General features: G+C 63.7%; 49 protein-coding genes and 1 pseudogene (1 of these 50 only partly in view). 34 read left to right on the top strand and 16 right to left on the bottom strand.

Going from position 1 to position 57,324, the window contains the following annotated elements:
- The 15 genes from F3J20_RS22510 to F3J20_RS22440 form a co-directional block, all read left to right on the top strand.
- Positions 1–384: the 3' portion of a phage tail assembly chaperone gene (locus F3J20_RS22510; protein WP_167284553.1), read on the top strand. The gene continues 45 nt to the left of window position 1, outside the view; only the last 384 of its 429 coding nucleotides appear in the window; its start codon lies beyond the left edge, outside the window; it ends in the stop codon at positions 382–384.
- Positions 381–683: a DUF4035 domain-containing protein gene (locus tag F3J20_RS22505; protein ID WP_205299358.1), complete on the top strand. Its 303-nt coding sequence runs from the start codon at positions 381–383 to the stop codon at positions 681–683. Before F3J20_RS22510 ends, F3J20_RS22505 begins: the two co-directional genes overlap by 4 nt.
- The gene (locus tag F3J20_RS22500; protein ID WP_167284552.1) at positions 680–4,084 is read left to right on the top strand and encodes a phage tail tape measure C-terminal domain-containing protein; all 3,405 of its coding nucleotides are present in this window, start codon (positions 680–682) and stop codon (positions 4,082–4,084) included. The genes F3J20_RS22505 and F3J20_RS22500 overlap by 4 nt, the downstream gene beginning before the upstream one ends.
- Positions 4,084–4,584 carry a hypothetical protein gene (locus F3J20_RS22495; RefSeq protein ID WP_167284551.1) on the top strand — a complete coding sequence of 167 codons (501 nt, stop codon included), beginning with the start codon at positions 4,084–4,086 and terminating at the stop codon, positions 4,582–4,584. The genes F3J20_RS22500 and F3J20_RS22495 overlap by 1 nt, the downstream gene beginning before the upstream one ends.
- A complete protein-coding gene (locus tag F3J20_RS22490; RefSeq protein ID WP_167284550.1) occupies positions 4,584–5,123 on the top strand; it encodes a DUF1833 family protein in 540 nt (179 codons plus the stop codon). Before F3J20_RS22495 ends, F3J20_RS22490 begins: the two co-directional genes overlap by 1 nt.
- Positions 5,120–5,533 carry an NlpC/P60 family protein gene (locus tag F3J20_RS22485; RefSeq protein ID WP_167284549.1) on the top strand — a complete coding sequence of 138 codons (414 nt, stop codon included), beginning with the start codon at positions 5,120–5,122 and terminating at the stop codon, positions 5,531–5,533. Before F3J20_RS22490 ends, F3J20_RS22485 begins: the two co-directional genes overlap by 4 nt.
- Before the next feature lie 31 nt (positions 5,534–5,564).
- Positions 5,565–8,660 (top strand): host specificity factor TipJ family phage tail protein, encoded by a 3,096-nt coding sequence (locus F3J20_RS22480; protein ID WP_167284548.1) that lies wholly within the window; start codon positions 5,565–5,567, stop codon positions 8,658–8,660.
- A gap of 66 nt (positions 8,661–8,726) precedes the next feature.
- Positions 8,727–10,898 carry a hypothetical protein gene (locus F3J20_RS22475; protein ID WP_167284547.1) on the top strand — a complete coding sequence of 724 codons (2,172 nt, stop codon included), beginning with the start codon at positions 8,727–8,729 and terminating at the stop codon, positions 10,896–10,898.
- 11 nt (positions 10,899–10,909) lie between these two features.
- Positions 10,910–11,209 carry a hypothetical protein gene (locus F3J20_RS22470; RefSeq protein WP_167284546.1) on the top strand — a complete coding sequence of 100 codons (300 nt, stop codon included), beginning with the start codon at positions 10,910–10,912 and terminating at the stop codon, positions 11,207–11,209.
- 100 nt (positions 11,210–11,309) lie between these two features.
- The gene (locus F3J20_RS22465) at positions 11,310–11,600 is read left to right on the top strand and encodes a phage holin family protein (RefSeq protein WP_167284576.1); all 291 of its coding nucleotides are present in this window, start codon (positions 11,310–11,312) and stop codon (positions 11,598–11,600) included.
- Positions 11,597–12,037, top strand: a complete 441-nt coding sequence (locus F3J20_RS22460; RefSeq protein WP_167284545.1) for a glycoside hydrolase family protein — start codon at positions 11,597–11,599, stop codon at positions 12,035–12,037. Before F3J20_RS22465 ends, F3J20_RS22460 begins: the two co-directional genes overlap by 4 nt.
- 61 nt (positions 12,038–12,098) lie before the next feature.
- Positions 12,099–12,443 (top strand): hypothetical protein, encoded by a 345-nt coding sequence (locus tag F3J20_RS22455; RefSeq protein ID WP_167284544.1) that lies wholly within the window; start codon positions 12,099–12,101, stop codon positions 12,441–12,443.
- Positions 12,440–12,655 carry a hypothetical protein gene (locus tag F3J20_RS22450; RefSeq protein ID WP_167284543.1) on the top strand — a complete coding sequence of 72 codons (216 nt, stop codon included), beginning with the start codon at positions 12,440–12,442 and terminating at the stop codon, positions 12,653–12,655. Before F3J20_RS22455 ends, F3J20_RS22450 begins: the two co-directional genes overlap by 4 nt.
- A 49-nt stretch (positions 12,656–12,704) precedes the next feature.
- Positions 12,705–13,181, top strand: a complete 477-nt coding sequence (locus F3J20_RS22445) for a hypothetical protein (protein ID WP_167284542.1) — start codon at positions 12,705–12,707, stop codon at positions 13,179–13,181.
- A complete protein-coding gene (locus F3J20_RS22440; RefSeq protein ID WP_167284541.1) occupies positions 13,178–14,002 on the top strand; it encodes a patatin-like phospholipase family protein in 825 nt (274 codons plus the stop codon). Before F3J20_RS22445 ends, F3J20_RS22440 begins: the two co-directional genes overlap by 4 nt.
- 43 nt (positions 14,003–14,045) lie before the next feature.
- Here the strand turns inward: F3J20_RS22440 and F3J20_RS22435 are convergent, their stop codons facing one another.
- Positions 14,046–14,615: a serine acetyltransferase gene (locus F3J20_RS22435; protein ID WP_167284540.1), complete on the bottom strand. Its 570-nt coding sequence runs from the start codon at positions 14,613–14,615 to the stop codon at positions 14,046–14,048.
- Positions 14,616–15,057: 442 nt separating this feature from the next.
- Complete coding sequence (locus F3J20_RS22430) at positions 15,058–16,716, bottom strand: recombinase family protein (protein WP_205299356.1); 1,659 nt, start codon at positions 16,714–16,716, stop codon at positions 15,058–15,060.
- Between the two features lie 13 nt (positions 16,717–16,729).
- Between F3J20_RS22430 and rimO the strand changes: the two genes are divergently transcribed.
- From rimO to F3J20_RS32440, 7 genes are all read left to right on the top strand, one after another.
- Positions 16,730–18,103, top strand: coding sequence for a 30S ribosomal protein S12 methylthiotransferase RimO (rimO, locus tag F3J20_RS22425; protein ID WP_240162870.1), 1,374 nt, complete (start codon positions 16,730–16,732; stop codon positions 18,101–18,103).
- Between the two features lie 3 nt (positions 18,104–18,106).
- Positions 18,107–19,048, top strand: coding sequence for a sugar kinase (locus F3J20_RS22420; protein ID WP_167284537.1), 942 nt, complete (start codon positions 18,107–18,109; stop codon positions 19,046–19,048).
- Between the two features lie 142 nt (positions 19,049–19,190).
- On the top strand, positions 19,191–20,375 hold the full coding sequence (bktB, locus tag F3J20_RS22415; RefSeq protein ID WP_167284536.1) for a beta-ketothiolase BktB: 1,185 nt from the start codon (positions 19,191–19,193) through the stop codon (positions 20,373–20,375).
- Positions 20,376–20,477: 102 nt separating this feature from the next.
- On the top strand, positions 20,478–21,131 hold the full coding sequence (locus tag F3J20_RS22410; protein WP_167284535.1) for a hypothetical protein: 654 nt from the start codon (positions 20,478–20,480) through the stop codon (positions 21,129–21,131).
- Positions 21,132–21,351: 220 nt separating this feature from the next.
- Positions 21,352–22,536, top strand: coding sequence for a cystathionine beta-lyase (locus F3J20_RS22405; RefSeq protein ID WP_167284534.1), 1,185 nt, complete (start codon positions 21,352–21,354; stop codon positions 22,534–22,536).
- A 194-nt stretch (positions 22,537–22,730) separates the two neighbouring features.
- The gene (locus F3J20_RS22400; protein WP_167038429.1) at positions 22,731–23,189 is read left to right on the top strand and encodes a hypothetical protein; all 459 of its coding nucleotides are present in this window, start codon (positions 22,731–22,733) and stop codon (positions 23,187–23,189) included.
- Between the two features lie 42 nt (positions 23,190–23,231).
- A complete protein-coding gene (locus F3J20_RS32440; protein ID WP_275691476.1) occupies positions 23,232–23,363 on the top strand; it encodes a hypothetical protein in 132 nt (43 codons plus the stop codon).
- A gap of 97 nt (positions 23,364–23,460) precedes the next feature.
- Here F3J20_RS32440 and serB read toward each other — a convergent pair whose 3' ends face one another.
- Positions 23,461–24,300, bottom strand: a complete 840-nt coding sequence (serB, locus tag F3J20_RS22395; RefSeq protein WP_167038427.1) for a phosphoserine phosphatase SerB — start codon at positions 24,298–24,300, stop codon at positions 23,461–23,463.
- 400 nt (positions 24,301–24,700) lie between these two features.
- On the opposite strand from serB, the gene F3J20_RS22390 reads away from it, so the two are divergent.
- Entirely contained in the window at positions 24,701–25,936 is a 1,236-nt protein-coding gene (locus F3J20_RS22390) for a cytochrome P450 (RefSeq protein ID WP_167284533.1), read from the top strand.
- A gap of 338 nt (positions 25,937–26,274) precedes the next feature.
- Here F3J20_RS22390 and F3J20_RS22385 read toward each other — a convergent pair whose 3' ends face one another.
- Together F3J20_RS22385 and F3J20_RS22380 are read right to left on the bottom strand one after the other, a co-directional pair.
- Positions 26,275–27,960, bottom strand: a complete 1,686-nt coding sequence (locus tag F3J20_RS22385) for an alkaline phosphatase family protein (protein WP_167284532.1) — start codon at positions 27,958–27,960, stop codon at positions 26,275–26,277.
- A 352-nt stretch (positions 27,961–28,312) separates the two neighbouring features.
- A complete protein-coding gene (locus F3J20_RS22380; protein WP_167284531.1) occupies positions 28,313–29,275 on the bottom strand; it encodes a LysR family transcriptional regulator in 963 nt (320 codons plus the stop codon).
- Positions 29,276–29,490: 215 nt separating this feature from the next.
- Between F3J20_RS22380 and F3J20_RS22375 the strand changes: the two genes are divergently transcribed.
- Both F3J20_RS22375 and F3J20_RS22370 read left to right on the top strand, forming a co-directional pair.
- Positions 29,491–30,507 (top strand): zinc-binding alcohol dehydrogenase family protein, encoded by a 1,017-nt coding sequence (locus F3J20_RS22375; protein ID WP_167284530.1) that lies wholly within the window; start codon positions 29,491–29,493, stop codon positions 30,505–30,507.
- Positions 30,508–30,811: 304 nt separating this feature from the next.
- A complete protein-coding gene (locus F3J20_RS22370) occupies positions 30,812–31,360 on the top strand; it encodes a DUF6013 family protein (protein ID WP_167284529.1) in 549 nt (182 codons plus the stop codon).
- A 104-nt stretch (positions 31,361–31,464) separates the two neighbouring features.
- Here the strand turns inward: F3J20_RS22370 and fetB are convergent, their stop codons facing one another.
- Both fetB and F3J20_RS22360 read right to left on the bottom strand, forming a co-directional pair.
- Positions 31,465–32,268, bottom strand: a complete 804-nt coding sequence (fetB, locus tag F3J20_RS22365; protein ID WP_167284528.1) for an iron export ABC transporter permease subunit FetB — start codon at positions 32,266–32,268, stop codon at positions 31,465–31,467.
- On the bottom strand, positions 32,265–32,966 hold the full coding sequence (locus F3J20_RS22360) for an ATP-binding cassette domain-containing protein (protein ID WP_167284527.1): 702 nt from the start codon (positions 32,964–32,966) through the stop codon (positions 32,265–32,267). Before F3J20_RS22360 ends, fetB begins: the two co-directional genes overlap by 4 nt.
- A 316-nt stretch (positions 32,967–33,282) precedes the next feature.
- Between F3J20_RS22360 and F3J20_RS22355 the strand changes: the two genes are divergently transcribed.
- Entirely contained in the window at positions 33,283–35,841 is a 2,559-nt protein-coding gene (locus F3J20_RS22355; RefSeq protein WP_167284526.1) for an AsmA family protein, read from the top strand.
- Between the two features lie 404 nt (positions 35,842–36,245).
- Here the strand turns inward: F3J20_RS22355 and F3J20_RS22350 are convergent, their stop codons facing one another.
- Positions 36,246–36,737 (bottom strand): hypothetical protein, encoded by a 492-nt coding sequence (locus tag F3J20_RS22350; RefSeq protein WP_167038409.1) that lies wholly within the window; start codon positions 36,735–36,737, stop codon positions 36,246–36,248.
- 372 nt (positions 36,738–37,109) lie between these two features.
- Here F3J20_RS22350 and F3J20_RS22345 point away from each other — a divergent pair, with 372 nt between their 5' ends.
- The 3 genes from F3J20_RS22345 (at position 37,110) to F3J20_RS22335 (ending at position 41,420) form a co-directional block, all read left to right on the top strand.
- Positions 37,110–38,720 (top strand): ATP-binding protein, encoded by a 1,611-nt coding sequence (locus F3J20_RS22345; protein WP_167284524.1) that lies wholly within the window; start codon positions 37,110–37,112, stop codon positions 38,718–38,720.
- Positions 38,721–38,829: 109 nt separating this feature from the next.
- Positions 38,830–39,330, top strand: a complete 501-nt coding sequence (locus tag F3J20_RS22340) for a response regulator (RefSeq protein ID WP_167038405.1) — start codon at positions 38,830–38,832, stop codon at positions 39,328–39,330.
- Between the two features lie 113 nt (positions 39,331–39,443).
- Entirely contained in the window at positions 39,444–41,420 is a 1,977-nt protein-coding gene (locus F3J20_RS22335; RefSeq protein WP_167038403.1) for a response regulator, read from the top strand.
- Between the two features lie 217 nt (positions 41,421–41,637).
- Here F3J20_RS22335 and mscL read toward each other — a convergent pair whose 3' ends face one another.
- From mscL to mfd, 4 genes are all read right to left on the bottom strand, one after another.
- The gene (gene mscL / locus F3J20_RS22330) at positions 41,638–42,084 is read right to left on the bottom strand and encodes a large conductance mechanosensitive channel protein MscL (protein ID WP_167284523.1); all 447 of its coding nucleotides are present in this window, start codon (positions 42,082–42,084) and stop codon (positions 41,638–41,640) included.
- Between the two features lie 101 nt (positions 42,085–42,185).
- Complete coding sequence (locus F3J20_RS22325) at positions 42,186–43,220, bottom strand: threonine/serine dehydratase (protein ID WP_167038399.1); 1,035 nt, start codon at positions 43,218–43,220, stop codon at positions 42,186–42,188.
- Between the two features lie 170 nt (positions 43,221–43,390).
- Positions 43,391–44,614: an acetylornithine deacetylase gene (gene argE, locus F3J20_RS22320; RefSeq protein ID WP_167284522.1), complete on the bottom strand. Its 1,224-nt coding sequence runs from the start codon at positions 44,612–44,614 to the stop codon at positions 43,391–43,393.
- Positions 44,615–44,894: 280 nt separating this feature from the next.
- A complete protein-coding gene (gene mfd / locus F3J20_RS22315) occupies positions 44,895–48,377 on the bottom strand; it encodes a transcription-repair coupling factor (protein ID WP_167284521.1) in 3,483 nt (1,160 codons plus the stop codon).
- A gap of 122 nt (positions 48,378–48,499) precedes the next feature.
- Here mfd and ispD point away from each other — a divergent pair, with 122 nt between their 5' ends.
- Complete coding sequence (gene ispD, locus F3J20_RS22310; RefSeq protein WP_167284520.1) at positions 48,500–49,213, top strand: 2-C-methyl-D-erythritol 4-phosphate cytidylyltransferase; 714 nt, start codon at positions 48,500–48,502, stop codon at positions 49,211–49,213.
- 106 nt (positions 49,214–49,319) lie between these two features.
- Positions 49,320–49,799, top strand: a complete 480-nt coding sequence (ispF, locus tag F3J20_RS22305; RefSeq protein WP_167284519.1) for a 2-C-methyl-D-erythritol 2,4-cyclodiphosphate synthase — start codon at positions 49,320–49,322, stop codon at positions 49,797–49,799.
- A gap of 196 nt (positions 49,800–49,995) precedes the next feature.
- On the opposite strand, the gene F3J20_RS22300 is transcribed toward ispF, so the two are convergent.
- The 3 genes from F3J20_RS22300 to ompR all read right to left on the bottom strand — a co-directional run bounded on the left by F3J20_RS22300 (position 49,996) and on the right by ompR (position 53,093).
- A complete protein-coding gene (locus F3J20_RS22300) occupies positions 49,996–50,544 on the bottom strand; it encodes a peroxiredoxin (protein ID WP_167038389.1) in 549 nt (182 codons plus the stop codon).
- 211 nt (positions 50,545–50,755) lie between these two features.
- The gene (locus tag F3J20_RS22295; RefSeq protein WP_167038387.1) at positions 50,756–52,105 is read right to left on the bottom strand and encodes an ATP-binding protein; all 1,350 of its coding nucleotides are present in this window, start codon (positions 52,103–52,105) and stop codon (positions 50,756–50,758) included.
- A gap of 262 nt (positions 52,106–52,367) precedes the next feature.
- Entirely contained in the window at positions 52,368–53,093 is a 726-nt protein-coding gene (ompR, locus tag F3J20_RS22290; protein ID WP_033379433.1) for a two-component system response regulator OmpR, read from the bottom strand.
- Positions 53,094–53,329: 236 nt separating this feature from the next.
- Between ompR and F3J20_RS22285 the strand changes: the two genes are divergently transcribed.
- The 3 genes from F3J20_RS22285 to F3J20_RS22275 all read left to right on the top strand — a co-directional run bounded on the left by F3J20_RS22285 (position 53,330) and on the right by F3J20_RS22275 (position 56,966).
- On the top strand, positions 53,330–53,656 hold the full coding sequence (locus F3J20_RS22285; RefSeq protein ID WP_167038688.1) for a hypothetical protein: 327 nt from the start codon (positions 53,330–53,332) through the stop codon (positions 53,654–53,656).
- 301 nt (positions 53,657–53,957) lie between these two features.
- Positions 53,958–55,592, top strand: a complete 1,635-nt coding sequence (locus tag F3J20_RS22280; protein WP_240162868.1) for a DUF1800 domain-containing protein — start codon at positions 53,958–53,960, stop codon at positions 55,590–55,592.
- A 111-nt stretch (positions 55,593–55,703) separates the two neighbouring features.
- Complete coding sequence (locus F3J20_RS22275; RefSeq protein WP_167284518.1) at positions 55,704–56,966, top strand: DUF1501 domain-containing protein; 1,263 nt, start codon at positions 55,704–55,706, stop codon at positions 56,964–56,966.
- Positions 56,967–57,158: 192 nt separating this feature from the next.
- Here the strand turns inward: F3J20_RS22275 and F3J20_RS32195 are convergent.
- Positions 57,159–57,324 (bottom strand): annotated as a pseudogene (locus F3J20_RS32195) (squalene synthase HpnD); the annotation flags it as partial.

Raw genomic sequence — 57,324 nt, 5'->3', positions numbered from 1 at the left:
GGATTCCGGCGTGACGACACCGTAACGATTGCCGGCAATGCGGTGGTCGTGCTCGAACCGTCTGCAGGTGACTGGCGCTTCGCTGCGGACAAGGCGCGGGAGTGGCTGGGCCTGCCCGAAGACGCAGACCAGGCGGCGATTAACGAGGCAGCGAAGGGCGATGCCGGCAAGGGGCTCGATGCGGCGCTCGTAGTCCGGGTGCTCTGCGACCCATCCGGCTCTCGCGTTTTCGAGGACTCGGACGCCGAAACCATCCGTGTGCAGTGGGGGCCGGAGTTCGCGCGCGCAGTCAGCCGATCACTGCGGCTGGCAACGCTTGATTCGGCAATGCCCGTCACGGATGCAAAAAACGTCTCGCCCGAGACACAGGCCGCCAGTTCCTGATCACGCTGGCACTGCGTTTCGGGCGAACGCCCGATGAGCTCGAACGCACGCTAACTGCGCGCGAGTTCATCGAGCTACAGGCATTCGATCAGGGCTCGCCACTTTCCGAGTGGCGCACCGATTTCAACGCGGCATCGATCGTGAGCGCGATCTACCGTGCTGCCGGCGCGAAGGGCGTCAAGGTCGCCGACTGCATGCCGCCGTGGCAATTGCCGCAGGCCGGGAAATCAAGGCGGCAAGCGGCGTCCGGTATGGCTGCGTTCAAGAATTATCTCCTGTCGAAACTGGGTAAAGCATGAGTGACGAAGTCGGCAAGGCAGTACTGAGCGTCGAAGCGGATATCGATCAGCTCGACGTCAATTTGCGGCAAGGCGCCGCAGCGGTCGAGCAGTTCGAGCGCACGGCGAAGACGTCCGCCAGCAATGCGTCCGACTCCATCTCGACGATTGGCACGGCTGCGGGCGATACCGCCGACCGGGTGAGCGTAGCCGGCCAGCGCTTGCTCGCATCGCTTGAACGACAGGCGATTCAGGCGACAGAGGGCAAAACGGCATGGCTGGAACTGCGTGCCGCGCAGCTCGGCGTGAGCGATGCGGCCGCGCCGATGATCGCGCAACTGCGCGCGGCGGAGGTTGCAGCCGCCGCTAATGCAGCGTCGTTCGGCAATGCTGCGATGACGTCATCGCGACTCGCGGAAACCGAAGATCAGGCAGGCGAACGTATTCGCCTGATGGTCTCACGCTCGCTGGAACAGGTCGACGCGATGAATGCGATGGCCGACTCGGCGGACCGCGCGGCCGCAAGTGTGGCACGCGTGGGTGGTTCGTCGGCGCCGTCACGTACGGCATCGGAGCTCGTGCCGGCGGAGTCGGCCGCCGGGAGCGCCACGGCTGGTGGCGCAGCAGCGGCCAGCGTTGCCGCACTTCTGACGCAGCTCGATCCAGTCGCGAAGAAGCTTGATGCGCTCGACACAATCGAGGAGCAGCTCCGGTCTTCGTTCAAGGCGGGAATCGTTGATGCGGGCACGTACGCCGCGGCGCTGGGGAAAATCGGTTCTCAGCGTGATGCCATTGCGAAGGTGGCCGAGAGCGCCGAAAAAGGCGCTGGCATGATGGGCAACCTCGGTCTGGGAACGAAAGCCGCAACATCCGAGCTGATAGTGCTGGGCCGAGAAGCAGCAAACGGCAACTTCAGCCGGCTCGGCACGTCCCTGTCGATTCTGGCCCAGGACATGGGGCTGCTGAAGTACCTCTTCACGCCGGCCGCCGCCGCGATCCTGACTGTCGGCGCGGCGGTGGGTGTTGCGGCCGTCGCATTCGCTGACTACGAAAACAAGGTCACCGCGGCGAACACAGCGATTATCGCGTCGGGAAACTATGCCGGTGTGACAGCCGGGGCGCTGTTGCAGATGGCCGACCGGCTCGGCGCATCGACGGGCCGCACCGGCGATGCGGCAACGATCCTCACGAAGCTCGTGTCGTCGAGCCACGTTTCGCAGTCGGCGCTCGCGGACCTCGGGCAGGCCGCCCTCGATATGTCGATCGTAACCGGCGAGGGCGCGGATAAGACCGCTGACTATTTTTCGAAGATTGGCGACGGCGCCGGCAAGCTCGCATCGGACGTTATCGACAGGTATGGCCTGATCAGCGAGGCGACGTACGAGCGTATCGCCGACCTGGAAAAGCAGGGCGACGAAGAGCGTGCGCAGGACGTCCTCGCCGAGGCGTTGAAGGACGCCGCCCAGAAGCGCCTCGCGGACCTGAAAGGCAGCGTCAACGAAATCCAGAGCGCGTGGGACGCGGCGCGGATCGCGGCGCATTCGGCATGGCAGGGCTTTTCTGAGGGTGTATCGGGTGCAACCGGCACGCTGACGCCGGAGCAGGAGTTGCAGTCCCGTGTCGACTGGCGCAACGGGAATCTCTCTTCGACGAATTTCGGTCTTTCGTTGCATGACGCATTCTCGGGAGATAGCAACGAATCACGCATTGCGCAGTTGCAGCAGCAGGTCGAGCTTGCGAAGGAGCATGCCGCGCAGCAAAAGCTGGATGCGGATGCAGCGAAGGAAGGCAAAGTTGCTTTCGATGCCCTGACCAAGGCGGTCACTGCAGCAGAAACGCCAGCGCAAAAGCTGCACGATGCACAGCAGAAGATCATTCAGGACTGGGACGCGCTCTCGCGTACCAACCCGAACAGCGATTTTCTGAAGTCGCACACGTTGCAGGGTCTTCTCGATGCGACAGCGGCTGCGCAAAAGCATGGTGGCGGCAACGGCCAGAACGTCATCAATCAGCAATTGCGCGACCTCGACGATCAATACAAGGCGCGCGAAGATGCATTGAAGACGTCGCTCGACCACACAAAGAGCCTGCGCGAACAGGGTCTGATCTCCCTGCAGGCGGACCTGCAGCAGGAGCATGATCTGCGTGCTGCGGCACTTTCCGACCAACTGGCGATCACCCAGAAGGCTGAGGAAGTCGCCGCCGGCAAAAAGCAACTTTCCGCACTGCAGAAGTACCAGGATCAGGAAAAGAAAATCCGCCAGGCGATGGTCGACAACGACCAGAAAACAGCGGACGACATCGCGGCGGCGTATTCGAAACAGCAGGCCGCGGTGCAGGCGTACACGCAGGCGTTGCAGGTGCAGTTGCAGGTCCAGCAGAACGCCGTCGATATCAACGTGCAGTCGGTCTCGCGGGGCTCGGATCAATCCGATCTGGCTCGGCAGGTCAACCAGATACAGCAGCAATACGCGGATAAGGCGCGGCAGCTCGCTCAGCAACTGGGTAAGCCGAACGGCATTAGTCAGGAGCAGTACGACGAGCAACTGGCGGCGCTGCAGAAATGGCAGTCGTCGGCTGTTGGTATCGTGACGAACGGCCACGAGGCGATGCTTGCCGCTGAGGGCAACTGGGCCAATGGCGCGAATCGCGCGCTCGAAGATTACGAGGCGAAGGCAGGCGATGTCGCGAGTTCGACGGCGCAGGCATTTACCGACGCTTTCTCCGGCATGGAAGATGCGCTCGTGCAGTTCGTGTCGACTGGCAAGCTGAATTTCAGCAACCTTGCGACGGGTATCGTCGCCGACATCGCGCGTATTGAGATCAGGGCGGCGGAATCGAAGATTCTCGGCTCCGGTGGGCTCGGTTCTTTTATTGCCCAGTTTCTGGGCTCGGCTGGAAGCTCGACGTCGTCCCTGATGGGCGTCAACAGCGGGTTTGAAGGTGGTCTTTCGTCGGGCCTGAGTAGCGTTTCCTCGGTTAGTCCGTACGTATTCCATCTGGCCGGCGGTGGCCCCGTGTATGGGCCTGGCACGCCAACGTCTGACTCCATTCCCGCGTGGCTGTCGAACGAAGAGGGTGTCCTGAATGCGCGCGGCATGCGGGCTCTGGGTGGGGCGTCCGCGCTCAATCAGCTGAATGCCGGACAACCTATCGCGAGCTGGAAGCATTTTGCGGATGGGGGAGCCGTGAGCGGACCGGACGATACGGCGCTTGGGGGCGCCGGCGACGTCACGGTGAACATCATCGGTGGCCAGCAACCGGATGAAGTCAAGAAAAGTCGGACTGCATCAGGCGGTACGCAGGTTGACCTGATCTATCGCCAGTTGCGTGGGCAACTCATGCGGGACGCTGCCGAAGGTGGGCCGCTATCCCGCGTGTATGAGCGCACGTGGAGTCTCAATCGAATGTCGGGGAAATAATGGCCGATCTTCCTGTATGGCCGGCTACGCTGCCGGCCGCGACCGCCAACAGTTATGGCATCACGCCGGGTACGCCCTACGCCGCTACCGATATGGATAGCGGTCGCAGTCGGCAGCGTCGCCGCTTTACGCGTGTCCCGTCGACGGTCGACGTCGTCTGGGCGATGTCTCGAGATCAGTACGCCGTGTTCGAGGCGTTTCTGGAGTACGACATCGGTCTCGGAACGGACTGGTTTCAGATCGAGCTACTGAACGGTGTCGGCGTTTCGACGGTGGTCGCGCAATTCCACGGCGACCCGCCGTTCAAGCACTCAATACTCGATGGTTCGCCCGGCTGGCATCAGGTGACCGCGACTCTGAAAACGCGTCGTCTGCCTGTCATGACGGCTGACGAATATGGGGTCGCCAAGGTGTACCCGGCGAGCGAGATTGCGAGCCTGTCCGATCTGCTTCATCAGCTAGTGCACGTCGATTTGCCCGGTCCCATGAGGTGGTTCTGATGGCAACGCTCAGTGAAGCACTCGCCGAAGTCTATGCGAGCAATCCGAAAGATGACTTTGCGCTCAACACGCTGGAAATCCGGCATCCGACATTTGTCGATGACGACGGCAATCCGGCGCCTATTCGTGTGGTTGCCGATCATGTGCCGTTGACGGCCACGCTCGAAGCCGATGCGCCGCTCAATCCTGGCGCACCGGTTGAATTTTCCGCGATGGCGTTCGGCTTCAAGCTGCCGACCACGGAAGAGGGGCAGGCCCCGCAGCTCGATGTGACGCTCGATGGTGTCAGCCGGGATGTTGTCGCGCACTTGGAGAACGCGGTCGCGCAAACGGCGCAGATCGAGGTGACCTACCGGCGATTCCTTGCGGCGAATCCGGCTGCAGGGCCGCAGGACGGCGAGCCGCTAACGCTCTACGCCTCGAAGGCCAATGCGACGCTCACGCAGGCAAAGATGAGCGCGACGCTGACGGATATCCACAACAAGGCGTACCCGTCCCGGACATATACCGCGACCGAATTTCCGGGGCTCAACCGATGACGGCTGACGAAGCGAATAGCTATATCGACCTGCCATGGGTCAGCGGTGGTCGTGGCCCGGCCAGCTTCGATTGCTGGGGGCTGCTTCTCTGGGTGCAGCGCCTGCATTTTGGCATTCAGTTGCCTGAGCGCGCGGGCTCGCCCGACGAAATGCGCGCGCTCTATCGCGGCGAACTGCAGAGCGGCCGCTGGCGCATTGCGCCTCGACCGCTTCACGGATGCGGTGCACTGCTGCGTGCCGGCGATCAACCGCACGTCGGCGTGTATCTCTGCCATGACGGCGGCGGTGTGCTGCACGCGACCGAAGGCGTGGGCGTCATTTTTACGCCCCGACAATATCTGAGATCAATGGGGTATCCACGTGTTACTTGGTACGAATTCCTACAGTGCAACGATAGTCCACGCGCGTAATCCCTTTTGCCATGCGCTCGATCGTCGGGTCGTGCAGATCGAGCGGCCGATGACTGTGCTGGAATGGTTCGATGCGGAGCGTATCGACAGCCAGCGCATGGTGGTAAATGTCGACGGTGACTACTGGTTGCGCGCGCAGTGGGATACGTCAATTCCGCACGGCGCGGTCGTAGTAATGATGCCGGTGGCCGGGAATGGCGGCGGATCAAATCCGCTGCAGGCAGTCCTTCTGATCGCGGTAGCAATTGCTTCGATTTATACCGGTGGTGCGGCCGCTGCGGCATATGGCGGCGCTGCTACTGCAGCGGGTGCGGCAGCCGGTGCAGCTGCAAGTCTCGCGGTTACAGTGGCTGGTTCGATGCTGGTGAACGCCATTGTGCCGGCCGCGAAGGTCGATCCATCCGTCACGGGCACGTCAGCAAGCCCGACGTATGGTTTGCAGGGCGGCGGCAATACTGCACGGCTGCTTGATGCGATGCCGGTCGTGTATGGCCGCATGAAAGTCACGCCCGACCTTGCCTCGCAACCTTATAGTGAATATGCGGGCAATGATCAGTATCTGTATGAATTGTTCTGCATCACGCAGGGCGAAATCGAGATCGAGTCGATCCTCATCGGCGATACCTCGATCGCGAACTTCAGCGAAATCGAGTATGAAATCGTCGGACCCAATCAGCCCGTTACGCTGTTTCCGGACAATGTCGTAACGAGCACCGAGGTCGCGGGCGTCGAGCTGCAGGCGCCGAACGATAGTGGTGACTGGGTCGGCCCATATACGGCCAATCTGGCCGGCACAACCGCGAATTTCATCGGTCTGGACCTGACGCTGCCTTCCGGGCTGTTCTATGCCAACGACGATGGCTCGCTCGGCTCCATCGCGTTGACGTTCGAAGCGCAGGCTCGCCCGATAGACGATAGCGGCAATGCGGTCGGTGACTGGATCGAACTCGATCTGCGTGAATTGCGCATGGCGACCGCACAACCACAGCAGATGAGCTACCGGTATTCAGTGCCGTCTGCTCGTTATGAGGTGCGCATGCGCCGCACTACGGACCTGAATTCGGATACCCGTGCGCAGAATCGCGTGCAATGGGTGGCGATGCGGGCGTATCTGCCGAGCGAGCGCTATTACGGTGATTGCACCCTGCTCGCAATGCGGGCGCGCGCAACGAACAACCTGAACAATTCGACCGCGCATGACGTCAACGTGATCGGCACTCGCAAGCTGCCAGTATGGAACGGCGTGTCATGGAGCGACCCGCAGCCTACCCAATCAATCGCCTGGGCTTTTGCAGACGCGTGCCGGAACACGACGTACGGTGCCGGACTTGCCGACAGGCGCATCGATCTGGAAACGCTGCTCGAACTCGACGCGGTCTGGTCGGCCCGCGGCGACGGGTTCAATGGCGTATTTGATTCCAAAGGTACTTTCTGGGATGCGCTCACGACGATAGCCGCAGTCGGTCGCGCCATTCCGATGTATCTGGCGAGCGTGGTAAGCCTCGTGCGCGACGAGATCAAGACCGTGCGCACGGCTGTATTTACGCCGGACAACATCCTGCCGGGCTCGTTGTCGATCGATTACGCGTTTTATGCGGCCGACACGCCCGACCACGTCGTCGTGCAGTACATGGACGAGGATACGTGGTCGTGGCAGGACGTCGCATGCATTCCGACCGGCTCGTCGGCGCTGACGCCGAGCACGCTCAAGATAGTCGGTGTCACGAAGCGGTTGCAGGCATGGCAGATCGGAATCTATCGAGCATACGCGAATCGGGACCAGCGAAAACAGGTGTCGATTTCCACCGAGCTTGAGGGCTTCATTCCCCGCTACGGCGATCTCGTGGGCGTGTCACACGATCTGCCGCAGTGGGGGATATCCGGCACGGTCGACGGCGAGATCGACGGTGTAGTGATGGTCGATCAGCAGCTCGAATGGACGGCCGGAGCGCAGCACTACGTCTATTTTGTGTTGCCGAATGGCTCGCCTACAACTGCGATACGTGTGACACAACCTGCGGCCGACGACGGTATGATCATGCAACTTGTCGATCCTTTGCCGGACGATTTCTATTTCAGCGATGGCTTTTCGTCGGAAGCAACGCGCTTCGCGTTTGGGCCATCGATCGATCGTGCGATGCAGGATGTCCGATTGATCTCGGTGACGCCGAGCGATACGAACCAGGTTGATCTGGTTTTCGTCAACGCAGCCGATAGCCCGCACCTCGCGGAAACGCAGCAGTCGCCGCCGGGGCCTGTTTCGCCGTCGACGTTGCCCGGCATCATCCACGCACCGGTCATTGCCGAGGTAACGGCGGATTCGAAGATCACGCCCGGATATGTGTCGGTTACGGCGTCCCCGGCTGCAGGCGCGGTCACCTACGAATTTCAGGGAAGTCTCGACGGCGGCAGTACATGGGTGACGCTCGGCACGTCATCGAGCAACGTGCTGACGGTGCAAACCGCGTTGGGAGCGTGGGAGTTTCGGGTGCGTGCTTTTGGTGCGAGTGGTCTGGCTGGCCCGTTTGCAATATGGACGGGCACGATAGACGAGTTCAAGTATCCGCCGGCGCCCCCCGTGCTCACGTTGCGCGAGCCGTTCTCCGGAAACGATCTGTCGATCGAAATCCAGCGCCTGCAGGACGTCGATTACTTCAATGTCGACGTGGTGGTCGGCGGCGTCATCAAGTACGAGGCAACGATCACCGCGCAAAACTTCACGTGGTCTCTCGATCAGGCGAAGCAGTATGGAGCCGTCGCTTCCTCGTTCGACATCAGGGTGACCGCAGGGAACATTGCGGGGCTCGGCAACCCGGCTTCGATCACCGTCGCGAGCGTGGCGCCCCCGGCGCCAACCGTAGCGGTGTTCGGCACGGAGGCTGGCGACACAGTTACTTTGAATATGAGCGTCGCGGATTACCCGAATCTCGCCGGTTACCGCGTGATCGGTCCGGATGGGAGTGTTGCCTACGACGGCTCCTACTACAGTTGCTCCGTGCCGCAGGACGGCCAAACCTACACGGCATATGCCTATAACGCATGGGGCGGCACGTCTCCGGGCACGCCAGTTGTAGCGACGCCGCCGGGCAGTGGTGGAGGTGCTGGTGACGGCGGTGGCCCGGCATAACCAGCAAACAGAAGAGACGACGGCTGCGTAATCGCGGCTTTTTTTATTTCTATCGGGAATCCAGGCATGACACTTACCACCGTACAGAAGATTGACCGAATCTCGGTCGATGCCGATCTGTTACATGACGCAATTCACGGGCCTGCGACAGGCGATGGCAGCATGGTCCAGACGGACAATGGCGAGGTTCCGACGTATGCGAAAGTGGCGAACGACTTCGCGACGGACGGGGCGGCTGCTATTGCTGCATATGTGGCTGATGGTAACGAGTCGATGGCCACGATGGAGGCGGCGGCCACGGCGGTGCGGGCAAGCATTGGATATGCGGTGCCCGTCCCCTATGCGGCTGGTATTCCGATGACAGCGGCAACGCAAACCGTCTCATACGCCGGCCTGACTTATGCGCCGAATCAGGGCGATCTTCCCTTCGTGACCAGTGGTGTATTCGAAGCCGCGAAGTTCAGGCTGATTCAGGGTGTGGCTGTTGCCGATCTCGCGGCTCCCGGGGGGGGTGCATTAGTGGGATGGAAGCAGAACGGCGCCGGAGCCATCGCCATGACGATGCAGGACAAGGAGCGCCAGAATGTTGATGTCGCAGACTTTGGTGCAGTTTCTGGCCAGGACTGCTCAGCCGCTGTGCAAGCCGCGATCAACTATCTCGAAACACTGGGCGGCTATGACGTAAGCGACTCGGGGGGCGTGATCGAATTTGGACCCGGCATCTTTTATGTAAGCAACATCGTCATGACGAAGGCGGGAATCCGTTGGAGAGGGAAAGGCAACGTAGCGACATTGATTGCGAATAGCAGTCCAACAGACCCGATGATTTCGATCTATCAGGGCGATCCGAACGCCGGAACCGTGGTCTGGGGCAACCAGTTCGAAAGCCTTCAATTTCGCAATACGGTGACGCGCTCAGATGGTGCTCCCTTTCTTATTCAGGCCACGCACTCGCTGCGCATGAGCTTTGTGAATGTCGACTTCGTCTCGTCAGCGATAACGAACGGCGCACGTGGCGCACTCAAGTGCGACTTTGTTAAAACCGATACGTTTGAGTCTCGATTTAGTCACTGTTCATGGTGGGGCGTCCTCGGGTGTGCGATAGAAATCCCGGATGGACAGCAGTCGGACACGAATATTTTTGATCATTGCACCTGGTTTTACTGCTCTCTCGCGGGTGCATTTTTCCTCGGCAATGTTTCTGGCAGCAACAATCTCCAGTTCGTGTCCGGGAAGGTGCTCGGCGCGCAAGGTGGAGGCTATGTTTCGTCGGGTAACGATCAGTACGCGAACACGACCGCGGCGGCGTCGTCGAATGGAAACACCATAACGGTAGCCAATGCGACCAACTTCGCGCCGAATCGATGCGTGGTCGTAGGGCAGAACAGCGCGTCCGCCAGCTACGCGTTTGTTAAGTCGGTGGCTGGTACGACGATTACGCTCGACCGGCCGATCGCAGTTAATGCCGGCGATACAATCGTCCACGGGACTCTTGGCTTTGTCATGGGTCACACTCATTCGACGAAATGGCAAGGGGTGCAATTCGAAGCGCTTGATGTAGGCGTCTATTCCGTAGGCGGTACCATGCACACAATTGAGTCCAGTAGCTTCAATTCGTGCGCTCGGGGTGTGTTGCTAAACAATCAGTTTCGCTATTTGAGGCTGGCGCATTGTTTTCCTACGACAATCGGAACGCCAAAGAATGGAGTCGGTTGGCAGCTTGTCACTGTATTGAGCGTAACTGACTCCGGAAATCTCATCGTGATCGAAGATTGTGACGCGGCGGGTTCCGGCTATATCGGTGCGAGCGTGCAAACGCTCGTTGTCAACAACAGCGGAATCAACTTCGGCATGCTGTTTCGCGATCGCGCCGCACGGGTTCAGCACGTGGGCAACGCAGCCGCAGTTACGTTTAACGATACTGCATTCCTTAATTTCAATCGATCCAGTACTGCGGCCCTCACGCGCATAACGTGGCAAACGGCCAGCGTCACGCAGTGGTTTCTAGACAATACCGGCACGAATGGCGATCTACGCCTGACCATGAATGGAAAGGCAGCCTCCATATCTTTTAGCGGTGCAAATGGCATCCCGCAGATCGGCGACGGCGTCTGGAACAGCCTCCCTATGCGGCTGGGGGGGTACTACCTATGGATCGACTCATCCGGGCGGCTGCGGATTAAAAACGGCTCACCGAGCAGTGACACAGACGGCGCGGTTGTTGGCGCTCAATCCTGAGTGAGGAAACTATGGCTCTAAAAAAGACGATTATCTATAAGACGATCAATTTGCCGGATGCATACCTTCGTGTCGTGTGTCCCCAGTTTGATCTCACGAAGAAGACCATGTCGTTTGGGGTGTGGGCGTTCGCTTCGCAGGACGCGGCCGGCGATTGGAATAATTCCCTGGACGGTGCAGCGACCACATATGCGGATGTACCGTACGACATGGCAGGTGCAAACGCGTATGAACAGGCTTATACCCATCTGAAGTCGTTGCCCGACTTTGCAGGGGCCGTCGACGTATTGGAGGTAGGACAGCCGTCTTGAATGCTGTCGATGGATAAACGGGAATCGCGTCTGATCGACATGACGCGTGAGAATTTTCAGAAAGCCGCCTTATGGTGGCTTTTTTATTTGGGGGAAACGGATGCAGGAGCACGAAAAAACCTTTCTGGAGCTACTGGTCATGGGCGCACTGATTGGAATCGCAAAGTTACTTGTCAGCAGCGAAACGCCGACGTTTCGGCTGATACTGGGTCGCGCGGTACTCGGCTCGGCTACTTCGACGGTGGCCGGTGTCGCGCTCGTGCAGATACCGAACCTCGATCCACTCTCGCTGATGGGGATCGGCAGTGCGCTTGGCATCGTTGGCTCTCAATACATCGAACTGCTTTTTCGCAAGCGCGCGAAGGCGATTATCGGAAAGGGTGACGCATGAGCACATATGACGCTGTCCGGCTGAAGGCAGAACTGACGCGCGATGAGGATCGGCGGTCGCGCATTTACACCGATACGGTCGGCAAGGTGAGCGGGGGAATCGGCCGGAATCTCACGGACAACGGCTTCAGGGATAACGAGATCGATCTGATGTATCAGAACGACATTGCCGAAAGCGAAGCATTTCTCGACAGGAGTCTCACATGGTGGCGCGGCCTGGACGATGTGCGTCAGCGCGTCATGATGAATATGGCGTTCAACATGAGTTCGCGGCTACTCGGCTTCCCGAAATTTCTTGCTGCGGCGAGGCAGGGCAACTGGTCGGCCGCATCGGATGAAATGCTCGATAGCGTCTGGGCAAAGCAGGTCGGCGAGCGCGCACAACGACTCGCGCAGATGATGCTCACCGGCGTGTCGAGCGGCAGCCCGGGCGCTTGAATCCATATTCGCAGTTCAACCGGGCCGCCATGAGCGGCCTTTTTTATTGGAGGATCGTTGAATGACCGTCAGGCAGAAAATTGTCGTGGGTGCGATCGGGGCTGCAATCGTTTTGCTCCTGATGCTGTTGTGGGCTTTTTTTGCGTGGTTTGGCAAAACCCCGATCGACCCGTTGATCAACCAGATCGGCGCACTGATTACGATCGTCGTTGGGCTCATTGCCGCTTTCTTCGGCCATCAATCGGCCGTGTCGCGGCCGCCAGCGCTGGACGCTCTCCCGGTTCCCGGCGAGGCCGCGTCAACACTGACGGCTCCGCTGCCCGTCTCGCTGGTTGCAGGCGCTTCTCCCAGTGAAGCGCCTGCACCGCCAGCAGCACCGGCCGCAGCCGCGCCGACGTTGCAGTGACACGCCTCCTGTCGGCCTTCCTGGTTGCCTCGCTGGCTGGCTGCACGCTCATCGAACACGTGCAGGTTCTGCCAATCCTCAACCCCAACACAGATGACGTGTCGTGCTGCGTCGCGTACGCGGAGATTCTGCCGTCGACGCGGCTTTCACTATCTGTCTCGAAGTCCAATGCCGGCGTGAAGGTCAAGGCCGGTGCGAAGTGGAAGTTCTAGCCTCGTAGTCCATCGCCGCGTTCGCGGCACTCAACCTCAAAGGTACTTTATGAAAAAGCTCATGCTGCTCGCGGCAGGTATTGTCCTGTGCGCAATTTCTTTCGCTGGCTGCACGCCGGCTCAGCAGGCCGACGTGGCATTCCTTGCCGCGACTGCAAAAGCGAAGGTGACGAAGGCGTGCGGCGTCGTGCAACCGGCGCTGCTCGATCTCACGGCGATGATCCCGGCCGACCCCAATCTCGCATTGCTCACGAAGGACAATGGCAAGCTATGCGACGCGGTGGCGACGCTCGATCCGACGAACGTGCAAAGCCTGGTGGACACGATCATTCCGCAGGCGCTCGCTGCTGTATCACTCCTGCCTCTCGATGGTGCGACCCAGGCCGCAATCCGCGTGGCATTGGGCGCCGCACAGCTCGCCCTGTCGAACTGGCTGACCGCGCATGGGTCCTCGTTGTCGACGGTGGCTGCGGCATTGCCTGCATCCGCGGTATCGGCCGCGTCAGCGACGGCGGCATCGCAATGAGGCGGCCACTCCGTGTCGCGCTAAGCGGGTCGGGTTTCCGGCTCGCCGCGCATCTGGGGGCACTTCAGGCGATTGCGGATGCGGGGTTTGAGGTGATCGAGCTGGCCGGCACATCCGGCGGCTCGATCGTCTCGGCGCTGTACGCCAGCGGAATGAGCCTGTCCGACATGCACGAGCTCTGCATGATGCTCGACTGGTCTCCGATGATGCGGTTTTCGGGGTGGGGCCTGATTCGGCACCAGGCGCTGTGTTCGGGCGACGCGCTGCTCGACTATCTGACCGAGGCGACTCGTGGTCGCACGTTCGCGCAGCTCGACGTCGACCTCAAGATCGTGGCGGCCGATCTGCTGACCGAGCGGGAATTTGCGTTCAGCGCGGTATTTACGCCCGACGTGCCGATCGCAGTCGCTGCCCGGGCGAGCGCGTCAATTCCGTTGGTCTTTCCGCCGGTCGAGTCGTCAGGTGCGCTGCTGGTCGACGGCGGGACGTGCAACAACGTGCCCGCGAGCCGGCTGACGGTCGACGACGTGCCGCGTATTGGCATTTATCTCGTGTCCGACGATGAGCCTTTGCCGGCTGGCAGGCGATATGGGCCGGCGGCGCTGCTGCCGCGCGTGATCGACCTGATGCTGGCCGCGAACGAGGGCGCGCATAACGATCTCGCGGAGCAGGGCGGGGCGACGATTGTGCGCGTGCCGACCGGATACGCGAGTTCGTTCGACCGGAATATGGCGCCGGCGACGCGCGGGCGTTTATACGATGATGGGTATGTCAGTACGGCAAACGCACTTGCGCGCCTCTCGCTGCCAGTTGTTGCTTGACTAGCGCCGCTGGCCTGCTCGTAGTGGGCCAGCGGTTCGTCACTCATGCGGTCTTCTGCAGCCGCTCCTGGCTTGGGCATGGAATCCATTTCCCATTGTCGAAGTACATCCGCTGCCCTCCAACAGACGAGAAATATCTGTTATCAAGCGCGCTGTTCTTCTGGATCACTTTCTGCTCGCCCGCGACAACAACCGAATTGTCGGGAACATCCCTGTGGACAACCGCATTAGCGCCGATTCGAACGTTGTTTCCGATGACCACGTTGCCCACAATCTTGGCGCCAGCGCCTATATAGACGTTATTGCCGATGGTCGGAGCGCCATTGCGCGCAGACCCAGAAAGGGTGATTGAGCCGATCGTCACCTGCTGAAAAATCACGCAGTTTTGCCCGATTTTTGCATCGCCAGATATGAATATGCTCTTCATTCCATGAGGAAAACATGGCTCGCCAGCGAACGATGAGTTCCACGCCACGGAACTGTTGTTCTCGTACTGATAAAGCTGGTAGACAAGTCTCGCCAGCTTTGAAGAAAAGCCGTTGCGACGGCGATAGCAAATCGTTTTGAGATTCCAGATTGATCCAAATGGCGCCGCCAAAAGTCGTCCGAGCATTTTTATGTTTTAACAATCAGATATTCGAGGGGGCAGTCGCTTTTCGATTTCCGTGATGCTGTAAGTTTCTAGCTTGGAATGATAGCGAGAAGCGTGCCAATACAAATCCATCTGTTTATTCAATTAGACGGCCGTAGGCATTGTTGCCTGACCTATAACGTTCCCGTAACGTTATGCTACGTCGTTACGAATTCGTAAGCCACATTATGCGAAATCAATACGGCTTCTGAATGGGAAGCAGGAAAAGTGAGTTTGCTTAGCTGTCCAGCGTGGCGCTTGGTGCTACAAAGAAAATGGAATTCCTGCAAACCCCAATTTTGTCAGGGCCTCGGTAGCGATTCGGGATTTTCGAGTCTTCTGCGGTCGCGCCGACCCTCTTCTTCATATGCCACCGCTTTGGTGTCTCTCGCGTAGTCCCTGTCTTGTTGCTACGGCGCGTCGGTCAGCCAGGAAGTGGCAGATTCTGATCGGCAGCGCCGTTGAGGTCGATTTCCTCGGCCGCATGCCAATCGCCTGTCTTGCGGTTGATGAGCAGCATTCGTGTGCTGCCACGTTTGGCCACAAGTGTTACGCCAATTAGTCCTTCATCTGCGTCCGGCGAAAAGCCGGACATTGAGATTACGATACGTGAGAACGTGTCGGCGACCAGTTGTCGCGCCTTCATTCTCGCGTCGTAGTCCAAGCTTTCAACGCCCTTCACAAGAGTAGCCCAAGCATCTGCCGCTGCCGGCGCTTCGGTAGTGTTCAATGCTGCGAGCTGGTTTTCAATCGTTTCCGCTTCTCGCTTTTCGATCTCCATCTGCGCTTCCATGTCGCGCAGCCTGCGGATCAAAGCTACGGGCGCGTCGCCTTCATCGGAGAGCAGCGCGTCGGTTGCTCGCTGAATCTTTGTCTCAATGTCTGCTATTCGCTGCCGTGCGCCAGTGAGTTGCGCTGAAAGCGAACTGGCACCGTCGTCGCCTTCGAGCAGGCGCGTCAGATTGATCTGATCAGCACAAAAGAGCATTACCGCGTTTTCGACGGGCACGACACTGCAACTGCCGCTTTCCCGGCATCCCTTACTGGTGCTGTACGTCACGCAGTGCAAACGTCGATGGCCCGGTGCTGGCCGTCCGTCAGGCATGCGTTTTCGGCTCATAAGGTTCTGGGCCGCGATGGGCGCCCCGCAGTAGCCGCAGTAGGTGATTCCCAGCCCGGTAACAACGCCTGGTATTTCACCTTTGCCCTTGCGGCGGTGCCGCTGGTCAGCTAGATAGCGCAGATCAGCGAACTCGGTTGGAGAAAGAATGGCCGGATAGTAACTTTCCAGGCGATATGTTTCGCCATCGAGCTCGACCGATTTTTCGCCAAGGAGCATCCGGTTAGCCAGCACCTTATATATATGGGACGCTTGAGTCTGCCCGGATGAACCGATTTGTAGGCCGCGATCAACGAGTGCCCGAAGCGTTCGCACGGCGCCGTGCCCGTCTCGAAACATCGAGATCACCAGTTTCACTGCCTCGGCCCGCTCGGGGATCAGTTCGAAGCCGCCGGTAGCTGCTGGGCGCACCCACTGCGGGTCTTTGCCGACCCGGATCGGCGTCCGCGAGGTGCCGGCAATCCATGCCTGACACTGCCTGCGAATCGAAGCCTTGACACGCTTACTCTTTGTGTCGGACTCCTCGTGCGCGCGAATCATCACGAGTAGGCTGTATACGAGGTCCATCGGCTGCGCCTTCAGCCGCTCGCGGTTATAGGCTCTCCCGTCGCTTGCGGTCACGACAGTAATTCCTGCGTTGACGATCTGGGCGAGTTGCGCTTGCGCCTGGATTGGCTCTGCACGGCTCAGTCGATCAAGGCCCTCGACGACCAGTACCGAGCCAGAGGGCACCTGACCGTCTTCCACCGCGCGTAGGAAGACACCCAATGCGCCTTGCTTAACGTGGCGCTGGTGGTACGCTGACAACCCTTCGTCTCGGAGAGATAGGGTCGCATCAAGCTCCATTTGGTGCTCAGCGGCCCAGCGGTTCGCGTATTCAACTTGACGGTCGATACTGCCGCCGGCCGCTTGTTTTGGGTCGCTGAACCGCAAATAGCTGTAAACTCTCGCCTTTGTTGCCATGGCCTCTCTCAAAATGTCCCCGAATTCTGCCGCAAACCCGCGTATAGGTATAGTATCCCTCGGGTGCCCCAAAGCCCTCGTCGATTCCGAGCAGATCATCACCCAGCTGCGCGCCGAAGGTTATGAAATCTCCGGCACCTACGACGGCGCGGATCTCGTGGTCGTCAACACCTGCGGTTTCATCGACGAAGCCGTGCAGGAAAGCCTCGACGCGATCGGCGAAGCGCTTAGCGAAAACGGCAAGGTCATCGTGACCGGCTGCCTTGGCGCGAAAAAGAGCGCGAGCGGCTCGGGGCTGATCGAGGAAGTGCATCCGAAGGTGCTGGCCGTGACCGGTCCGCACGCGGTCGGCGAAGTGATGCAGGCGGTCCACAACCATCTGCCGAAGCCGCACGATCCGTTCGTCGATCTCGTGCCGGCCGCGGGCGTCAAGCTCACGCCGCGCCACTACGCCTACCTGAAGATTTCCGAGGGCTGCAACCACCGCTGCACGTTCTGCATCATCCCGTCGATGCGCGGCGATCTCGTGTCGCGCCCGGTCGCCGAGGTCATGCTCGAAGCGGAAAACCTGTTCAAGTCCGGCGTCAAGGAACTGCTCGTCATCTCGCAGGACACGAGCGCCTATGGCGTCGACGTCAAATATCGCACCGGCTTCTGGAACGGCAAGCCGATCAAGACGCGCATGACCGACCTCGTCGGCGCGCTCGGCGAACTCGCCGCGCAATACGGCGCGTGGGTGCGTCTGCATTACGTGTATCCGTACCCGAGCGTCGACGAAGTGATTCCGATGATGGCCGAAGGTCCGTACAAGGGCCACGTGCTGCCGTATCTCGACGTGCCGTTCCAGCACGCGCATCCCGAAGTGTTGAAGCGCATGAAGCGTCCGGCCAATGCCGAGAAGGTCATGGAGCGCGTTAAGGCATGGCGCGAAATCTGCCCGGACCTGACTATCCGCAGCACGTTTATCGCGGGCTTCCCCGGCGAGACCGAGGCGCAGTTCGAGACGCTGCTCGATTTCATCCGCGAGGCGGAGCTCGACCGCGTGGGCTGCTTTGCCTACTCGCCGGTCGAAGGCGCGAGCGCCAACGAGCTCGACGGCGCGCTGCCCGACGAGGTGCGCGAGGAGCGCCGCGCGCGCTTCATGGAAGTGGCCGAGCAGGTGTCGGCCAAACGCATCGCGAAGAAGGTCGGCAAGACGCTGAAGGTGCTCGTCGACGAAATCAACGCCGACGGCGGCATCGGCCGTACCGCGGCGGATGCGCCGGAAATCGACGGCGTCGTCTATATCGCGCCGACCACCAAGGCGTCGAAGCGCTACAAGGTCGGCGATTTCGTCTCCGTGAAGATCACCGGCGCCGACGGTCACGATCTGTGGGGCGAGGTCTGAGCGATGACGGCAAACATGGCGGCAAATCGGACACCGGAGATCCTCGCGCTCGGCGAGGCGATGATCGAATTCAACCAGTCGGCGAAGGATCAGCCGAACTATCTGCAAGGCTTCGGCGGCGACACCTCGAACTTCTGCATCGCAGCGTCGCGCCAGGGCGCGAAGACCGGCTTCGTGTCGGCGGTCGGTGCCGATCACTTCGGGCGCCTGCTCGTCGATCTGTGGCAGCGCGAGCAGGTCGATACCTCGTGCGTGCGCGTCGATCCGCAGGCGCCGACCGGCGTCTATTTCGTGTCCCACGGTCCGAACGGCCACGCGTTCGACTATCTGCGCGCGGGCTCGGCGGCGAGCCGCTATGCGCCGGCCGATCTGCCGCGCGAGGCGCTTGCGGCGGCCAAGGTCGTGCATCTGTCCGGCATCAGTCTCGCGATCAGCGTGAGCGCCTGCGATGCCGCGCTCGAGGCGATCGCATATGCGCGCGCGAACGGTGCGCGCGTGAGCTTCGACACGAATCTGCGCCTGAAGCTGTGGCCGCTCGCGCGGGCGCGCGCGGTGATGCTCGAGGCGATCCGTCAGACCGACATCTGCCTGCCGAGCTGGGATGACGTGACCGAACTCACGGGCCTGACGGGCCGCGACGAGATCGTCGATTTCCTGCTGTCGCACGGGCCAAGCGTCGTTGCGCTGAAGCTCGGCAAGGACGGCTCGTATATCGCGACGCCGAACGAGCGGCGCGTCGTGCCGGGGCACGTCGTCAATGCGGTCGATGCGACCGGCGCGGGCGACTGCTTCGGCGGCGCGTTCATCGCGCGCATCGTCGCCGGCGACGATGCGTTTGCCGCCGCGCGTTATGCGAACGTCGCCGCGGCGTTGTCGACGCAAGGTTATGGCGCGGTCGCGCCGATTCCGTCGCGTGAGGCGGTGGAGAAGCTGCTGGCGGGTTGAGCATCACGAAGCCGCGGGGGGGCCGCGAGCGCCATGTGCGGCGTCGCGCGGCAGGCGGCACCTGATGCCGCAAGCGAGGCAGTAAGCGAGGCGACAAGCGAGGCAGCAGAATCATTCGAAGAGACCGGAACAGGAGCGAGCGATGCAACGGGACGTAGTGGTGGTAAGCGGCGTGCGCACGGCAATCGGCGCGTTCGGCGGCAGCCTCAAGGACTTTGCGCCGACCGATCTCGGCGCGCGCGTCGTGCGCGAGGTGCTTGAACGTGCGAGCGTGTCGGGCGACGAAGTGGGGCACGTCGTGTTCGGCAATGTCGTGCACACCGAGGCGAAGGACATGTATCTCGCGCGCGTCGCGGCGCTCAACGGCGGCGTCGCGCAGCATACGCCCGCGCTGACCGTGAACCGCCTGTGCGGCTCGGGCCTGCAGGCGATCGTCTCGGCCGCGCAAAGCGTGCTGCTCGGCGACGCCGACATCGCAATCGGCGGCGGCGCGGAGAACATGAGCCGCGCGCCGTACTCGATGCCGGCCGCGCGCTTCGGGCAGCGCATGGGCGACGCGCGCCTCGTCGACATGATGGTCGGCGCGCTCAACGATCCGTTCCAGTCGATCCATATGGGCGTGACGGCCGAGAACGTCGCGCGCCAGTACGACATCTCGCGCGACGCGCAGGACGCGCTTGCGCTCGAATCGCACCGCCGCGCGGCGCACGCGATCACGAACGGCTACTTCAGGGAACAGATCCTGCCGATCACGATTCCCTCGAGGAAGGGCGACGTCGTGTTCGACACCGACGAGCACACGCGCATGAACGCATTGGCGGAAGACTTCGCGAAGCTGAAGCCGGTGTTCGCAAAGGAAAACGGCACGGTGACGGCCGGCAACGCGTCGGGCATCAACGACGCGGCCGCCGCCGTCGTGCTGATGGAGCGTGGCATCGCCGAGAAGCGCGGCGTGAAGCCGCTGGCGCGGCTGGTGTCGTATGCGCATGCGGGCGTCGATCCGGCGTATATGGGCATCGGGCCGGTGCCGGCGAGCCGCAAGGCGCTCGAACGCGCGGGCCTTACCGTCGCCGATCTCGACGTGATCGAGGCCAACGAGGCGTTCGCCGCGCAGGCCTGCGCGGTCAGCAAGGAGCTCGGATTCGATCCGGCCAGGGTCAATCCGAACGGCTCGGGCATTTCGCTCGGCCATCCGATCGGCGCGACCGGTGCGTTGATTACCGTCAAGGCGTTGTATGAATTGCAGCGTATCGGCGGGCGCTATGCGCTCGTCACGATGTGCATCGGCGGCGGGCAGGGGATCGCGGCGATCTTCGAGCGTCTCTGAGGTCGAGCGGCACGCCGTCGCCGGCAGGGTAGGAAGCAGGATCAGGCAACAAGGGTGAAAAGGATGCGGGAATCGAAAGCGACGCAGGGCTCGCCAGCGAGCATGTCGAGGGATAGCGCGGCGCGCACGGCAAGACGCGCGCCGCGGCAACGCGCGAGGGTGATCGCGGCCGTAGCCGCGCTGCTGTGTGCGGGCACGGTGCTGTGGATGCCGTCGCAGGCATGGGCGGAAAGCGATGCGGTCAAGGCATTGGCGGCGCCGCCGCCGATCTCGTTGCCGCTCAAACCGAGCCCGGAGTTCGCGAAGTTTCCGCGTTATGCCGGCACGCTCGGCAAGCGTCCGATCGTGCTGCGGCTCGGCCCGAAGACCGACGATCCGTCCGGCGTGCACGGCGAGTATCAGTACGGCGATACCGGCGAGGTGATCCTGATCGCCGGCGACCGCACCGATGACACGCTCGAAGTCGAGGAGTCGAACGACGGCACGCATATCACCGGCAACTGGGTCGGCAAGTTCGGCGCGGATGGGGCGCTCGAAGGCGAGCGCATGAATGTCGACGATTCCGATCCGCAGCCGTTCGATCTGAAGCCGCTGGCGGTGGGGCAGGCGGTGCCGGTGGCGGGGGCGGCGGGTGTAGCCAATGCAGCCGCGCCGAAGCCGGCTACCGTGCCGCAGCCTGCGGCGAACGGTGCGCCCGCGCCGGCTGCGGGTGGTCATGCGGTCGGCGGCGTCAGCAACCTGCAAACCGGCGATTGATGTTGCCGTTGGCCCTGTTGCCGGACGTGTGCGGTATAGGCAGCCTATGTCGCGTAGGCTACTCGGGCCGCCTCGGCCGCTCACCCCGCGCACGTTGCTCGCATCGCGCGTCCGACGCGAGCCGCTTGGCGTGTCCGGGCTCGCGTAGCCGACGCACCGCACGCAACGGCGCGGCCGTCGCATTGACCCGGCATTCCCCGTTTTCTCACCGAACTTCACCATGACCCAATCCAAACTCAAACGCGGTCTGCAAACCCGCACGGTGCGCGCCGAGGACCGTATCACGCCGGGCTTCGAGTCGTTCTCGACGCCGGTCACGCGAGCGTCGACGGTGGTGTTTCCCGATCTCGCGACGATGCGCGCTCTCGACTGGAAAAACGACGAGCAATGGCGCTACGGCCTGCACGCGACGCCGACGCAGATCGCGCTCGCGCAGCGGCTCGCCGCGATCGAGGGTGGCAATCATGCGCTGTTGCAGCCGTCGGGGTTGTCGTCGATTTCGAACGTGTACTTCGGTCTCTTGAAGGCCGGCGACGACGTGCTGATTCCCGACAACGTCTATTCGCCGAACCGCGATCACGGCGACTGGCTCGCGCGCGATTTCGGCGTGACGGCGCGCTACTACGATCCGCTGATCGGCGCGGGCATCGCCGGTCTGATCCAGCCGAACACGCGCCTGATCTGGATCGAGGCGCCCGGCTCGGTGACGATGGAAGTGCCCGACGTGCCGGCCATCACGGCGGCGGCGCGCGCGCGCAACGTCGTCACCGCGATCGACAACACGTGGTCCGCGGGGCTCGCCTTCCGGCCGTTCGATCACGGCGTCGACATCTCGGTGCAGGCCCTGACGAAGTACCAGTCGGGCGGCGGCGACGTGCTGATGGGCGCGACGATCACACGCGAGCGCGAACTGCACCTGAAGCTGAAGGCGGCGCGCATGCGCATGGGCATCGGCGTTTCGTCCGACGACTGCTCGCTGATTCTGCGCAGCTTGCCGAGCATGCAACTGCGTTTCGCGCAGCATGACCGCGCGGCGCTCGCGATCGCCACGTGGCTGAAGAGCCGGCCGGAAATCGCAGCGGTGCTGCATCCCGCGTTCGCCGATTGTCCGGGGCACGAGGCGTTCAAGCGCGATTTCACGGGCGCGGGCGGCCTGTTCTCGGTCGTGTTCGACGAACGCTACAGCGCGGCGCGGATCGACACGTTCTGCGAGTCGCTCGAACTCTTTTCGCTCGGCTGGAGCTGGGGCGGCGCGCATAGTCTCGCGATGCCGTACGACATCGTGTCGATGCGCACGGCGGCGCAATGGCCGCATCGCGGCACGCTGGTGCGCTTCTATATCGGCCTCGAGGAAGAAGCGGATTTGCGCGCGGACATCGAACAGAGTCTTGCGGCGCTGGCTTGACGCGCCAGGGATTGATTCGCCGCGGCTACGCTTGAGAAACCCGCCGGGATATCTTTCCCGGCGGGTTTTTTTATTCGCGCAGACTCGCTCGAACGGGACAGCAAGCCTGACCATTCGGCCGAATGGCCGACGCCTTGCGGCGCCGCTACGATGATGTGCATTCCGATCAACGATTGCGGCGCGCGTGAGGTTCGATGAATCTTTTCTTCTGGATGTTGCTGAATCTTGCCGTGCCGATCGCGGGTCCGCTCTTCACGCTTGCGCTCGTCGCGCCCGCGTATGGCTGGCGCGTTTCGTGGCGATTGATTGCGGCGTCGGTGAAGGACGGGCAACTGTTCTGGTGTGCGATTGGATTGTGTGCCGCCGCGATCTACGAGGCGGTGGCGGCATTGGAGCAGGACAGTCGGGAAACGTCGCTGCTTGCGCTCGGGATTGTCGGGTTTTGCGGGCTGGCGTTCGTGGGTTCCATGGTTGTGACGTCGAGCTTGCTCAAGGCGCGGCACGACGGTTCGGGCACAACGAAGGGGCACGCGCAGAGGGCGCATGCGGATGGCACATTCTCGCGTGTCGCGATAGGCGCATCGATTGCCATGACCTGGCTGGCGGCGCTTCTATTCGCATTCCTTTACATGCACTTGAATCACTTTTTTTAGATAGTGCAGCGTTTATACTGATTCCTTCTTGTGGAGGAACTGATGAAGCAATTTATCTTGTCCTTGGGATCGGACAAAAATCATGAGCGCATCGTAAAAGGAGGGCTGATCGTCAGCATCCTGATTTCCATCGTCATGTTTGTGGCGTTCCTGCCCGGCACCTTCAGCAGATAACCCTGTGGCCTGCCCGGCTTGTTAGCGCGGTGGCTGGTGTCCCGACGCGCTACCGCAACCGCAATGCAACCCCAAACACAGCCTCAACGCATCCGCCTCAAAACAGCCGCAGCAAGCCATCCAGCCCAACCCAATTGAACGACACGCTCGCGGCTTCGCGCACCACCGGCTTCGCGCGGAACGCAACGGAGAGTCCCGCTTCGGCCATCATCTTCAGGTCGTTCGAGCCGTCGCCCATCGCAATCGCGCGGGACGGTTCGATGCCGAGCGTCGCGCAGGTCTCGCGCAGCGTGCGCGCCTTGACGTCGGCATTGACGATCTCGCCGAGCACCTTGCCGGTCAGCTTGCCATCGACGATTTCCAGCGTGTTCGCGCGCGTGAAATCGAGGCCGAGGCGTGCCTTGAGTTTTTCGGTGAAGAACGTGAAGCCGCCCGAGACGAGCAGCGTTTTCAGACCAGCCTGCTTCGCGCCGGCAAGCATCGTTTCGGCGCCCGGCGACAGTTGCAGCCGCTCCTCGTAAACACGTTCGAGCGCGCTCGCGTCGAGCCCTTTCAGCAGAGCGACGCGGCGCGTCAGGCTTTCGTTGAAGTCCTTGATCTCGCCGCGCATCGATGCCTCGGTAATGGCCGCGACCTCGGCCTTGAGCCCGCAGAAGTCGGCGATTTCGTCGATGCATTCGATCGTAATCAGCGTCGAGTCCATGTCCATCGCGACGAGGCCGAAGTCGCGCAACGCGCGGCCGGCGTCGACGAACGCGTAATCGAGCCGATGTGTCTGACAATACACCTCGATGTCGGCGCGCTGAGAAAGGTGCGCATTGGCGATACGAATGGCGTGCGTGTCGACGATGGTAGCCTGCGAGCCGCGCGCGAGCGCGACGAGCGTTTTGTGGTGGTCGGCGGAGAAGGGCGCGGTGCTTTGAATGACGAGGTTCATGGACGACCGGTGACGCGAATAGATGGACGAATCAGTGGACGCGCGGCGCGCGCGGAAAATCCCGCTATTGTAGCGGTTCCGCGCGCGGCGCCGTCGCATGCGGCAGTCCGGCCGGCGTGCAATCTGGTAGCGCGCGGTTCATACTGGCGCATCGAGCGCATGCACCGAAGCGACTGCACGTTGTGTCAGGGCGAAAGCGAATCGCGACGTGCGGCGATTGGCGCACGAAGCCGCTGCAACCAGTCGGACCAGGATCGCGGCGGTGTATTGACGAATTGCGATGAATCGCGACGAATCCTGACGAGTCACCACGAATCGCGACGCACAACGCAATATCGCGACGTATCGGTGCGAGCCGCATCAACCGGGGCGCAACAAGACGCCTTCACGGAGACAACGCATGACCCAGGCGACCGCCCGCGACGCAGCCTCTCTTGCCCGCGACTTCGATCTGCGCCATCTGAGCCCGGCGTTTTATGCCGATCCCTATCTGGTCTACCACGCGCTACGCACTTGCGAGCCGGTCAAGCGCATGCCGGACGGTTCGCTCTTTCTGACGCGCTTTCGCGACGTGCAGGCGGTCTACCGCGATCCGAAGATCTTCAGCTCCGACAAGACCGTCGAGTTCCGCCCGAAGTACGGCGATTCGCCGCTCTATGCGCATCACACGACGAGTCTCGTGTTCAACGATCCGCCGCGTCATACGCGGGTGCGCAAGCTGATCGCCGGCGCATTGACCGCGCGCGCGATCGCGGCGATGGAGCCGGGGCTGATCCGGCTCGTCGACAGCTTGCTCGATGCGGCCGCGCAGCGCGGGCGCATCGATCTGATCGGCGAGTTCGCCTCGGCGATTCCGGTCGAGATCATCGGCAATCTGCTCGACGTGCCGCATGCCGAACGCGCGCCGCTGCGCGACTGGTCGCTCGCGATACTCGGCGCGCTCGAACCGTCGCTGAGCGAGGCGCAGTTCGAGCGCGGCAACCGCGCGGTCAGCGAGTTCGTCGACTATCTGCGCGGACTCGTCGCGCGACGCCGCCGCGAGCCGGGCGATCCGCAGCACGATGTGCTGACGCGGCTGATTCAGGGCGAGGGACCGGGTGAACAGTTGTCGGAAGCGGAGTTGCTGCAGAACTGTATTTTCATTCTCAACGCCGGGCACGAGACGACCACGAACCTGATCGGCAACGGTCTCGTCACGCTGACCGAATGGCCCGACGCGCGCGCCGCGTTGCTGCGCGAGCCGGCGCTGATCGATACGGCGATCGAGGAGTGCCTGCGCTTCGAGAGTTCCAACCAGCTCGGCAACCGTATGAGCACCACGGACACCGAAATCGGCGGCGTCGCGGTCGCGCGCGGTACGCCGGTCACGCTGTGCATCGGCGCGGCCAATCGCGATCCCGAGCAGTTTGCCGAACCGGATCGCTTCGATATTCGCCGCGACCCGAACCGGCATCTCGCGTTCGGCTTCGGTATTCACCAGTGTGCGGGTTTGTCGCTCGCGCGGCTCGAGGCGCGCATCGCGATCGGGCGCTTCGTGCAGCGCTTTCCCGACTATCGGCTCGACGGTGTGCCGACGCGCGGCGGGCGCGTGCGGTTTCGCGGTTTCGCGGCGGTGCCGGTCGAACTGGAGCCGTGATGCGCGGTGCGGCGTGACGGGGCGCGAGCCGCGGAGCAATCCGCGAAATGTCGGCAAGCAGGTGTGAGAGGACTTCGAACGCGAACTTCGGGACACCGGCCGCGCTCGTGCTTCAGGTGCTTCAGGTGCTTCAGGTGCTTCAGGTGCTTCAGGTGCTTCAGGTGCTTCAGGTGCTTCAGGTGCTTCAGGTGCTTCAGGTACTTCAGGTACTTCAGGTACTTCAGGTACTTCAGGTGCTCCAACTCGCGGCACGCCGCAACCGATTCCCCACCAGGCACCACACATAATCAGGCCCGGCACTTCGCGAAAAGCACCGGGCCGAGGCGCACTACGGCGTATTACTTATCGTCTCTCTCGTCACCCTGCTTCAGGTGAAGCCCCGGCAGCGTCCGCGTGCCTTCGGCAACCACCGCATGCAGCAGGCGCGGATCGAGGTCGAGCGCCGCGAGGATGGTCGGCGCGACCTGCGTCGTCAGCACGCGCTCGTCGATCTGGCGACCGGCGCCATGCATTCCCGGGTAGCCGATGACGAGGCCGAGGTGGCTGTCGTCCGGTGCGTTGCCGCCGTGCTCTTCATCCTTCGCCGTGCTCGACGTGTAGATCACGCCCGGATTCGGCTGCACGATGATGTCGGGCGTACGGCCTTGCGCCGGATCGCCGAAGCGCGCCGCCAGTTGCTTGCCGGACAGGATGTAAGCCTGCGGACCGTCCGCGCAGATGCCGGGCGCATTGCACGACAGATTCTGCTCGAGCGTCTGGATCACGGCGTTGCGCTGCGATTGATCGCGCAGCCAGATCAGGCCCACGTCGTCGGTCTGCACCATGCCGGTGTCGACGAGACCCGTGCCGTCGTTCAGGTTGCCGCTTTTCGTACTGTTCTGGCCGAAGTTGCCGTTCGGGTCGAGGTAGTTGTTCGCTTCAAGCAGCTTCGACAGCGTGTCTCCGTTCTTCACGAGCTTCGTATGATCGGTCGGCGACTGGCCGTGCTTGGCCGTCACGATGACGAGCGTCGACTTGTACAGGTTCTGCTGCTTGAGCGCTGCCACCACGCGGCCGAGCGAATTGTCGATATAGCCGATCGCGCCGGCCACCTGCGTACCCGGCGTGAAACTGGCATCGAGATAGCCGCCGCCGCTGGCTACCGTGGCCTTTTGCGCAACGCTCAGCGTCTGGAAGTTCGCGCCGAACACCGTCGGCACCAGTTCGTTGTGCGTACCCGTCGAGTCCATGCCGCCGATCTGGTTGATGAGCGCCTGTACGTGGTAGTCGTCGAACTTCTCGGTGTGCGTATACGTGTCGAGGTAGTACGTGTTCGTCGCGGGGTCGATCGAATTGATCTCGGTGCGGGCCAGGTCGTCCACGCCATGGCCCGACGGTCCGTTCAGCCAGTCGTAGCCCCATGCGTGCTTGTCGGCCCATGCGGTGCGCGCACCGTGCATGCCCTGCTTGACCGCCTCGAAGACCGTGTTCGTCTTGACGTAGTTGTGCGGATAGACCGGCACGCATTGGCCGTTGACGAGCGCGTGCGGAATGGCTTGCGGATTGAATGCGCCGCCGCCGTCGAGGTGCGTGAGCGGGCCGCCGTTCTCGCCGTCGATGCCGGTGGTTTCGTCGAACACGACGTTCCAGCCCTGCTTGCCGGTGCAGCTCGTGTCGCTCGGCGAGTACAGCGTGCGGTCGTAGGACACGTCATAGAAGAGGCCGGCGGACTTCGGCGAGCCGCCCGTGACGAGCGCTGCGAGGCCCGGGAACGAATCGGAGAGGCCCGGCGTGTAGGCGTTCGTGTAGGTGACGCCCGATTTGGCGAGGAGCGCGATATTCGGGCAGGTATTGCCGGCGATGCAGCGCGCGACGTCCTGTTCGTGCAAGCCGTCGAAGCTGATGATCAGAACATGCTTGACGCCCGCGTCTCCTTCGCCATGGTCATGGTCGTGGGCCTGGGCGGGCGAGAAGGCGCCGCTCAATGCAAGCACGCCCGCGCTGAGCGCCGTCAGACCAGTCGACCATTTTTTTATTGCTTTCATCGTTCACCTCGTTTGCTGGTTGGGGGAAGTCCTGTGAAGCGCGGTGAATGTTGCAAGCGTATTGCGGCGGAGCGATGAACGCGAACTTTCAATTACACAATGTTACGAGTGGGGGCGTCGCGAGATTGGCAGGCTGATTGGGCAGGCTGACGGGGCGATGCAGGTCGTTGGAATATGGCGCGTTGTGATCGAGTACGTCAAGCCTGCGGCGTAGCCGATGTAGTGGTTTGGCGGTTGACAGTCCTGACGAATCGCTTCGCTTCTGCAGGGACCCGGTAACAACCCGGTAGCGCTCCGGTAGCGATTCGGCAGAATCCACACGGCCGCTTCGCTCGCACCTCAGCCCCACGCCTTAACCTCGTTCATCCGGCTCGCGATCCCAATACGGCGGATCGCCGAAATGCGTGGCGAGAAAGTCGATGAACGCGAGCGTCTTCGGCGGCACGAATGCGCGGCTCGGATACACGGCCCAGATCGCGACGTCGTCGGCGAGCGGATAGCTGTCGAGCACGCTGACCAGCGCGCCGCTGCGCAGATACGGCGCGACGTCCCATGTCGATTTGAGCGCGATGCCGAAGCCGGCGAGCAGCGCGTCGCGGATCACCTCGCCGTTGTCGGTCGCGAGGCGCCCGCCGACCCGCACGTCGAGTGTGCCGGCCGGCGTCACGAAGCTCCAGTCGCGCTGATCCGACAGGATGATGCACTCGTGCCGCGCGAGGTCCGACGGATGATGCGGCGTGCCATGCGCGGCGAGATACGCGGGCGCGGCGCACAGCACGCGGCGGTTCGCCGCGAGGCGCCGTGCGACCAGCGACGAATCCTTGAGCGCGCCGACCCGGATCGCGACGTCGATGCCCGCGTCGACGAGATCGACGAGTTGATCGGTCATCCGTAAATCGAGGCTCACGCCCGGATAGCGGCGCAGAAATTCGCCGATGACGGGCGATATATGCTGGCGCCCGAACGACGAGGACATCGTCACGCGCAGGCGGCCTTGCGGTTCGGTCTGCGCGCGGCCCACCGAGGCGCGCGCGGCAGCGGCCGCGTCGAGCAGCGCCTCGGCGCGCGTCATGAACACTTCGCCGTCCTGGGTGAGGCTGATGCGGCGCGTGGTCCGATGCAGCAGGCGCGCGCCGAGCAGTTTTTCGAGCTGTGCGATGCGCGAGCTCGCGACCGCCGCCGACAGGCCGAACTCGCGCCCGGCCGCCGACACGTTCGCCAGCAGCGCCGCGCGCACGAACAGCGCGACGTCGAGCAGATCGAGCCGCGCGCGCTCGCCGGGCAGCGCCCGGTCAGTGGAAGTTGGGGTATTCATTATTCTGAAAATCAAAAAAATGTTTCAGTCATTATGACTGTTTTATCAGAATAAGAACCCGCCTACGATGACGCTCATGGATTCGGCAGTGACGGCACGCGGTGCGAAACACGAAACGCAGCGGCGGCCGGTTCCTGTCCTCACCGAAGCCGAATCAGAACCCCAACCTCACTTCATTTCACTTCACTCACTTCAACCGAACCCCTGGAGCAGCCATGAAAGCCATCGGACTTTACCGTTATTTGCCGATCGATCACGCCGAAGCGCTCGTCGACGTCGAGATCCCGCAACCCGAAGCAAGCGGACACGATCTGCTCGTGAAGGTCGAAGCGATTTCCGTGAACCCGGTCGACACCAAGGTGCGCGCGCCGAAGGACACCGTCGAGAACACGCCGCGCGTGCTCGGCTGGGACGCCGCCGGCACGGTCGTCGCGGTCGGGCCCGATGTCTCGCTGTTCAAGGTCGGCGATCCGGTGTTCTACGCGGGCAGCATCACGCGGCCGGGTGCCAACAGCGAGTTTCATCTTGTCGACGAGCGCATCGTCGGGCACAAGCCGGCCTCGCTCGATTTCACGCACGCGGCGGCGTTGCCGCTTACCGCGATCACCGCTTGGGAAGCGCTGTTCGACCGCCTCGGCGTGTCGCCGCAAGGCGCCGACGCGGGCCGCACGGTGCTGATTTTCGGCGGCGCGGGCGGGGTTGGCTCGATCGGCATCCAGCTTGCCAGACAGCTGGCGAAGCTCAAGGTGATCGCGACCGCGTCGCGGCCCGAATCGGCGAAGTGGGTGAAGGAGCTGGGCGCCGATCACGTCGTCGATCATTTCGGCGATCTGCCCGCGCAACTGAAGGCAATCGGCGTCGAGCAGGTCGACTACGTGCTGATCTTCAACGACACCGACCGCAATTTCCCGGCTGCCGCGCAACTGGTCAAGCCGCAGGGCGGCATCTGCACGATCGTCGAAAACGCCGCGCCGCTGCCAGTCGAACTGCTGAAGGCGAAGAGCGCCGCGTTTCACTGGGAGTTCATGTTCACGCGCTCGATGTTCGGCACGCCTGACATGATCGAGCAGCACAAGCTGCTGACCGAGGTCGCGCGTCTGGTCGATGCGGGCACGCTGCGTACGACGCTCGGCGAGAACCTCGGCCGGATCAACGCGGAGAATCTGCGCCGCGCGCACCGGCAGCTCGAGCAGGGGCGCGCGATCGGCAAACTGGTGCTGACCGGTTTTTGATCCGGCGATTCGATTCGAGCGGGTCGGGCACGGACGGCGACGCGTTGACCATGACAGCGAGATGACGCCTCGCCGCGCCGGCCCGACACGCGCAGAAACCGCCGCGCCGCAAGCGGGTTAACACCCGAGCTTGCGCGACACGCGCGGCGTCGCGCTTGGCGTTAGACTGGCGGTGCATCATGCTCCAGAACGGTTGCGTGTCCCGCGGCCAGGCTGGCCGGCCGCACCGGTTCGATCCAGCCGGGCAGGGCGCGGGCAGTCGCGCGAAGGCGGGCGCGCAGCGGCACAACAACGAGGTGACAGTATGGGCTTCAGCTTCAAACTCTCCGCCGTTTCCGTTGTCGCTTCTCTCGCCTGCGCGCTCGTACCGGCGGCGCACGCCGCCACGCCGATCACGGTCACGTCCCAGTCCGCGCTCGACGGTCCGATCCGCTACACCGTGCGCGTCACGTCGAAGCAATTCGGCAATTCCCAGGAAACCCGCACGATCCGCTCCGGCGAATCGGATGACTTCACCTGGAAGACCGTGCCGCCGGGCGGTCCCGTGGCCGCGACCGATACGTGCCCGAACTATGCGTCGCTGGCGCTCGACGCGAACGGCGCGATGATCCGGCAGACGCAGATCCGCTTCGCGCCGGTCGTCGCCAAGGACGGCACCGCGAACGTGCAGCTGAGCTTCCAGGCGCAGACGCCGCGCGGTGCCAAGAGCGTGACGAGCGGCGGCAAGACGCTCAAGTGTCCGAACGATGTCCGCATGAGCCAGATCGTGCGTTTCACGATGCCGGTCAACGGCACCACGAAAACGCTGACGCTCAGCGACGGCACCGAAGTGGCGATCAGCGCCAAGCGCTGATCGGCTTCGCGGGTTGGAGCGGGGGCTGACCGTGTGAACCGCAAACGCGGGTCCGCCTCGGCCCGCGCGTGCCGCTTCGTGTACCGCTTCGCCCAACGTCTCGCCTAACGCTTCGCCGCGCGCTCCACGAGCCGCGCCGGCAGAAACTGGTGTTCCGCCGAAAAGAGCCGCCGGTACGTGAGCAGCACCGCGCCCACCGTGCCCAACGCCGACGACGCGGCGATCAGAAACATGATGACGATCTGATACCGCACCGCCTGCAACGGCGACTGGCCGGCCAGCACCTGGCCCGTCATCATGCCGGGCAGGCTCACGACGCCGACCACCGCCATCTGGTTCAGGGTCGGCATCATGCCGGCGCGCACCGCCTGGCGCGCGGGCCCCTGCGCCGCTTCCCAGCGCGTCGCGCCGAGCGCGAGCGCCATCTCGACGCGATCGCGCCGCGCGGTCAGCTCCTCGGTCATGCGTTCGATGCCGAGCGAGACGCCGGTCAGCGTATTGCCGAGGATCATGCCGAGAATCGGAATCGCGTATTGCGGCTCGTACCACGGGTGAATGCGGATCACGACGAAGAGCCCCACGGCCGCGACGAGCCACGAACTGACCCAGATCGACAGCACGCTGTCCGCGCGTTGCCCGGCATAGGTGCGGCTGCCGCGCTGCGCGCCGGCAAAGCCGGCGATCAGCGTCATCACGATCATGAGCGGCAGCACGACGTACCAGCGGTCGTACTGGAACACCCAGCCGAGCACGTAGCCGATCGCGAGCAGTTGCACCACGGTCCGCACCGCGGCCCACGCGAGCTTGCGTTCGAGATCGAGCTTCAGCGCCACCGACACCGCGCCGTTCACGACGATCAGCAGCGCCGCGATCGCGACGTCCCACAAACCCAGATTCTGCAGGCTCATCGAGGCGACTCCTCGGGCGAGGTGGCTTCTTCGAGCACGCCGGCGCGCATCGTCAGATGCCGGCCGCTCATGCGCGCGGCCTGCGCGAGATCGTGCGAGACCCACACCGACGCGTGACGTCCCGGTGCGGCCTCGAACCAGGCTTCCACGAGCGCTTCGATCGCGAGCGACGACGCGGGATCGAGCGCAGCGGTCGGCTCGTCGAGCAGCAGTACTTCGGGCACGAGTTGCAGCACGCGGATCAGCGCGGCGATCTGCGCTTCGCCGCCCGACAGCTCGCTCGCGGGCTTGCCGAGAAAGTCGCTGCTGCGGCCGGCCTGTTCGGCGAGCAGGCTGGCGCGTTCGCGATCGAAGCGCACGTCGCGATAGACGCCGAGCTCGAACGGATAGCGCAGATTGTCCTCGACGCTGCCGTCGACGAGCGCGGGCCGCTGGCGGATATACGCGACGTTGCGCCGGTAGCGCGGAAGCGCGGCGCGCCCGAGCGGCGCGCCATGCCACAGGATGCGCCCGGCATCGAGCGGATCGAGCAGCGCAAGCGCGCGCAGGAACACGCTCTTGCCCGAGCCGGACGGCCCGGTGATCGCGACGCGCTCGCCGGCGCGCAGCGCGAAGGTGGTCGGCTGCAACAGCGTCTGCGCGCGCTGCGCATCGCGCCGCGCGATGCCATCGGCGAGAACGAGGGGAACGTCGGGCATGGTTGGATCGGGGTGGGGAGCGTGAGGCACGATGCGTTATTCGATGTGTGCTTGAAGTGTGCGTGGTGCGTTGTGGCTGGCGCGAGCGGCAATCTGCAGAGCAATCTGTCGCCGAACCGTGCGCCATGATAAAACGGCAAGGTCGAACGCAAACGCAAACACAAGCGAAAACGCAGGCACGAGAACGAACACAAGTGCCGGCTCAGACGCATGCGCCGCGATAGACAAGGCGACAGACAGGGCGACTCATCGCTCACGTCCGGGCACGCTATCTGCTGTCCGGTGTACAACATAGAACAACACGCGGAGCCTCTCAATGGCAGTGTCGAGCAGCATCGGACGACGGATCGGAAAAATCATCGCATGGCTGCTGGCGGCGCTCGTCATCCTGATTGCCGCGCTCGTCATCTTCATTCTGAGCTTCGACTGGAATCGCGCCCGGCCCTACATCAACGACAAGGTGACGCAGGCGATCGGCCGGCCGTTCGCGATCAACGGCGATCTGAAGGTGGGCTGGCAGAAGCCGGCCGGCGAAACGGGCTGGCGCGGCTGGGTGCCCTGGCCGCGCTTCTCGGCGGCCAACATCACGCTTGGCAATCCCGACTGGGCCAAACAGCCGCAATTCGCGACGCTCGACGAGATCGACTTCGAGGTCGAGGTGCTGCCGCTGCTCGCGCACGACATCGTGATCCCGGCGATCAATCTCGTGAACCCGTCGGTCGATCTCGAACGCATGCTTGACGGGCGCAACAACTGGACCTTCAAGCTGCCGTCCTCGAGCGGGCCGTCCGAATGGACGCTCGATCTGCACGACATCGCGTTCGCGAAGGGCAATATCGCGCTGTCCGATCAGCAGATGAAGGTCGAGTTGCAAATGGCCGTCGATACGCTCGGTCAGCCGATCCCGCTCGGCGAGGCCTTGAAGCAGCAGGAAGCGGCGTCGCGCAGCGCGTCGGCGCAGGCGATCGGCAAGGCCGGCGCGAGCAGGCTCGCTGCGCAGGCCGAGGCGCAGGCGGCGTCGGAAGCGAAGGCGGCGTCCGAGGCGGCTGCATCGGAGGCTGCGGCGAATGCGTCGGCGGTATCGGGGGCTGCAGGGGCATCGGGCGCGGCGGCCACGTCCGCGACTTCTGGCGCGCCCGCCGCGAGCGGTGCCTTGGCGACCGGGGCGAGCGGTGGCGCGAGTGCGGGTGTCGGTGCGGGTACAAGCACAAGTGCAGGCGCTAGTGTAGCGACAGCCGAAACAACCTCGGCCGCGAGCGTCCCCGCCACCGCGCCCGCCGCCCCGCGCGCGACGCCGCTCTACGCGATCGCGTGGACCGTCAAAGGCAGCTACAACAAGACGCCGGTGTCGGGCAGCGGCAAGGTCGGCGGCGTGCTCGCGCTGCAGGACGCGGACCGGCCGTTCCCGGTGCAGGCCGACGTGAAGGCCGGCGATCTGCACGTCGCGTTCGTCGGCACGATCAGCGATCCCGCGCATCTCGCCGCGCTCGATCTGCGCCTCTGGCTGCAAGGCAACAGCATGGCGCGGCTCTATGCGCTGACCGGCGTGACCTTGCCCGACACGCCGCCGTATGCGACCGAAGGACATCTGATCGGTCACTTCAGGTCGGGCGGCAACGTCTTTACCTACGAGAATTTTACGGGCCGGGTGGGCGGCAGCGATCTGAACGGCTCGCTGACCTATACGGCGCGGGAACCGCGTCCGCTGCTACAGGGCGAACTCGTCTCGCATCTGTTGCAGTTCGCCGATCTCGCGCCCGTGATCGGCGCCGATTCGAATGCGAGCAAGGCGAAGCGCGGCGACGCCACCGCGCAGCCGGGCGGCCGCGTGTTGCCGGTCGAGGAATTCCGCACCGACCGCTGGAAGGCCATCGACGCCGACGTCAAGTTCACGGGCCGGCGCATCGTCAAGAGTTCGAAGCTGCCGATCACGGACCTCTACACGCACGTCGTGCTGAGCAACGGCGTGCTGTCGCTCGAACCGCTGAAGTTCGGCGTCGCGGGCGGCTCGCTCGCCTCGGACATTCATCTGGACGGCAGCGCGACGCCGCTGAAGGGCCGCTTCTCGACCTCGGCGCGGCATCTGAAGCTCAAGCAATTGTTCCCGGACTTCAAGACGATGCAGAACGCGCTCGGCGAGGTCAACGGCGATGCCTCGCTGTCCGCGACCGGCAACTCGCCGGCGGCGCTCGCAGCGACCTCGAACGGCGAGGTGAAGGCGCTCGTCACCGACGGCACCGTGAGCCGTCTCTTGATGGAAGCGGCGGGGCTCAATGTCGCGAATGTCGTCTATGAAAAGCTGTTCGGCAATCGCGACGTGAAGATCAACTGCGCGGCCGCCGATTTCGTCGCGACCAATGGCGTGCTCGAACCGCGCGTGTTCGCGCTCGATACCGACGACGCGGTCATCAACATCGACGGCCACGTGAGCTTGCGCGACGAGACGCTGGACCTCGGCGTGCATCCGCATACGAAGGGTTTCCGGGTCTTTTCGCTGCGCTCGCCGCTGTACGTGAAGGGCACCTTCAAGGACCCGCACGTGGGTGTGGACGCGGCCGCGCTCGCGTTGCGCGGCGGCGCGGCGATCGGCCTCGGGCTCATCAACCCGTTTGCGGCGCTGATTCCGCTGCTCGCGCCGAGCAACAACAAGCCGTTGCCGTGCGGCGAACTGCTCGCGCAGGTGAGGCAGCGGCCGACCGCGCCGCCGCCGGGCGTCCGCCAGCAGCCGAAGGCGCCGCTTTCGCTCGATGGCGCGCCGGCCGGCAAGTCCTCGGGCGGTGCGGCGGCGCCGGTCGCGCCGCGCTCGCAGCGGGCCACGGATCGCAAACCCGTGACGCTGCCGCCCGCGACCGCCGCCGAATACAAGGGCAGCTGATAGCGTCGCTGCTATGCAGTTGGCCCGCGCACGGGTGGAGATGGAGCGTGGGCGGTGGGCGTGGTGTCGTGTTTCCGTGGCCGATCAGCGTGCCGTCCGCGCGCGATCATGTCGACGATGCCATGAGCGAACAAGGGGCGCACGGCTATCGGACGGCACCGTCACGGTTTCGGCCGGAGGCTGCGGCGCAGGACACAGAGCACAGCGAAAGAGAAAAACAAGGCCGCGGTGTTCGACACGGCGGCCTTGCTCGAAAAAGAGAACGATAAGAGAAACGGCAACGCGGGAAAACCCCAGCACGCGACAGTCGGCCGCGTCACACCCGCAGCCCGTCAGCAGCCCTGATCTTCAGCCAGCCTGAAGTGTTGGCTGACGTGTCGCGCTAAAGACGCTACCCGAGCACGCTACCTGAGCGAACGCGGCGTGGCGTCTCCCGCCGCATCGAGGCGCCGCACGCCGCGCCGGGTGCCGGCCCGCGTCGCGCCGAATTCGGTCAGGATCTTGCTGCGCGCGCGGCTGGCAAACACGAGGAAGCCGAAGCCATCCGCCTCGTACCAGTAGCCGCCGTTCTCGAGCCCATCGAGCGGCTGTTCCAGTGCGTTGGTGATCGATTCGATGCAGCGCCGCCGCAATTCGGCCGGCGCGGGATAGGGCGGCTGCGCGCCGCGTACGCTGCACAGAAGCACGTCGAGCCCGGGCAGCACATGCGCATAGAGAACCGGCTCGTCTTGCGAGCGGGCACGCGCAATCTTGGTGTCGAGCTGACCGAACGGCTTGAAATGCCGTAGGACCGCGAGGAACGACTCGTCGCCGTCCACCTTCGCGCGCCTACGCTTTTTCGGGAAGGACATAAAAATTCGCCTGAAAAAGAATTGCAAGAAACGCTGCGTCCTCATGCGACCACTCCCGGCTTTCGCGCGCCGCACGTCGATCTTTTATAGCATACGAGAAGGCCGGATTCACGATGATTCGACTGCCTGCGTCGCCTCACCGTTTCCCGCACGAATCATGCCGAATCGCCTTGCTGCGCGCTTTCGCTTCCCAGCACATGTTCTCTCCATCATAGACTCACGAGGCGCCGAAAAAACATCCCGTGCCAATAAAAAAGTCATTTTTGTGTGCGAGAGCGCTTCTTGACGCTACGTTGAAATATCTCGAATTCACGTCGATAATGGCCCGTCTGGTCGCGCTGCGCCAGCATCGCGGGCGCGACGGGCGCGCGCGAGCCGCCACGGTTTAAACGGCCGTCTGAACGCGCTTGCGGGAACATGAAACTATTCACCAAGGGTCTGCTGCTGATTGCGGTGCCGAGCGTGGTCGAACTCGCGCTGCTCGGCATCGTCTTCGATACGCAGGAGCAGACCGCGCAGGCCGCGCAATGGGTCGATAACAGCAAGCAGATTCTTTACCAGTCGTCGGCCATCGTCGATCCGCTGCTGCGCCAGGCGGCGCGCGTGCGCACGGCCATGGTGACCGGCGACGCTTTGTTGATCGACCGCCGCGCGGTGTGGGTCGACCTCAGCGACCGGCTCGCGAAGCTCGACACGCTGGTCGCCGACACGCCGCAACAGGCCGAGCGCGTGCATAACATGCGGCGCGCGATCGACGCCTACCGCGAGCAGAGCGTCGCGATCTCGCAGGCGCTGCACGAGCGCCGCAGTCTGAGCCCCTACCTCGCGCTCGAAAGCGGCCCATTGCCGCAGCAGGTCGCCGGGTTTCGCGACGAGCTGGCGGCGTTCGGCGCCGAGGCGTCGCGGCTCGACGTCGAGCGCTCGATCGCGCTCGCGCAGCGGCGCGAGAGCCAGCAATACGCGCTGATCGCCGCCGTGTTCGGCTCGATGCTGATCTGGGCGGCCACCGCGATCGTGTTCGCGCGCAGCATCGGCCGGCGTCTCGAAGTGCTGACCGATAATGCCGAGCGTCTCGGCAGTGGGCGGCCGCTCGCGGCGCCGCTCTCGGGCAGCGACGAAATCGCCGCGCTCGACGTCGTGCTGCATCAGACCGAGGCGCGTCTGCGCGAGGCCGAGGCCGAGCAGGCTGCGCTGAAGGCGCAACTCGAAGCGCGCGCGCACGAACTGGCGGCGGTCAATGACGAGTTGCGCCAGGAAACGCAAGACAACGAAATGTTCATCTACAGCGTGTCGCACGATCTGCGCTCGCCGCTCGTGAACCTGCAAGGCTTTTCGAAGGAGCTGCACGTCTCGTGCGACGAGCTGGACGGCATCGTCGCGAGCGCCGGACTGCCGGCGGGCGAAGAGCACCGCATGAAGCACATTCTCGATGGCGACGTGCGCGAGTCGCTGTACTATCTGCGCACCGCGGTGGCGCGCGCGGCGTCGATCATCGACGCGCTGCTGCGCATTTCGCGCGCGGGCCGGCTCGAATACCAGTGGCAGCGCGTGAGCGTCGGGCGTGCGGTGGACCGGGTCGTCGAGGCGCTGCAGGGGACGATCAGTCAGCGCGAGGCGGTCGTCACGGTGCGCGATCTGCCGCCCGCGTGGGGCGATCCGGCGGCGGTCGAGCAGATCTTCGGCAATCTCATCGGCAATGCGCTGAATTTTCTGGACCCGGCGCGGCGCGGGCGCATCGAGATCGGCGCGCTCGAACTCGAACCCGTCGACGCCAGCGAGCCGCGCGCGGTGCGCATGCGCACGTATTACGTCCGCGATAACGGGCTCGGCATTCCGGCGGCGTATCTGTCGAAGGTGTTTCGCGCGTTCCAGCGTCTGCATGGCGACGTGGCGAGCGGCGAGGGCATCGGCCTCGCGGTGGTGCGGCGCACGGTCGAGCGGCATGGCGGGAGCGTATGGGTCGAGTCGGCCGAAGGCGCGGGCTCGACGTTTTTCGTGGTGCTGCCCGAGCAGCCGATACGGCTTTGAGGCAGAACGAACGCAGCACAAATGTTGCACAAACGCAGCACAGAAGCGATGCGAACGTCGGCAGCAGTCAGCCTGACCGGTCGCCGGCACGGTTCAGCAGGGAGAGCATATGAGTCACGCGAGTCACGCGCAAACGGTCAGCATCGTGCTGATCGAAGATGACGACGGCCATGCGACGCTCGTCGAGCGTAATTTGCGTCGCGCCGGCATTTCGAACGGTTTCGTGCGCTTTCGCGACGGCCAGCAGGCACTCGATTATTTTTTCGGCCCGGCATCCGCGGGCGCCCCGCGCGATACCGACGGCAATCCTTTTCCGCCGCACGAAACGCTCGAAAACCTCGTCGTGCTGCTCGATCTGAAAATGCCGCGCGTGGACGGCTTCGAGGTCTTGCGGCGTCTGAAGGAAGCGCCCGAAACCGCTGCGGTGCCGGTGATCGTGCTGACCACGACCGACGATCCGCGCGAAATCGCGCGCTGCTACGAGCTCGGTTGCAACGTCTACATCTGCAAGCCGGTCGAATACGACGTGTTCATCGAAGCGGTACGCCGGCTCGGCTTTTTCCTGCAAGTGGTCAAGCTGCCGCCGGGGCATCGGCTGGCGCCGTCCTGACCCGGCCGCCGGCGCCCACGGTCTATGGGACAAGTCCGTGGACAGGCCGCATGAAGCTGACCGAAAGCCATTCGTGACAAGATAAGCACCGAACCTAGCCAGAGAAGACCTGCATGACCGACGAAGTATCCACGCCGCATGCCGCCTATGTGCTCGTCGTCGACGACGACGAAGGTATCCTGCGGCTCGCGCGCAAGTCGCTCGAACGCGCCGGCTGCCGGGTGGCCATCTGCGCCGGCATCGAGGCCGCGCGCGACCGGCTCGCGAACGGCGCCCCCGATCTGCTGGTGCTCGACTATCAGCTGAGCGGGCCGGAGACCGGGCTCGATTTCTTCCGCCGCCTGCGCGCGGAAGGCGTGCGCATTCCGGCGATCCTCGTGACCGGCTTCACCGACGAATCGCGCGTGATCGAAGCGCTGCGCGCCGGGGTGTCCGACGTGGTGCCGAAGTCCGGCGACTATCTCGACTATCTGCCCGAGGCCGTCGAGCGCGTGCTGTCGCAGGTGCGGCTGCAACGCGCCTCGGACGAAGCGTGGCTGTTGCGCGATCGCGAGCTGCATTACCGCACGCTGTCCGAGGCGCTGCCGCATCTGGTGCTGACCTGCAACGCGGCCGGCGATTGCGATTTCCTCTCGAAGCAGTGGTACGACTACACGGGCATGGCCGAGCCCTGTCCCGCTCACGGTCTCGCATGGCTCGACGCGGTGCATCCCGACGATCGCGAGGAGATTCGCTGCAGCTGGCTCAAGGCCGTCGCCAGCCAGAGCGGCGACTATCGCCACGAGATGCGGATTCGCCGTCACGATGGCGAGTACCGCTGGTTCGACGTGCGCGTGGTGGCGATGCGCGACGCCGAGCACAACGTCAGCAAATGGTTCGGCAGTTGCACGGACATTCATTCGCAGCGCGAGGCGATCGAGGAGCGCGAGCGGCTGCTCGCGTCGGAGCAGGCCGCGCGCCAGGCCGCCGAGGAAGCGAACCGCGCCAAAGACCGCTTTCTCGCGATGCTGTCGCACGAATTGCGCACGCCGCTCACGCCGGTGCTCGCGGGCGCGAGCGTGCTCGAGATGATCCCCGATCTGCCCGACCAGGCGCGCGGCAGCGTGCGCATGATTCGCCGCAACGTCGAACTCGAGGCACGGCTCATCGACGATCTGCTCGATCTCACGCGCGTCGCGAACGGCAAGCTGCGGCTGTCGCTCGAAACCGTCGACGTTCACGAAGTGATCGACAGCGTGCTCGAGCTCTTTCGCAGCGAGATTCAGGTCAAGCAGCAGGACGTGCATATCGACAAGCACGCGGCGCATCACTACGTGCTCGCCGATCGCGCGCGCCTGCAACAGATGCTGTGGAACCTGATTCGCAATGCCGCGAAGTTCACGCCGGACGGCGGCCACATCTACGTGCGCACGCGCGACGAGCGCATGCACGTGCAGATCTCGGTCGAGGATACCGGCATCGGCATCGAGCCGGAGCAGATCGGCAAGCTGTTCAATGCGTTCGAGCAGGGCGACCAGAACATGACGCGGCAATTCGGCGGCCTCGGTCTCGGCCTCGCGATCACCAAGGCGCTGACCGACGTGCATGGCGGCAGCGTGATCGCGCAGAGCCCCGGCCCGCACTGCGGCGCGACCTTCACGATCACGCTGCCGACCGCGGCCGCGCCCGCCGCGGCGCGGCCCGTGGTGGTGCCGAGCACCGTGCAGCCGGCGAGTCCGCTGACCGTGCTGCTGATCGAAGATCACGCGGATACCGCCGAGGTGATGGCGCAGCTCATCCACAGCCTCGGCCATGAGGTGACGGTGGTCGGACGCGTCGATGACGCGCTCGCCGCGACGCAATTGCAGCGCTTCGATCTGATCGTCAGCGATGTCGGCTTGCCCGACGGCACCGGCCTCGATTTCGTCAAGGCGTTCCGCGAGCATTCGGATGCGCCGGCCGTGGCGCTGACCGGCTTCGGCACCGACGAGGACGTGCGCCGCTGCCTGAGCGCGGGCTTTACCTCGCATCTGACCAAGCCTGTCAATTTCGGCCAGCTCGAAACGATGATCGACAGCGCGGCGCAGTTGAAGGCGCGCAAGGACGGCTGAGGGGTCCGTGCTTTGATCTGACGTAACGTTTAACGTTTCGGCATGCGCTGGCGTACGCGTGGCGCGACGGCTGGTGCATACCGGCTGCTTCGTGCAGAAAAAATCGGGAAAAACACAAAGGCCTGTTGCGACGGCAATCGCAACAGGCCTTTGTGTTTGTATTGCTTCGACTCCGGCTTTCAGTCTTTAAACCGCGAACCGGAGTTTCACTGCCTCTTCAATGCTGCTGATTCTTTAGCGAATCGCGAATCTCGCGCAGCAGCAGCACGTCTTCGGGCGTCGGCGCCGGTTCTTCCGGTGCGGCTTCGGCCGGCTTGCGCAGATTGTTGATGAACTTGGCCATCAGGAAAATGATGAACGCGAGGATGATGAAGTTGATCAACACCGTGATGAACGAACCATAGCCGATCACCGCGACACCGGCCGTTTGCAGGTCCTTGTACGAACCGGGGCTGCCTTTGTAGGTTGCCGGAATATCGCCGAGGCGAATGAACATATTGGAGAAGTCGAGGCCGCCGGTAGCGAGCCCGACGATCGGCATGATCAGGTCTTTGACGACCGAATTAACAATGCTGGAAAAAGCGCCGCCGATAATCACACCGACAGCGAGATCCATCACATTGCCCTTGAGGGCAAATTCTTTAAATTCTTTAACTATGCTCATAGAAGTACCTCCCCAGATATGAATAGCCGAATAATACCAATCTGAGGCGGATAGGCTAGTGTTTTAGCCGCAATACGAGCAACGCTTTCAGATGGCACGCGCTAGTGCGGAAACTGTGACGCGCTATGACGCGCGCGTTCGAGATGCGCGGCAAAACTGACCGGGTCCGTGTTGGTGCCGCACAGCAGGACGCCGACGCGCCGGCCATGCAACGGTTCGCGCAATGGTCCGAGCAATGCCGCCGTGGCGGCGGCGCAAGCGGGTTCGACGGCGAGCTTCAGTTGCTGGAAGAGAACCAGCATCGCCGCGCGCAATTGATCGTCGGAAACGGTGACGAGCCGATCGATATGACGGCGGCAGAGTTCATAGCTGAATTGCTCGGTATGCGGCGACATCAATGAGTCGGCAATGCTGTGCATATGGCCCATTCTGACCGTATGGTTGGCGGCAAAGCTCTTGCTCATCACGTCCGCGCCTTCGGGTTCGACGCCGTACACGTGGATGTTCGGGTTCGCGAGCCGCAGCGCCGTGGCGACACCGGCGGCGAGCCCGCCGCCGCCGACCGGCACGATCGCCGCTTCGAGGTCGGGCGTTTGCGTCGCCCATTCGTAGCCGAGCGTGGCCGAACCGAGCACCGTGCGATAGCCGTTGAACGGATGCACGAAATAGCGGCCTTCCTCGGCTTCGATGCGGCGCACCAGTTCGAATGCCTCGGCGAGATCTTCCGCATAGACGATGTCGGCGCCGTACTCGCGGCATAGCGCGACGCGCGCCGAATTCGCCGCGCTGAACAGCACGACCTTCGCGCCGATGCCAAGACGCATCGCCGCGTACGCCACCGCCACCGCATGATTGCCGCCCGACACGCAGGTCACGCCCGCGCTCTTTTGCGTATCGTCGAGCGCGAGCAGGTTCGTGAATGCGCCACGCGCCTTGAAGCTGCCGCCCGCCTGCAACAGTTCGAACTTGAAATTCACCGGCGTGCCTTGCAGCGATGCAAAATCGAGCCGGTCGAATACTGGCGTGCGCACGACCCACGGCGTCAACGCAAAGTGCTGCGCGGCGATTTCGTCGAGCGTGGGGATCGGTTCGCCGTCGATCGTGTGATCCGTGTGCTGAGGCATGGCGCTTGACATGGCGTGAGCTCCGGCGTCGTCGATATGGCTGAGACCCGTTTCGCGGCGTGCAGTTTCAGTGCGACGGGCCTTGCCTCACGACTTTGTGCCGCCCGGCGTTGCCTTGCCGCGCTGTCTTGTGCACCGTTGCTGCGCGCACTGCTACTTCGCGCACCGCTACTTCGCGCGTCTCATCGAGCCGCCTCGACCGACATGCTATGAATGAACTTGCCGAGAAAACGCTCGCAGGCCGCGAGCTGTTCGAGTTCGACGAATTCGTTGGCCTTGTGCGCCTGCTGGATGTCGCCGGGGCCGCACACGATGCTCGGAATGCCCGCGTTCGAAAACAGTCCGGCTTCGGTGCCGTAGGCGACCTTGCGCTTGTCCTGATCGGCGGTGAGCGCGCGCACGAGCTGCGTGATCGCGGCCTGTTCAGACGAATCGAGTCCGGGCGCCGCGGCGATCTTCGTGATCTCGATCGCGGCCGACGGATGCTCGCGCAGCATTTTCGGCAACAGCGTGTCGCGCGCGTAGGTCTCGATGCGCGCGAAAATCTGCTCGGGATCGAGCGTTGGCAGATTGCGGAACTCGAACTGGAACTGGCATTCGGCCGGTACCGTGTTGATCGCGTTGCCGCCCGAGATCGTGCTGGTTTGCGCGGTGCTGAACGGCACGTCGTACAGTTCGTCGAACGGGCCTTGCTCGCGGAACTGGTCCGCCATGTCGCGGATATAGCAGATCAGGCGCGCGGCGTACTCGATCGCGTTCAAGCCTTTGGGCGTCAGCGATGAATGCGCGGCCTGGCCGTGCACGCAGCACTGATACGCGTTGATGCCTTTGTGCGCGATGATCGGGCGCATGCTGGTCGGTTCGCCGACAATGCAGCCGTCCGGCTTCACGCCGCGCTTCATCAGATCGGCGATCAACAGCGGTGCGCCGATGCAGCCGACTTCCTCGTCGAACGACAGCGCGAAGTGAATCGGCTTCGCGAGCTTCGTGCGCTGCATGTCCGGCACGAGTGCGAGCGCCGCGCCGATAAAGCCTTTCATGTCGCAGGTGCCGCGGCCATAGAGCTTGTTGCCGCGAATCTCGGGCTTGAACGGATCGCTGTCCCACTGCTGGCCGTCCACCGGCACCACGTCGGTGTGGCCCGACAGCACCACGCCGCCATTCGTTTCGCCATCGTACGCGGGAATCGTCGCGAACAGATTGGCCCACTTGCCGCCCTTGCCGTGCGTGAGCGTCGCGTCGATGCCGGCCGTGCGCAATGCGTCGCGCACGGTTTCGATGAGGCCGAGATTCGGGTTGCGGCTCACGGTGTCCATCGAGACGAGGCGGGTGACCCAGGGGAGGGAAATCGGCGAAGCGGGAGCAGAAGACGTGGAGGATTGCGCTGCTTCAGCGGCATGAGACATGACTGGACTCCGGCATTTTAGTCTGTCGATCATATCCCAAACGAAAGCGGGCAAGCGCATTCGTCAGCTGAAGCGGCATTGGCGCAGCGCAGCATCGACAGGCAGAAAACGGGGGGACGTCCCCCGTTTTCTGCATCGTCCGTACGTGGCGTACGTAATGCGGCGTGCGTGAGCGATATGCTTCGTTGCACGATCCGCCTCTCATGCGCGACTCGACTCGACTCAACTCAACTTGACGCATCGGCCATGTGCGCACCATGCCTGCGCACACCCCGGCGCCTCAACGCGCAGCCGTGGCGGCTGCCGTATCGCGGCTCGGCGAACCGAGCGCGCGCAAGGTCTCCTTGACGGTCGCGACGCGCACTGCGAGATCGGGGCTGCGCGTTTCGATGCGCAGCTTGTCCTGACCCGCGAGCTTGATGTGCTTGTGCTTCTGCACCATCTCGATGATCCGCATCGCGTCGACGGGCGGATTGGGGATGAACTGCAGCCCGATCACCGCTTCGCCCGCATCGATCTTCGAAATGCCGAGCGGCTTCGCGGCGAGCCGCAGACGGTGCGTTTCCACGAGCGCATGTGCCGGCGGCGGCAACTTGCCGAAACGGTCGATCAATTCTTCCTGGATGCCGTCGATCGAATCGTTGTGTTCGCAGTTCGCGAGCCGCTTGTAGAGCGACAGACGCTCCTGCACGTCGCCGCAATAGTCCGACGGCAGGATTGCCGGCGTGTGCAGGTTGATCTCGGTGGTCGCGGCAAGCGGCGCGGTGAGGTCAGGCTCCTTGCCGTTCTTGAGCGCCTTGACCGCGTCGTTGAGCATGTCGGTATACAGCTGGAAGCCGATCTCGTGAATCTCGCCCGATTGCTTGTCGCCGAGCACTTCGCCCGTGCCGCGAATTTCGAGGTCGTGCATCGCGAGATAGAAACCCGAGCCGAGTTCTTCCATCTGCTGGATCGCTTCGAGGCGGCGCTGTGCCTGCTTGGTGAGCCCCTGCGGATCGTGCACGAGCAGATACGAATACGCCTGGTGATGCGAGCGCCCGACGCGGCCGCGCAACTGGTGCAACTGCGCGAGCCCGAACTTGTCGGCGCGATGGATCAGGATCGTGTTCGCGCTCGGCACGTCGATGCCGGTTTCGATGATCGTCGTGCACAGCAGCACGTTCGCGCGCTGCGCGACGAAATCGCGCATCACGCGTTCGAGTTCGCGCTCGTGCATCTGGCCGTGCGCGACCGCGATGCGCGCTTCGGGCACGAGCGCTTCGAGCATCTGTCGGCGATTCTCGATCGTCTCGACCTCGTTGTGCAGGAAGTACACCTGGCCGCCGCGCTTCAGTTCGCGCAGCATCGCCTCGCGAATCACGCTGTCTTCCTCGCGGCGCACGAAGGTCTTGATCGCGAGGCGCTTTTGCGGCGCGGTCGCGATGACCGAGAAATCGCGCAGGCCTTCGAGCGCCATGCCGAGTGTGCGCGGGATCGGCGTCGCGGTCAGCGTCAGCACGTCGACCTCGGCGCGCAGCGCCTTCAGCGCTTCCTTCTGGCGCACGCCGAAGCGATGCTCCTCGTCGATGATGACGAGCCCGAGCCGCTTGAACTGCACGTCCGACGAGAGCAGCTTGTGCGTGCCGATCACGATGTCGACCGAGCCTTCGTTGATCTGCTGGATCGCCGCGTTGACTTCCTTGGCCGATTTGAAGCGCGACAGTTCGGCGATGCGCACGGGCCAGTCGGAGAAGCGGTCGCTGAAAGTTTGCGTGTGCTGCTCGGCGAGCAGCGTGGTGGGCGAGAGCAGCGCGACCTGCTTGCCGCCCATCACCGCGATAAAGGCCGCGCGCAAAGCGACCTCGGTCTTGCCGAAGCCGACGTCGCCGCACACGAGCCGGTCCATCGGTTTGCCGCTCGTCATGTCGCCGATCACGGCCGCGATCGCGGCGGCCTGGTCCGGCGTTTCCTCGAAGCCGAAGCTCTCGGCGAACTTCACGTAGTCTTTCGGTTCGAGCCCGAATGCGTGGCCCGAGCGGGCGGCGCGGCGCGCGTAGAGATTGAGCAGTTCGGCCGCGGTGTCGCGAATCTGCTGCGCGGCCTTGCGCTTGGCCTTTTCCCACTGGCCGGAGCCGAGCGAGTGCAGCGGCGCGCTTTCGGGATCGGCGCCGCTGTAGCGCGAGATCACGTGCAACTGCGCGACCGGCACGTAGAGCTTGCTGTCGCCCGCGTATTCGAGGTGCAGGAACTCGGTTTCGCCTTCGCCGAGGTCCATCGTCACGAGGCCCATATAGCGGCCGATGCCGTGCTGCGAATGCACGACCGGATCGCCGACCTTCAGCTCGGACAGGTCGCGCACCATCGAATCGACGTTGCTCGCCTGTTCCTGGCGGCGGCGTCCCGCGCGGCGCGCGAGCGGCCCGTACAGCTCGGTTTCGGTGATGATCGCGAGGCCGTCGCCGGGCAGCGCGAAGCCGTTCGCGAGCGGCGCGACGCCGAGCGAGAAGTGCGCGTCGCCGGTGAGCCAGTCCTGGAAGCTGTCGGCCGAGGCGGGCTTCAGATGATTGTCGGCGAGCAGCTGCAGCAGCGTTTCGCGGCGGCCCGCCGATTCGGCGGCGAACAGCACGCGGTTCGGCGTCGTGCCCAGATACGCGCGCAAGGCCGCGACGGGGTCGTCGGCGTGGCGGTCGATCGCGAGGTTCGGCAGCGCGACCGACCAGGCGCCGCCGCCGTTGATGGGCAGCACGAGCCGCCCGAACGGCTTGGCGAGTGTGAAGAAATCCTCGTCCGACAGAAACAGCTTCTGCGGTTCGAGAATCGGCCGGTCACGGTCGTGCGCGAGGAAATTGAAGCGCTGCTTCGTGTCGTTGGTGAAGCGCCGGATCGCCGCGTCGAGATCGCCGATGAACGCAAGCTGCGAGCCGTCGGGCAGATAGTGGAAGAGCGTGGCCGTGTCGTCGAAAAACAGCGGCAGATAGTATTCGATGCCCGCCGACGGCACGCCGTTGCCGATGTCCTTATAGATCGACGCGCGGCTCGGATCGCCCTCGAAGGTCTCGCGCCAGCGGCTGCGGAATGCGGTGCGCGCGGCTTCGTCGAACGGGAATTCGCGGCCCGGCAGCAGGCGCACGTCCTTGACCGGATAGAGGCTGCGCTGCGTGTCGGGATCGAACGCGCGGATCGAGTCGACCTGGTCGTCGAACAGGTCGATCCGGTACGGCAGCGGCGAGCCCATCGGGAACAGATCGAGCAGCGAGCCGCGCACGCAGTATTCGCCGGGCCGCACGACCTGGCTCACGTGCTCGTAGCCGGCGAGCGTCAGTTGCGCCTTCAGCTTCGCCTCGTCGAGGCGCTCGCCTTGCGAGAACGAGAACGTGTAGGCCGCGAGGAACGAGGCGGGCGGCATGCGGTACAGGGCGGTCGTGGCCGGCACGAGCAGGATGTCGCAGCGGCCCTCGCCGAGATCGTGCAGCGTCGCGAGGCGCTCGGAGACGAGGTCCTGGTGCGGTGAAAACGTATCGTAAGGCAGCGTCTCCCAGTCGGGCAGCAGACGCACGCGCGCTTCGGGTGCGAAGAAGCCGATTTCCTGCGAGAGCCGCTGCGCATCGACCGCGCTTTCGCAGACGACGGCCAGCAGCGGCATCTTCTCGCGATAGGCGAGATGGTAGCGGGCGATCAGCAGCGCGTCGGACGAGCCGCGCGTGCCGTCGAAGGCGAAACGCTGGCCGGCCTTGACGAGCGCGACGGGCGGGGAGGACTGCGAGGATGCGGCGATGTCTGACATAAAGAAGAGAAAAAGCGGCTCGGTCTCACACGAACGGCCAAGTTTACGCGTGTCGGGGCATGGATGGCGAAGGACCTATTATAAAATCCGTCCTTTACTTTGACTTCGCGGCATCCGCACTCGTGACTTCCCGTCTCTTCGCCCTGATTCCGTGCGCAGGCACCGGCAGCCGTTCCGGCGCCGCGATGCCGAAACAATATCGCACTGTCGCCGGTCGCGACATGCTCCATTACTCGCTCGCCGCGTTCGATGCGTGCAGCGAATTCACCCAGACCCTCGTCGTGATCGCGCCCGACGACCAGCATTTCGACGCGCGCCGCTTCGGCGGCCTGCGCTTCGCGGTGCGCCGCGCGGGCGGTGCGTCGCGCCAGGCGTCGGTGCTCAACGGCCTCCATGCGCTCGCCGAATTCGGCGCCCACGACGACGACTGGGTGCTCGTGCATGACGCCGCGCGTCCCGGCATCACGCCCGCGCTGATCCGCACGCTGATCGGCTCGCTCAAGGACGACGCGGTCGGCGGCATCATGGCGCTGCCGGTCGCCGATACGCTGAAGCGCATCGACGGCGCGTCCCACGATGGCCGCATCGCCCGCACCGAAGCACGCGGTGGGCTGTGGCAGGCACAGACGCCGCAGATGTTCCGCATCGGCATGCTGCGCGAGGCGATCCTGCGCGCCCAAGCCGACGGCCACGATCTGACCGACGAGGCCAGCGCAATCGAATGGTCGGGCCATGCGCCGAAGCTCGTGCAAGGCAGCCTGCGCAATTTCAAGGTGACGTATCCCGAGGATTTCGAGCTGGCCGAGGCGATTCTGAGCCGCGGCGCGGCGTCGTGAGATTGCTCGTCGGCGTTGGATCGGTGCTGGGTCGGCGGTTCGCCGGCCGGCATCGACGACGATTCAAAAAAGCTTTAAAGCTTCAGTACTTGAGGATGTGACGCAAATGGATTTCAGGATTGGGCAGGGCTATGACGTGCATACGCTGGTGCCGGGGCGCGCGTTGATTATCGGCGGCGTGACGATTCCGTACGAGCGCGGGCTGCTCGGCCACTCGGATGCGGACGTGCTGCTGCATGCGATCACCGACGCGCTGTTCGGCGCGGCCGCGCTCGGCGATATCGGCCGCCATTTCTCCGACACCGACGCGCAGTTCGCCGGCGCGGACAGCCGCGTGCTGCTGCGCGAATGCGTGGCGCGCGTGAGGGCGGCGGGCTTTTCGATCGGCAACGTCGACAGCAGCGTGATCGCCCAGGCGCCGAAGCTTGCGCCGCATATCGACGGCATGCGCGCGAATATCGCGGCCGATCTCGGTTTGCCGATTGAGCTCGTCAACGTCAAGGCGAAGACGAACGAGAAGCTCGGCTACCTCGGCAGGGGCGAGGGGATCGAAGCGCAGGCCGCGGTGCTGCTGGTCAGGAAGTGAGCGGGTCTGCCGGCAGCGGCATCGCGCGCTGCCGGGAAATACAGCACGAGCGACAACACGAGCGCGCGTGCCTGTCATCAGGCGCAACTCGCCCGAGATTTTTCCCCGCCAGGGGAATGGATAAAGAGGCCCACCGTTATTGCAGACCGGTGGGCTTTTGTCATGTCATGTCGTGTCGTGCGGCCGGCGGCAGCACTTACAGCGTTGCGCCGCCGATCGTCCGGTTGCTCGGACACAATTCGTCCGTGAGCAAGCCGTCGAGAATCCGCAGCACTTCCATGGGGCTACGGCCGACGTTCAGATTATTGACCGACACATGCTGGATCGTGTTGTCCGGATCGACGATGAAGGTGGCGCGCAGCGCGACGCCCGCTTCCTGGTCGCGCACGCCGAGCTGGTCGATCAGTTCGCCCTTCACGTCGCCGAACGAGTAGTGGTTCAGCCGGTCGAGTTCCTTGTTCTCGCGGCGCCACGCGAGCTTCACGAATTCATTGTCGACGCTGCCGCCGAGCAGCACCGCTTCGCGGTCCTCGAATTCCTTCACGAGCTTGCCGAACTCGACGATTTCCGTCGGGCAGACCAGCGAGAAATCCTTCGGATAGAAGTAGATGATTTTCCACTTGCCTGGAAACGACTGCTCGGTGATGTCCTCGAACGCCGAGACGCCGTGTTCCTCGTGATGATTGAAGCCCGGCTTGGCGGCAGTGACCGTGAACGCTTCGAGTTTATCGCCAACGGTTTTCATGCGGGTGCTCCTTCGGAAGTCGACAACGGCATGCCTGGAAGTTCACGGGCCATCCCGCGCGGCGGGTGCCACCGGGTTCACTCTAGATTTATCGGGCCGTCGCTTCAAGAGCCGGCTGCCGACGAATCGGTACGCGGCGGCGGGCGTCGAGCCGCATTGCGCGCGATTCGGGCTTCATGCCGGGGCGGCATGGCGCCGCGCGCGCGTCGGCTCAGGCGCCTTTCGCGAGCGGAAATTCGATCGTGACTTCGAGCCCCGGTCCGGGCGTGCGATTGCGCAGCCGCAAGGCGCCGCGATAGCGCGCGACGAGCCGTTGCACGATCGCCATGCCGAGGCCCGTGCCGTTGGCCTGGGTGCGCGCCGAATTGACGCGATAGAACGGCCGTGTGACGAGCGCGAGCTGGTCTTCGGGGATGCCGGGGCCTTCGTCGACGACCGACAGTTCCACCCGCGAATGCGACACGCGCGTTTCGAGAATCACGTGCGGAATGCCGTCCTCGTCGCTGCTGCCGTATTTGCGCGCATTCTCGAGCAGGTTGCCGACCACGCGCCGCATATCGGTTTCGTCGGCCTCGATCACCGCCGACGGCGCGAGCCGCGTGATGAGCCGCATACTGTCCTCGCTCTGCATGCGCGCGGCGATCTCGCCCGCGATCACGGAGAGATCGACGGGCTCCGGCACGCGCTGCACCGGCCGCGCGTAATCGAGGAAGCGGCCGATGATCATGTCCATCTGCTCGATGTCGTCGACCATCGCGTCCTTCGTGCTCTGATCGGACGGGCTCATTTCGGTTTCGAGACGCAACCGCGCGAGCGGCGTGCGCAGATCGTGCGAGATGCCCGCGAGCATCAGCGCGCGGTCGGCTTCGAGCTGTTCGAGGTCGCGCACCATCTGGTTGAAGCTGCGATTGGTTTCGGCGGCCACGCCCATGCCGCGCTCGGGCAGCGGCTCGGGCGACTGCCCTGAGCCGACCTTGCGCGCGGCCATCGCGAGACGCGCGAACGGCCGGTTCACGAGACTCGTGATGAACGCCGCGCCGAACAGCGAGAGCGCCAGCGCGAACACGCCCCAGCCGGCCCATTGCAGACCCGTGGCATTGTCGAGCTGATCGCGGTCGAGCGCGACCCAGTAGTCGTCGTCGTCGATCTTGAAGCTGATCCATACGCCGTTGATGTCGTTCACGCTTTGCGCGATCACGGTGTCGTCGCCGAGGCGGCCGCGAATGTCGTGCTCGATCAGGCGGTTCAGCGATTCGTCGGGCTGGAGCTTGTATTTGTCGGTGGCTTCGCGCGGATACACGCGCACCCCTTCATTGCTCTCCAGATCCTGCAGCAGCGCGCGCCGCAGGTCGGGGTCGGAATAGAGGAGTGCGGTGCGCGTGAGCTTGACGATCGCGACGAGTTGCAAAGCCACGCGCTGCGCGCGCGGCTCGCGCTCGATCACGCGAAAGCTCTGGAACCACGCGGCGAGACTGACTGCGATCAACAGCGCGATCAGCAGAAAAGTCCGCCAGAAAAGGCCGCCGAACGCGAGCGTCAGGAGGCGCCGGTCGATCCGCATGGGCCCTTCTTATGAGAGATCAAGGACAGCAACTATTTTGTGTGAGATCGGAGCGGGTGCTTTGCACTTGCTCCGGTCGAGTGCGGCGGGGCGCATGGGATCAGAGTAGGCGCTGAAGCGCCAGCTCTGATCGACCGCGACAAAGCGCATGGGACCGGAGTAGGCGCTAAAGCGCCAGCTCTGATCGACCGCGACAAAGCGCATGGGATCAGAGTAGGCGCTGAAGCGCCAACTCTGATCGACACCGCCGTGGGGTGCATGGTCAGGCTGCACCGTCGGGGATGAACACGTAGCCCAGACCCCACACGGTCTGAATGAAGCGCGGGCTGCCCGGATCGGGTTCGATCAGCTTGCGCAAACGCGAGATCTGCACGTCGAGGCTGCGGTCGAAAACTTCGTATTCGCGGCCGCGTGCGAGCTCCATGAGCTTTTCACGCGAAAGCGGTTGACGCGGATGACGCGCGAACACTTTGAGCACCGAAAATTCGCCCGTGGTCAACGGAATTTCCTGGCCGGCCTTCGTGAGCGTGCGCGTCGCGAGATTGAGCGCGAATTCGCCGAACTCGAATACTTCGGTCGTCTCCGAGGGCGCACCCGGCAATTCGGACGGCGACTGGCGACGCAGCACCGCGTGAATGCGCGCGACCAGCTCGCGCGGATTGAACGGCTTGGGCAGATAATCGTCCGCGCCCATTTCAAGGCCGACGATGCGATCGACATCCTCACCCTTGGCCGTCAGCATGATGATCGGCGTGCGGTCGTTGCTGCCGCGCAGACGGCGGCAGATCGACAGGCCGTCCTCGCCGGGCAGCATCAGATCGAGCACCAGCAGATCGAAGCGCTCGCGTACCCACAGCTTGTTCATCGACGGCGCGTTTTCGGCGACGTAGACATTGAAGCCTTGTTCGCCGAGGTAGCGGCGCAGCAGATCGCGCAGGCGTGGATCGTCGTCGACGACGAGGATTTTCGAAGGGTTTTTGGTTTCCATGGTCGGCATCTTAGCGCGATTAGAAAGTGGTGCGCGGTTACACCATTTCTGGGGTTACAGTCAGTTACAAAATTTACCCGCGGTGTGGCACGACGTAAAGTAGGGGCGTTTAGACTTCTTTACTGAAGGCGGCCGTTCGGTGGATACTTCACTCGACAAAACTTTCGTACCCGGCTGTTACCGGGGTTTGTACACGCATCTGAGGTAGCCGGTTGCCGCGCCACGAAGGGAACAACATGAAGGGAGGGGTTTGGCCAAATGTGCGCCTGAGCGTGATTGCACTGGCGGTAGCCGGTACGCTCGCAGGATCACTGAGCCCGACGCTCGCCCATGCGCAGCCGCTCGCCGACAGAGCCGCGAGTGAACGCGCGCCCCACCCGGGCAATGGCCGAGCCAATCACCACAACATGGCCATCGATCATCCTGCATCAGACGTGATGATGCGCACCGTGGTTCCCCCCGATCTCGATCAACGCCGTCGCGACGGCCATATGACGCCCGAAGAGCGGCGTCTGCTACGTCAGCATATCGAAGACGCCGTGCGCGAGCTGTATAAGCGCTAGCCGAGCGCGGGCGTGGGTGCCCGGTTTGTGCCTGCGCAGAGGCATTTTCCATCCACGCAAACGTTCGCGTACCGGTGTGTTTCAAGGTGCTTGTGTCAAGCGATGCGTCAGGCCATGCCGGCTTGATGCCTGCGTAATATCCGCCCGATACGAATCGCGCCGCCTGAAAAATCCTGTTGCATCTTCAGCGTCAACTTCCTGTTCCGTTGTGCCGTTGAGCCGTCAGTGCATGGTCCATTTCGCCTGCACGTTTGCGCGAAAGCCTCGACGCGTGACGTCGTGAAAACCCGGATCAGCGATCATGAAACTTCTTCGACGTGTTGGCTGTAAGCCGTGGTTTTTCGTTTCGATGACGGCACTGGCCGCATTGACCTACGGTGCAACGGACGCGCTCGCGCAGCAGCGCGTCGTGCACGGCGCGCATCGCGCGCCGGCGGCCGCGGCGACCGCATTGCCCGCGGCCGGAAGCGCGCAAAGCATTCTCGATTCCGACGACGCGCGCTTTTTTCTGACTCGTGTCGGCTTCGCGCCCGATAACGCCGAGCTCGCTCAATACGCGGGACTCACGCGTGAGCAGGCCGTCGACAAGCTGCTCGCGAGCACCCGAAGCGAAGCGCTCGTGCCGCCTCCCGACTGGATCGCCGAACCGATTCCGACCCGAGCCGAACGTCAGGCATGGACGCCGGAACAGCGCATCGAGCAACAACGCCTGCGTACCCAGCGTTACGAACTATTACGAGCATGGTGGCTGCGCGAGATGCTGAACACCCCTTCGCCGCTGACCGAACGCATGACGCTTTTCTGGCACAACCACTTCACGTCGGGGCTGGACAAGGTGCAGTTTCCGCAGCAGATGGCGCAGCAAAACATGTTGTTGCGTCGTCACGCGCTCGGTCATTTCGGCGAGCTGCTGCACGATGTCGCGAAAGACCCGGCCATGCTGCAATACCTCGATGGCGCGAGCAATCGCAAAGGCAATCCCAACGAAAATTTCGCGCGCGAAGTGATGGAGCTGTTCACGCTCGGCGAGGGGCATTACACGCAGCGCGACGTCGCGCAAGCCGCGCGCGCCTACACGGGCTGGAGTCTCGATCCCGATACGCAGACGTACGTGTGGCGCGCCAATCAGCATGACGACGGCGAGAAGACCGTGCTCGGGCAAACCGGTACGTTCGACGGCGATCAGGTGCTCAACATCCTGCTTGCACAGCCCGAAACGGCGACGTTCGTCACCACGAAGCTCTGGCGCGAATTCGTCTCCGACACGCCCGACCCCGCGCTCATCGAGCCGATTGCCATGCAGTTTCGCGCGAACCGCTACGACATCAAGGTCGCGCTGCGCGGGCTCTTTCTGAGCGACGCGTTCTGGAGCGACGACAATCGCGGCGTGCTCGTGAAGTCGCCGGTCGAGTTCGTGGTCGGCACGCTGCGCGCATTCGATATCGGCTACGACAACACCGAGCCGTTCGCCGCGCAGGTTCGCACGCTCGGCGAGAACCTGTTCTATCCGCCGAACGTCAGAGGCTGGCCGGGTGGCACGACGTGGATCAATAGCTCGACGCTGCTTGCGCGCAAGCAGTTCGTCGAGCAACTGTTTCGCGCGACCGAAACCGCGATGCCCGCGCGCATGAGCGCCCCGGCAAGCGCGAAGAACGAGGCGCGCGGCGCGCGGACAGCGGCAGCCAGTCAGGTAAGCGCGACGCCGCCACGCACGATGTCGATGGCGCGCAAGGGGCAGGGTGGCGTACGCTTTGACATCGCGAGCTGGCTTGCGCACTACAACACTTCACCGACCGCGAAGCTCGGGCTGTCGGCCGAATTGCAGTTGCAGCACGCGGTGCTGCCGTTCACGCCGGTGGATGCGATCGCAACCGATTCGACTGCGAGCGCGTATCTCGAAGCGTTGCTGATGGACCCGGCCTATCAGCTGAAGTAAGCGTTGAAGCAGGAATTGAAGCAGGAGTTCAAGCGAGCGGTGCCTGGAGATTGTCGGCGCCGGCCGCGCGGCGGTGAAACTCGCGCCGGCACAATCACGACGAGGTGCAGCATGAAACGACGCAGCTTTCTTTCGATGAGCGCGGCAGCGAGTGCCTCGCTATGGCTGCCGCGCGCGTTCGGCGCGGGGTTCTCCGATGCGCCGAGTGTCGCGAGCGCGCCGGCTTCGACGGGGCGCGGCTACGACAATCTGCTGATCCTGATTGAGCTGAAAGGCGGCAACGACGGCTTGAACACTGTGATTCCGTTCGCCGATCCCACCTACTACGCGCTGCGCAAGAACATCGCCATCCGGCGCGAGCAGGCGATTCAACTCGACGAGCGCACTGCGCTGCACCCCGCGTTGCAGCCGCTCATGCCGCTGTGGCGCGGCGGCCAGCTCGCGATCGTGCAGGGCGTGAGCTACGCGCAGCCGAATCTTTCGCATTTCCGCTCGATCGAGATCTGGGACACGGCTTCGCGCTCCGATCAATATCTGCGCGACGGCTGGCTCACGCGCGCGTTCGCGATGAAGCCGGTGCCGGCCGGTTTTGCAGCCGATGGCGTGGTGATCGGCAGCGCCGAAATGGGGCCGCTCGCAAATGGCGCGCGCGCGATTGCGCTCGTCAATCCTGTGCAATTCGTCAGGGCGTCGCGGCTCGCGGTGCCGGTGTCCCTGCACGAGCGCAATCCGGAGCTCGCGCATATTCTCGACGTCGAAAACGACATCGTGAAAGCCGCGGACCGCCTGCGTCCAGTGCAGGGGCAGCCGCCATTGAAGACCGCGTTTCCGGGCGGCGCGTTCGGCAGTTCGATCAGAACGGCGATGCAGGTGCTCGCCGCGAGCGAGGCGGCGCAGCCGGTGCCCCCTGCCGGCACGCCGCGACGGCAGCCACGGGGCGGGCAGGGCGTGGCCGTGATCCGCCTGACGCTGAACGGTTTCGATACGCATCAGAACCAGCCGGGTCAGCAGGCCGCGCTGCTCAGGCAGTCCGCGGAAGGACTCGCGGCGATGCAGGCGGCGCTCGTCGAACTGGGTCGCTGGAACGATACGCTCGTGATGACGTATGCGGAGTTCGGGCGCCGTCCGCGGGAGAACCAGAGCAACGGCACCGACCACGGGACGGTGGCACCGCATTTCGTGACGGGCGGCCGTGTGCGCGGCGGCCTGTATGGCGTGCCGCCGATGCTGGCGCGGCTCGATGGCAACGGCAATCTGCCGGTCGGCGTCGATTTTCGCGAGCTTTATGCGACGGTGCTCGGCCCCTGGTGGGGGCTCGATGCGCCGGCGATTCTGCAGCAGCGATTCGAGCCGCTGCCGCTGCTGCGCGTTTGAGTTGGCGCGGTCGGGGCCGTTCGGGTTTTGCGCGCGATCCGACGCACCTCGATGCTGCGTGCCGGTGTTGCGCTGCGGTGGCGTTCTGATTGCGGCGTTATCGCGGGCTTATTGCGGTTTTATCGAGTCGCCGCTGCGAGTTCGCCATGACCGTTCGTGCTGATTGATGTTGATTGGTTCTGACTGGGGAGCCTATTTGGCGCGCCAGGCGATCCAGAGCTTGCGGATCGGCGTCAACGCAATGCGTTGATGCAGCACGTGATAGCCGTCCCGTTCGATCTCGTCGAGCAACGCCAGGGCGAGCGCGGCCAGCGCGAGCAGCGTGCGCTGCGCGCGGCGCGCGCCGGCGGGCACCGCG

Source organism: Paraburkholderia sp. Cy-641 (genome assembly GCF_011752945.1).
GTDB lineage: Bacteria > Pseudomonadota > Gammaproteobacteria > Burkholderiales > Burkholderiaceae > Paraburkholderia.
This window is presented reverse-complemented; position numbering and strand designations above follow the sequence as displayed.

Excerpts from the sequence above, each read along its gene's own strand:
- F3J20_RS22370 (WP_167284529.1), top strand. The coding sequence starts at position 30,812 with ATGGGCTTCAGCTTCAAACTCTCCGCCGTTTCCGTTGTCGCTTCTCTC.
- F3J20_RS22465 (WP_167284576.1), top strand. The coding sequence starts at position 11,310 with ATGCAGGAGCACGAAAAAACCTTTCTGGAGCTACTGGTCATGGGCGCA.
- ispF (WP_167284519.1), top strand. The coding sequence starts at position 49,320 with ATGGATTTCAGGATTGGGCAGGGCTATGACGTGCATACGCTGGTGCCG.
- F3J20_RS22485 (WP_167284549.1), top strand. The coding sequence starts at position 5,120 with ATGACGGCTGACGAAGCGAATAGCTATATCGACCTGCCATGGGTCAGC.
- F3J20_RS22345 (WP_167284524.1), top strand. The coding sequence starts at position 37,110 with ATGAAACTATTCACCAAGGGTCTGCTGCTGATTGCGGTGCCGAGCGTG.
- F3J20_RS32440 (WP_275691476.1), top strand. The coding sequence starts at position 23,232 with ATGAAGCAATTTATCTTGTCCTTGGGATCGGACAAAAATCATGAGCGC.
- F3J20_RS22280 (WP_240162868.1), top strand. The coding sequence starts at position 53,958 with ATGAAACTTCTTCGACGTGTTGGCTGTAAGCCGTGGTTTTTCGTTTCG.
- F3J20_RS22400 (WP_167038429.1), top strand. The coding sequence starts at position 22,731 with ATGAATCTTTTCTTCTGGATGTTGCTGAATCTTGCCGTGCCGATCGCG.
- F3J20_RS22445 (WP_167284542.1), top strand. The coding sequence starts at position 12,705 with ATGAAAAAGCTCATGCTGCTCGCGGCAGGTATTGTCCTGTGCGCAATT.
- F3J20_RS22275 (WP_167284518.1), top strand. The coding sequence starts at position 55,704 with ATGAAACGACGCAGCTTTCTTTCGATGAGCGCGGCAGCGAGTGCCTCG.
- F3J20_RS22380 (WP_167284531.1), bottom strand. The coding sequence starts at position 29,275 with ATGAATACCCCAACTTCCACTGACCGGGCGCTGCCCGGCGAGCGCGCG.
- F3J20_RS22335 (WP_167038403.1), top strand. The coding sequence starts at position 39,444 with ATGACCGACGAAGTATCCACGCCGCATGCCGCCTATGTGCTCGTCGTC.
- fetB (WP_167284528.1), bottom strand. The coding sequence starts at position 32,268 with ATGAGCCTGCAGAATCTGGGTTTGTGGGACGTCGCGATCGCGGCGCTG.
- F3J20_RS22340 (WP_167038405.1), top strand. The coding sequence starts at position 38,830 with ATGAGTCACGCGAGTCACGCGCAAACGGTCAGCATCGTGCTGATCGAA.
- F3J20_RS22285 (WP_167038688.1), top strand. The coding sequence starts at position 53,330 with ATGAAGGGAGGGGTTTGGCCAAATGTGCGCCTGAGCGTGATTGCACTG.
- F3J20_RS22440 (WP_167284541.1), top strand. The coding sequence starts at position 13,178 with ATGAGGCGGCCACTCCGTGTCGCGCTAAGCGGGTCGGGTTTCCGGCTC.
- F3J20_RS22405 (WP_167284534.1), top strand. The coding sequence starts at position 21,352 with ATGACCCAATCCAAACTCAAACGCGGTCTGCAAACCCGCACGGTGCGC.
- mfd (WP_167284521.1), bottom strand. The coding sequence starts at position 48,377 with ATGTCAGACATCGCCGCATCCTCGCAGTCCTCCCCGCCCGTCGCGCTC.
- F3J20_RS22495 (WP_167284551.1), top strand. The coding sequence starts at position 4,084 with ATGGCCGATCTTCCTGTATGGCCGGCTACGCTGCCGGCCGCGACCGCC.
- F3J20_RS22410 (WP_167284535.1), top strand. The coding sequence starts at position 20,478 with ATGTCGAGGGATAGCGCGGCGCGCACGGCAAGACGCGCGCCGCGGCAA.
- rimO (WP_240162870.1), top strand. The coding sequence starts at position 16,730 with ATGTCCCCGAATTCTGCCGCAAACCCGCGTATAGGTATAGTATCCCTC.
- serB (WP_167038427.1), bottom strand. The coding sequence starts at position 24,300 with ATGAACCTCGTCATTCAAAGCACCGCGCCCTTCTCCGCCGACCACCAC.
- F3J20_RS22360 (WP_167284527.1), bottom strand. The coding sequence starts at position 32,966 with ATGCCCGACGTTCCCCTCGTTCTCGCCGATGGCATCGCGCGGCGCGAT.
- F3J20_RS22325 (WP_167038399.1), bottom strand. The coding sequence starts at position 43,220 with ATGTCAAGCGCCATGCCTCAGCACACGGATCACACGATCGACGGCGAA.
- F3J20_RS22455 (WP_167284544.1), top strand. The coding sequence starts at position 12,099 with ATGACCGTCAGGCAGAAAATTGTCGTGGGTGCGATCGGGGCTGCAATC.
- F3J20_RS22295 (WP_167038387.1), bottom strand. The coding sequence starts at position 52,105 with ATGCGGATCGACCGGCGCCTCCTGACGCTCGCGTTCGGCGGCCTTTTC.
- F3J20_RS22355 (WP_167284526.1), top strand. The coding sequence starts at position 33,283 with ATGGCAGTGTCGAGCAGCATCGGACGACGGATCGGAAAAATCATCGCA.
- bktB (WP_167284536.1), top strand. The coding sequence starts at position 19,191 with ATGCAACGGGACGTAGTGGTGGTAAGCGGCGTGCGCACGGCAATCGGC.
- F3J20_RS22490 (WP_167284550.1), top strand. The coding sequence starts at position 4,584 with ATGGCAACGCTCAGTGAAGCACTCGCCGAAGTCTATGCGAGCAATCCG.
- F3J20_RS22435 (WP_167284540.1), bottom strand. The coding sequence starts at position 14,615 with ATGCTCGGACGACTTTTGGCGGCGCCATTTGGATCAATCTGGAATCTC.
- F3J20_RS22430 (WP_205299356.1), bottom strand. The coding sequence starts at position 16,716 with ATGGCAACAAAGGCGAGAGTTTACAGCTATTTGCGGTTCAGCGACCCA.
- F3J20_RS22500 (WP_167284552.1), top strand. The coding sequence starts at position 680 with ATGAGTGACGAAGTCGGCAAGGCAGTACTGAGCGTCGAAGCGGATATC.
- argE (WP_167284522.1), bottom strand. The coding sequence starts at position 44,614 with ATGTCTCATGCCGCTGAAGCAGCGCAATCCTCCACGTCTTCTGCTCCC.
- F3J20_RS22300 (WP_167038389.1), bottom strand. The coding sequence starts at position 50,544 with ATGAAAACCGTTGGCGATAAACTCGAAGCGTTCACGGTCACTGCCGCC.
- F3J20_RS22390 (WP_167284533.1), top strand. The coding sequence starts at position 24,701 with ATGACCCAGGCGACCGCCCGCGACGCAGCCTCTCTTGCCCGCGACTTC.
- F3J20_RS22475 (WP_167284547.1), top strand. The coding sequence starts at position 8,727 with ATGACACTTACCACCGTACAGAAGATTGACCGAATCTCGGTCGATGCC.
- F3J20_RS22420 (WP_167284537.1), top strand. The coding sequence starts at position 18,107 with ATGACGGCAAACATGGCGGCAAATCGGACACCGGAGATCCTCGCGCTC.
- F3J20_RS22375 (WP_167284530.1), top strand. The coding sequence starts at position 29,491 with ATGAAAGCCATCGGACTTTACCGTTATTTGCCGATCGATCACGCCGAA.
- F3J20_RS22385 (WP_167284532.1), bottom strand. The coding sequence starts at position 27,960 with ATGAAAGCAATAAAAAAATGGTCGACTGGTCTGACGGCGCTCAGCGCG.
- ompR (WP_033379433.1), bottom strand. The coding sequence starts at position 53,093 with ATGGAAACCAAAAACCCTTCGAAAATCCTCGTCGTCGACGACGATCCA.
- F3J20_RS22350 (WP_167038409.1), bottom strand. The coding sequence starts at position 36,737 with ATGAGGACGCAGCGTTTCTTGCAATTCTTTTTCAGGCGAATTTTTATG.
- F3J20_RS22460 (WP_167284545.1), top strand. The coding sequence starts at position 11,597 with ATGAGCACATATGACGCTGTCCGGCTGAAGGCAGAACTGACGCGCGAT.
- mscL (WP_167284523.1), bottom strand. The coding sequence starts at position 42,084 with ATGAGCATAGTTAAAGAATTTAAAGAATTTGCCCTCAAGGGCAATGTG.
- F3J20_RS22470 (WP_167284546.1), top strand. The coding sequence starts at position 10,910 with ATGGCTCTAAAAAAGACGATTATCTATAAGACGATCAATTTGCCGGAT.